This window comes from Spirillospora sp. NPDC049024 (assembly GCF_040649235.1).
GTDB lineage: Bacteria > Actinomycetota > Actinomycetes > Streptosporangiales > Streptosporangiaceae > Spirillospora.
Window position 1 is genome coordinate 1 of sequence record NZ_JBEZFD010000030.1, and the last position, 55,998, is coordinate 55,998.

54 protein-coding genes (1 of these 54 only partly in view) are annotated in these 55,998 nt (G+C 73.1%); 25 read left to right on the top strand and 29 right to left on the bottom strand.

The features are described from left to right. Positions 1–220: 220 nt before the first annotated feature. The gene (locus tag AB0C21_RS38050; protein ID WP_500210906.1) at positions 221–2,314 is read right to left on the bottom strand and encodes a RecQ family ATP-dependent DNA helicase; all 2,094 of its coding nucleotides are present in this window, start codon (positions 2,312–2,314) and stop codon (positions 221–223) included. A 443-nt stretch (positions 2,315–2,757) separates the two neighbouring features. Here AB0C21_RS38050 and AB0C21_RS38055 point away from each other — a divergent pair, with 443 nt between their 5' ends. From AB0C21_RS38055 to AB0C21_RS38065, 3 genes are read left to right on the top strand one after another with little or no spacing between them, the layout of a single operon-like run. After that, positions 2,758–4,086, top strand: a complete 1,329-nt coding sequence (locus AB0C21_RS38055) for a threonine/serine exporter family protein (RefSeq protein WP_500210907.1) — start codon at positions 2,758–2,760, stop codon at positions 4,084–4,086. 51 nt (positions 4,087–4,137) lie between these two features. After that, on the top strand, positions 4,138–4,464 hold the full coding sequence (locus AB0C21_RS38060) for a DUF8820 family protein (RefSeq protein ID WP_500210908.1): 327 nt from the start codon (positions 4,138–4,140) through the stop codon (positions 4,462–4,464). A gap of 11 nt (positions 4,465–4,475) precedes the next feature. After that, on the top strand, positions 4,476–5,642 hold the full coding sequence (locus tag AB0C21_RS38065; protein WP_500210910.1) for a DUF6745 domain-containing protein: 1,167 nt from the start codon (positions 4,476–4,478) through the stop codon (positions 5,640–5,642). Positions 5,643–5,721: 79 nt separating this feature from the next. Here the strand turns inward: AB0C21_RS38065 and AB0C21_RS38070 are convergent, their stop codons facing one another. The 12 genes from AB0C21_RS38070 to AB0C21_RS38125 all read right to left on the bottom strand — a co-directional run bounded on the left by AB0C21_RS38070 (position 5,722) and on the right by AB0C21_RS38125 (position 17,480). Continuing rightward, positions 5,722–6,579 (bottom strand): STM4011 family radical SAM protein, encoded by an 858-nt coding sequence (locus AB0C21_RS38070; protein ID WP_500210912.1) that lies wholly within the window; start codon positions 6,577–6,579, stop codon positions 5,722–5,724. Further along, positions 6,579–7,868, bottom strand: coding sequence for an STM4012 family radical SAM protein (locus AB0C21_RS38075; protein WP_500211025.1), 1,290 nt, complete (start codon positions 7,866–7,868; stop codon positions 6,579–6,581). Before AB0C21_RS38075 ends, AB0C21_RS38070 begins: the two co-directional genes overlap by 1 nt. 2 nt (positions 7,869–7,870) lie before the next feature. Beyond that, complete coding sequence (locus AB0C21_RS38080; protein ID WP_500211027.1) at positions 7,871–8,662, bottom strand: STM4013/SEN3800 family hydrolase; 792 nt, start codon at positions 8,660–8,662, stop codon at positions 7,871–7,873. Further along, a complete protein-coding gene (locus AB0C21_RS38085) occupies positions 8,659–9,729 on the bottom strand; it encodes an STM4014 family protein (RefSeq protein ID WP_500210913.1) in 1,071 nt (356 codons plus the stop codon). The genes AB0C21_RS38080 and AB0C21_RS38085 overlap by 4 nt, the downstream gene beginning before the upstream one ends. 13 nt (positions 9,730–9,742) lie before the next feature. Further along, the gene (locus tag AB0C21_RS38090) at positions 9,743–10,696 is read right to left on the bottom strand and encodes an STM4015 family protein (RefSeq protein ID WP_500210915.1); all 954 of its coding nucleotides are present in this window, start codon (positions 10,694–10,696) and stop codon (positions 9,743–9,745) included. Then, entirely contained in the window at positions 10,693–11,673 is a 981-nt protein-coding gene (locus AB0C21_RS38095; RefSeq protein WP_500210916.1) for an STM4015 family protein, read from the bottom strand. Before AB0C21_RS38095 ends, AB0C21_RS38090 begins: the two co-directional genes overlap by 4 nt. A gap of 91 nt (positions 11,674–11,764) precedes the next feature. Further along, positions 11,765–12,580 carry a MetQ/NlpA family ABC transporter substrate-binding protein gene (locus tag AB0C21_RS38100; RefSeq protein ID WP_500210917.1) on the bottom strand — a complete coding sequence of 272 codons (816 nt, stop codon included), beginning with the start codon at positions 12,578–12,580 and terminating at the stop codon, positions 11,765–11,767. Between the two features lie 56 nt (positions 12,581–12,636). Then, positions 12,637–13,293, bottom strand: coding sequence for a methionine ABC transporter permease (locus AB0C21_RS38105; RefSeq protein WP_500210918.1), 657 nt, complete (start codon positions 13,291–13,293; stop codon positions 12,637–12,639). Beyond that, a complete protein-coding gene (locus AB0C21_RS38110; protein WP_500210919.1) occupies positions 13,290–14,330 on the bottom strand; it encodes a methionine ABC transporter ATP-binding protein in 1,041 nt (346 codons plus the stop codon). The genes AB0C21_RS38105 and AB0C21_RS38110 overlap by 4 nt, the downstream gene beginning before the upstream one ends. A gap of 434 nt (positions 14,331–14,764) precedes the next feature. Then, a complete protein-coding gene (locus AB0C21_RS38115; protein WP_500210920.1) occupies positions 14,765–15,589 on the bottom strand; it encodes a DUF4097 family beta strand repeat-containing protein in 825 nt (274 codons plus the stop codon). Next, complete coding sequence (locus tag AB0C21_RS38120; protein WP_500210922.1) at positions 15,586–16,233, bottom strand: response regulator transcription factor; 648 nt, start codon at positions 16,231–16,233, stop codon at positions 15,586–15,588. The genes AB0C21_RS38115 and AB0C21_RS38120 overlap by 4 nt, the downstream gene beginning before the upstream one ends. After that, entirely contained in the window at positions 16,221–17,480 is a 1,260-nt protein-coding gene (locus tag AB0C21_RS38125) for a sensor histidine kinase (protein WP_500210923.1), read from the bottom strand. The genes AB0C21_RS38120 and AB0C21_RS38125 overlap by 13 nt, the downstream gene beginning before the upstream one ends. 148 nt (positions 17,481–17,628) lie before the next feature. On the opposite strand from AB0C21_RS38125, the gene AB0C21_RS38130 reads away from it, so the two are divergent. The 5 genes from AB0C21_RS38130 (at position 17,629) to AB0C21_RS38150 (ending at position 21,074) form a co-directional block, all read left to right on the top strand. Further along, a complete protein-coding gene (locus AB0C21_RS38130; protein WP_500210924.1) occupies positions 17,629–18,207 on the top strand; it encodes a hypothetical protein in 579 nt (192 codons plus the stop codon). Between the two features lie 94 nt (positions 18,208–18,301). Next, positions 18,302–18,871, top strand: a complete 570-nt coding sequence (locus tag AB0C21_RS38135; RefSeq protein WP_500210925.1) for a hypothetical protein — start codon at positions 18,302–18,304, stop codon at positions 18,869–18,871. A 40-nt stretch (positions 18,872–18,911) separates the two neighbouring features. Then, positions 18,912–19,493: a TetR/AcrR family transcriptional regulator gene (locus AB0C21_RS38140; RefSeq protein ID WP_149262157.1), complete on the top strand. Its 582-nt coding sequence runs from the start codon at positions 18,912–18,914 to the stop codon at positions 19,491–19,493. 106 nt (positions 19,494–19,599) lie between these two features. Continuing rightward, positions 19,600–20,346: an SDR family NAD(P)-dependent oxidoreductase gene (locus tag AB0C21_RS38145; RefSeq protein WP_500211028.1), complete on the top strand. Its 747-nt coding sequence runs from the start codon at positions 19,600–19,602 to the stop codon at positions 20,344–20,346. Positions 20,347–20,384: 38 nt separating this feature from the next. Then, positions 20,385–21,074: a class I SAM-dependent methyltransferase gene (locus tag AB0C21_RS38150; protein ID WP_500210926.1), complete on the top strand. Its 690-nt coding sequence runs from the start codon at positions 20,385–20,387 to the stop codon at positions 21,072–21,074. Positions 21,075–21,382: 308 nt separating this feature from the next. Here AB0C21_RS38150 and AB0C21_RS38155 read toward each other — a convergent pair whose 3' ends face one another. From AB0C21_RS38155 to AB0C21_RS38175, 5 genes are all read right to left on the bottom strand, one after another. Then, positions 21,383–21,988 (bottom strand): response regulator, encoded by a 606-nt coding sequence (locus AB0C21_RS38155; protein ID WP_500210927.1) that lies wholly within the window; start codon positions 21,986–21,988, stop codon positions 21,383–21,385. Next, positions 21,985–23,112 (bottom strand): sensor histidine kinase, encoded by a 1,128-nt coding sequence (locus tag AB0C21_RS38160; protein ID WP_149262154.1) that lies wholly within the window; start codon positions 23,110–23,112, stop codon positions 21,985–21,987. The genes AB0C21_RS38155 and AB0C21_RS38160 overlap by 4 nt, the downstream gene beginning before the upstream one ends. 38 nt (positions 23,113–23,150) lie before the next feature. Then, positions 23,151–23,795, bottom strand: coding sequence for an ATP-binding cassette domain-containing protein (locus AB0C21_RS38165; RefSeq protein ID WP_500210929.1), 645 nt, complete (start codon positions 23,793–23,795; stop codon positions 23,151–23,153). Between the two features lie 122 nt (positions 23,796–23,917). Further along, positions 23,918–25,189 carry an alpha-amylase family glycosyl hydrolase gene (locus AB0C21_RS38170; protein ID WP_500210930.1) on the bottom strand — a complete coding sequence of 424 codons (1,272 nt, stop codon included), beginning with the start codon at positions 25,187–25,189 and terminating at the stop codon, positions 23,918–23,920. A gap of 62 nt (positions 25,190–25,251) precedes the next feature. Beyond that, entirely contained in the window at positions 25,252–26,415 is a 1,164-nt protein-coding gene (locus AB0C21_RS38175; RefSeq protein ID WP_500210931.1) for a lactate 2-monooxygenase, read from the bottom strand. Positions 26,416–26,598: 183 nt separating this feature from the next. Here AB0C21_RS38175 and AB0C21_RS38180 point away from each other — a divergent pair, with 183 nt between their 5' ends. Next, the gene (locus AB0C21_RS38180; protein WP_500210933.1) at positions 26,599–29,088 is read left to right on the top strand and encodes a DNA gyrase/topoisomerase IV subunit A; all 2,490 of its coding nucleotides are present in this window, start codon (positions 26,599–26,601) and stop codon (positions 29,086–29,088) included. A gap of 86 nt (positions 29,089–29,174) precedes the next feature. On the opposite strand, the gene AB0C21_RS38185 is transcribed toward AB0C21_RS38180, so the two are convergent. Beyond that, complete coding sequence (locus AB0C21_RS38185; RefSeq protein WP_500210934.1) at positions 29,175–29,546, bottom strand: hypothetical protein; 372 nt, start codon at positions 29,544–29,546, stop codon at positions 29,175–29,177. 450 nt (positions 29,547–29,996) lie between these two features. On the opposite strand from AB0C21_RS38185, the gene AB0C21_RS38190 reads away from it, so the two are divergent. Further along, a complete protein-coding gene (locus tag AB0C21_RS38190) occupies positions 29,997–30,602 on the top strand; it encodes a TetR/AcrR family transcriptional regulator (RefSeq protein ID WP_500210935.1) in 606 nt (201 codons plus the stop codon). Positions 30,603–30,681: 79 nt separating this feature from the next. Next, positions 30,682–31,116, top strand: coding sequence for a DUF6463 family protein (locus AB0C21_RS38195; protein WP_500210937.1), 435 nt, complete (start codon positions 30,682–30,684; stop codon positions 31,114–31,116). Between the two features lie 83 nt (positions 31,117–31,199). On the opposite strand, the gene AB0C21_RS38200 is transcribed toward AB0C21_RS38195, so the two are convergent. The 5 genes from AB0C21_RS38200 to AB0C21_RS38220 all read right to left on the bottom strand — a co-directional run bounded on the left by AB0C21_RS38200 (position 31,200) and on the right by AB0C21_RS38220 (position 36,113). After that, entirely contained in the window at positions 31,200–31,562 is a 363-nt protein-coding gene (locus tag AB0C21_RS38200; protein WP_500210938.1) for a nuclear transport factor 2 family protein, read from the bottom strand. 123 nt (positions 31,563–31,685) lie between these two features. Next, entirely contained in the window at positions 31,686–32,048 is a 363-nt protein-coding gene (locus tag AB0C21_RS38205) for a hypothetical protein (RefSeq protein WP_500210940.1), read from the bottom strand. 73 nt (positions 32,049–32,121) lie between these two features. Beyond that, positions 32,122–32,781 (bottom strand): response regulator, encoded by a 660-nt coding sequence (locus tag AB0C21_RS38210; RefSeq protein WP_500210941.1) that lies wholly within the window; start codon positions 32,779–32,781, stop codon positions 32,122–32,124. A 16-nt stretch (positions 32,782–32,797) separates the two neighbouring features. Beyond that, positions 32,798–33,934: a sensor histidine kinase gene (locus AB0C21_RS38215; RefSeq protein WP_500210943.1), complete on the bottom strand. Its 1,137-nt coding sequence runs from the start codon at positions 33,932–33,934 to the stop codon at positions 32,798–32,800. Between the two features lie 88 nt (positions 33,935–34,022). Further along, entirely contained in the window at positions 34,023–36,113 is a 2,091-nt protein-coding gene (locus AB0C21_RS38220; RefSeq protein WP_500210945.1) for a DNA gyrase/topoisomerase IV subunit B, read from the bottom strand. A gap of 211 nt (positions 36,114–36,324) precedes the next feature. Here AB0C21_RS38220 and AB0C21_RS38225 point away from each other — a divergent pair, with 211 nt between their 5' ends. The 3 genes from AB0C21_RS38225 to AB0C21_RS38235 all read left to right on the top strand — a co-directional run bounded on the left by AB0C21_RS38225 (position 36,325) and on the right by AB0C21_RS38235 (position 38,647). Further along, positions 36,325–37,227 (top strand): ABC transporter ATP-binding protein, encoded by a 903-nt coding sequence (locus AB0C21_RS38225; protein ID WP_500210946.1) that lies wholly within the window; start codon positions 36,325–36,327, stop codon positions 37,225–37,227. Continuing rightward, entirely contained in the window at positions 37,224–38,297 is a 1,074-nt protein-coding gene (locus tag AB0C21_RS38230) for an ABC transporter permease (RefSeq protein ID WP_500210948.1), read from the top strand. The genes AB0C21_RS38225 and AB0C21_RS38230 overlap by 4 nt, the downstream gene beginning before the upstream one ends. A 119-nt stretch (positions 38,298–38,416) precedes the next feature. Then, positions 38,417–38,647, top strand: a complete 231-nt coding sequence (locus AB0C21_RS38235) for a DUF7455 domain-containing protein (protein WP_149262141.1) — start codon at positions 38,417–38,419, stop codon at positions 38,645–38,647. Positions 38,648–38,811: 164 nt separating this feature from the next. On the opposite strand, the gene AB0C21_RS38240 is transcribed toward AB0C21_RS38235, so the two are convergent. Continuing rightward, the gene (locus tag AB0C21_RS38240) at positions 38,812–39,519 is read right to left on the bottom strand and encodes a GNAT family N-acetyltransferase (protein WP_500210950.1); all 708 of its coding nucleotides are present in this window, start codon (positions 39,517–39,519) and stop codon (positions 38,812–38,814) included. 47 nt (positions 39,520–39,566) lie between these two features. Here AB0C21_RS38240 and AB0C21_RS38245 point away from each other — a divergent pair, with 47 nt between their 5' ends. After that, positions 39,567–40,310 carry a YaaA family protein gene (locus AB0C21_RS38245; RefSeq protein WP_500210952.1) on the top strand — a complete coding sequence of 248 codons (744 nt, stop codon included), beginning with the start codon at positions 39,567–39,569 and terminating at the stop codon, positions 40,308–40,310. A gap of 87 nt (positions 40,311–40,397) precedes the next feature. Here the strand turns inward: AB0C21_RS38245 and AB0C21_RS38250 are convergent, their stop codons facing one another. The 3 genes from AB0C21_RS38250 to AB0C21_RS38260 form a co-directional block, all read right to left on the bottom strand. Next, positions 40,398–42,035 carry an RNA polymerase sigma factor gene (locus tag AB0C21_RS38250; protein WP_500210954.1) on the bottom strand — a complete coding sequence of 546 codons (1,638 nt, stop codon included), beginning with the start codon at positions 42,033–42,035 and terminating at the stop codon, positions 40,398–40,400. Positions 42,036–42,288: 253 nt separating this feature from the next. Continuing rightward, positions 42,289–44,367, bottom strand: a complete 2,079-nt coding sequence (locus tag AB0C21_RS38255) for a SpoIIE family protein phosphatase (RefSeq protein ID WP_500210955.1) — start codon at positions 44,365–44,367, stop codon at positions 42,289–42,291. 394 nt (positions 44,368–44,761) lie between these two features. Further along, the gene (locus AB0C21_RS38260; protein WP_500210956.1) at positions 44,762–45,343 is read right to left on the bottom strand and encodes an HhH-GPD-type base excision DNA repair protein; all 582 of its coding nucleotides are present in this window, start codon (positions 45,341–45,343) and stop codon (positions 44,762–44,764) included. 147 nt (positions 45,344–45,490) lie between these two features. Here AB0C21_RS38260 and AB0C21_RS38265 point away from each other — a divergent pair, with 147 nt between their 5' ends. The 10 genes from AB0C21_RS38265 to AB0C21_RS38310 all read left to right on the top strand — a co-directional run bounded on the left by AB0C21_RS38265 (position 45,491) and on the right by AB0C21_RS38310 (position 55,532). Then, positions 45,491–46,195 (top strand): molybdopterin-dependent oxidoreductase, encoded by a 705-nt coding sequence (locus AB0C21_RS38265; RefSeq protein WP_500210957.1) that lies wholly within the window; start codon positions 45,491–45,493, stop codon positions 46,193–46,195. Next, a complete protein-coding gene (locus tag AB0C21_RS38270; protein ID WP_500210959.1) occupies positions 46,182–46,964 on the top strand; it encodes a cytochrome b/b6 domain-containing protein in 783 nt (260 codons plus the stop codon). The genes AB0C21_RS38265 and AB0C21_RS38270 overlap by 14 nt, the downstream gene beginning before the upstream one ends. A 139-nt stretch (positions 46,965–47,103) precedes the next feature. Further along, positions 47,104–47,361 carry a hypothetical protein gene (locus tag AB0C21_RS38275; protein ID WP_149262134.1) on the top strand — a complete coding sequence of 86 codons (258 nt, stop codon included), beginning with the start codon at positions 47,104–47,106 and terminating at the stop codon, positions 47,359–47,361. Positions 47,362–47,457: 96 nt separating this feature from the next. Further along, complete coding sequence (locus AB0C21_RS38280; RefSeq protein WP_500210960.1) at positions 47,458–49,086, top strand: hypothetical protein; 1,629 nt, start codon at positions 47,458–47,460, stop codon at positions 49,084–49,086. 97 nt (positions 49,087–49,183) lie between these two features. Then, the gene (locus tag AB0C21_RS38285) at positions 49,184–50,731 is read left to right on the top strand and encodes a TY-Chap domain-containing protein (protein WP_500210961.1); all 1,548 of its coding nucleotides are present in this window, start codon (positions 49,184–49,186) and stop codon (positions 50,729–50,731) included. Between the two features lie 60 nt (positions 50,732–50,791). Next, complete coding sequence (locus AB0C21_RS38290; protein WP_500210963.1) at positions 50,792–52,936, top strand: TY-Chap domain-containing protein; 2,145 nt, start codon at positions 50,792–50,794, stop codon at positions 52,934–52,936. Next, the gene (locus tag AB0C21_RS38295) at positions 52,933–53,301 is read left to right on the top strand and encodes a UCP033725 family protein (RefSeq protein WP_500210965.1); all 369 of its coding nucleotides are present in this window, start codon (positions 52,933–52,935) and stop codon (positions 53,299–53,301) included. Before AB0C21_RS38290 ends, AB0C21_RS38295 begins: the two co-directional genes overlap by 4 nt. A gap of 22 nt (positions 53,302–53,323) precedes the next feature. After that, positions 53,324–54,076: a LamB/YcsF family protein gene (locus AB0C21_RS38300; protein WP_500210966.1), complete on the top strand. Its 753-nt coding sequence runs from the start codon at positions 53,324–53,326 to the stop codon at positions 54,074–54,076. Continuing rightward, entirely contained in the window at positions 54,073–54,687 is a 615-nt protein-coding gene (gene pxpB / locus AB0C21_RS38305) for a 5-oxoprolinase subunit PxpB (protein WP_500210967.1), read from the top strand. The genes AB0C21_RS38300 and pxpB overlap by 4 nt, the downstream gene beginning before the upstream one ends. Then, positions 54,684–55,532 carry a 5-oxoprolinase subunit C family protein gene (locus AB0C21_RS38310; protein ID WP_500210969.1) on the top strand — a complete coding sequence of 283 codons (849 nt, stop codon included), beginning with the start codon at positions 54,684–54,686 and terminating at the stop codon, positions 55,530–55,532. The genes pxpB and AB0C21_RS38310 overlap by 4 nt, the downstream gene beginning before the upstream one ends. 16 nt (positions 55,533–55,548) lie before the next feature. On the opposite strand, the gene AB0C21_RS38315 is transcribed toward AB0C21_RS38310, so the two are convergent. Continuing rightward, positions 55,549–55,998: the 3' portion of a histidine phosphatase family protein gene (locus AB0C21_RS38315; protein ID WP_500210971.1), read on the bottom strand. The gene runs 264 nt beyond the window's last position; 450 of the gene's 714 nt are visible here — the last part of the coding sequence; its start codon lies off the right edge, out of view; the stop codon is at positions 55,549–55,551.

A 55,998-nucleotide genomic window follows, 5' to 3' on the forward strand; every position in this document is an offset into this window, starting at 1 on the left:
GGCTCCGGCGGGACGGCTCCGGCGGGACGGCTCCGGCGGGACGGCTCCGGCGGGACGGCTCCGGCGGGACGGCTCCGGCGGGACGGCTCCGGCGGCCCATCGCTCCGAGGCGAGCGAGGAGCGGACGGGTCAGCCGCCCGTGCGCGCGGGGGCAGGGCGTGTGGGGGTGGTGTCTTGGGGCGGGGAGGGTGCCGGGGTGGGAGGTGCGGGGCTTCGAGGGTTAGGCGGGGGTGGCCAGGGCCAGGGGGAGGGTTGACTGGGCGCCGGACTCCTTTAGGAGGCGGGTCGCCACGGTCATTGTCCAGCCGGTTTCTATGCGGTCGTCCACCAAAAGGATGTGGCCGGGGTTGCCGGCTAGGGCCTCGGCCAGGTCTTGGGGGACGGCCAGGGCGTTCCAGACGGAGCGGAGGCGTTGGGCGCTGTTGTGGCGGCGGGGCACGGGGTCGCCGATGGGGGTCAGTTCGCCCAGGTAGGGCAGGCGGCCGATCTGGGCGATGCGCCGGCCGAACGTCGTGACCAGGCGGGGGCGGGAGCGGGAGCCGATCGTGACGACGCCGGTGGGGCGGGTCGTCCAGTCCCAGGCGGCGAGGACCTTCACGACGGCGTCCACCAGGTCGGCCGGGACGTCGGTGTCGTCGGCGGCGAACAGGTCGCGCAGGCGGTTGCCCCAGCCGATGTCGGTGAGGCGGCCGAGGGCGCGGCCCGTCTCGGCCTGGAGTTCGGGCTTGATGCGGCCGGAGACGCCCAGGTCGTCCTTGACGCCCGTCGGCCACATGCGGCGGGGGGCGATGTCGACGCCGGGGCGGTGCAGGCGGTCGCGGGCCTGGGTCGTGCTCTCCTGGGTGACCTCGGTGGGCCAGTGGCGGCCCGTGCAGTTGTCGCAGCGGCCGCAGGGCGCGGCGGCGGGGTCGTCCAGCTGGCTGCGCAGGAACTCCTCGCGGCAGCCGGTGGTGGCGATGTAGTCGAGCATCGCCTGCTGCTCGCGGCGGCGCTCGGCGGTGACGCGCTCGTAGCGCTCGCGGTCGTAGGACCAGGGTTCGCCCGTGGACGTCCAGCCGCCCTTGACGCGGCGGGCGGCGCCGTCCACGTCGAGGACCTTGAGCATCATCTCCAGACGGGCCCGGTTGAGGTCGACCATCGGCTCCAGGGCCGTGGTGGAGAGCGGGCGGTCGGCCATGTCAAGGACGTCCAGCGTGCTGCGGACGATGTGCTCCGGAGGGAAGGCCAGGCTTGCGAAGTAGGCCCAGATGTCGCGGTCCTCGCGGCCGGGGAGCAGGATCACCTCGGCGCGGTCGACGCCGCGGCCGGCCCGGCCGATCTGCTGGTAGTAGGCCACCGGGGACTGCGGGGCGCCGACGTGGACGATGAAGCCGAGGTCGGGTTTGTCGAAGCCCATGCCGAGGGCGCTGGTGGCGACGAGGGCCTTGAGCTTGTTGTCGTGGAGGTCCCGCTCGGCCTGGAGGCGTTCGGCCTGCTCGGTCTGGCCGGAGTAGGCGGCCACCTCGTATCCGCGGTCGCGGAGCCAGCCGGTGATCTCGTGGGCCGCGGCGACGGTGAGGGTGTAGATGATGCCGGAGCCCGGGAGGTCGCCGAGGTGCTCGCCCAGCCAGGCGACGCGCTGCTCGGCGGAGGGGAGGTCCACCACGGCGAGGTGCAGCGAGTCGCGTTCGAGGGGGCCGCGCAGGACCAGGGCGTCGTCGCCGGCGAGCTGCTCGGCGACGTCCTTGGTGACGCGGGCGTTGGCCGTCGCGGTGGTGGCGAGCACCGGGATGCCGGGCGGCAGGTCGGCCAGCAGGGTGCGCAGCCGCCGGTAGTCGGGGCGGAAGTCGTGGCCCCAGTCGGAGATGCAGTGCGCCTCGTCGACCACGACCAGCCCGGCCCCGGCGGCGAGCTTCGGCAGGACGAGATCGCGGAAGTCGGGGTTGTTGAGCCGCTCGGGGCTCACCAGCAGGACGTCGACCGCGCCCTCCTCGACCTCGGCGAAGACCTGGTCCCAGTCGCCGGTGTTGGACGAGTTGATCGTGCGGGCGCGGATGCCCGCCCGGTCGGCGGCCTCGATCTGGTTGCGCATCAGCGCCAGCAGCGGCGAGACGATCACGGTCGGGCCGGCGCCGCGCTCGCGCAGCAGCCGGGTCGCCACGAAGTAGACGGCGGACTTGCCCCAGCCGGTCCGCTGGACGACGAGGGCGCGCCGCCGCTCGACGACGAGCGCGCTGATCGCCGTCCACTGGTCGTCGCGCAGCCGCGCGTGGTCACCGGCGAGGGCGCGCAGGCACCGCTCGGCCTCGTCCCGCAGACCGTCCGAAGAGCTCATGCGTCCTTGGTACCAGTGCCGCAGAGGCCCCCGCACCAGAACCGCGTTCTGTGGAAAACGGTACGACCGGGCCAAGCCCCGGCGCGTCCGCCTAGAGGGCTATGGCGGCAGGCCCGGCCTGTTCTCCTGCTTGGTGGCCGAAGTCGCGGGGGCATCCGGTGCCGCGGGTTTGGTCGTGAGATTCGTCACCTGATGTCCTGAACTGCGGCCACCGGTCGGCCGCCCCGGAGAACGACGCCGGCCACCACCGCCCGGCGCACCGCATATACCGGCGAGCGCCAACGCAGGCGATCGACCTTTGTGAGAAGGGTGGGACGCAGGCCACGGATTGGGGACGCCGGGCAGGTGGGTAGCCTGCCAGTCAAGATCGGTTCATGGGCGGGAAGGGACACCTGGGGGGAATGGGCGCGGCTGATCGCTTGCGGCGGACATGGCAGGTCCTGATGGACACCACGCCCCCCGAGGCGCCGGAGGACGAGCCGAGCGAGGTCGTCGACGCGCGCGTCGTCGACCTGGTGCTGCGCGTGGGCGAGCTCCTCCTGGCCAGTGGCGAGACCACCGAGCGCGTCAACGAGGCGATGCTCGGTCTGGCCGTGGCCTACGAACTCCCCCGCTGCGAGGTGCAGGTCACGCTGACCAGCATCCTGGTCTCGGCGCACCCGGGAGGGGGCGCGGCGCCGATGACGGGCGCGCGCGCCATCCGGCGGCGGACTCCGGCCTACTGGCGGCTCACCGCGCTGCACCAGCTCGTCCAGGACGCGTCCATCGGCATGCTCGAACTGGAGGAGGCCCACAAGCGGCTCGCGGAGATCAAGAGGGGCCGCCCTCCGTACCCGACCTGGCTGCTGGTCGTGTCGCTCGGGCTCATCGCCGCGTCGGGCAGCGTGCTGTCCGGCGGCGGGCCGCTGGTGGCGACCACGGCGTTCGTCGCCACGATGCTGGGCGACCGCACGGCCGCCGCGCTGGCGCGCCGGGGCATCGCGGAGTTCTTCCAGCTGTCGGTGGCCGCCGCGATAGGCGCGGCGGCGGCCGCGGGGGTGGTGGCCCTGGGCAATCCGGGCCAGGCCGCGACGATCGTCACCGGCTCGATCCTGGCGCTGCTCCCGGGACGCCCGCTGGTGGCGAGCATCCAGGACGGCATCACCGGAGACCTGGTCAGCGCCGGGGCGCGGGTCCTGGAGGTCTTCTTCATGATCGCGGCGATCGTGGCCGGGCTGGGCGCCGTGGTCTACCTCGCGGTGAACATGGGCGTGCCGATCGACGTGGTGCACCTGCCCACCCCCTCGGCGAACCTGAAGCCCATCGCCGTCCTGGCCGCCGCCGCCATCTCGCTGACGTTCGCGGTGTCCCTCGCCGCCCCGCGCGACGTGCTGACCACGGTCGCCCTCGGCGGCGCGATGATCTGGGTCCTGTACGTCCTGGGCCGCGGATGGCACGTTCCACCCGTCCTGGCCGCCGCCGTGGCGGCGACCCTCGTCGGTGTCATGGCGAGCTGGCTCGCCCGCAGGCACGGGGCGCCCGTCATGCCGTTCGTGGTCCCCGCCATCGGCCCGCTGCTGCCGGGGACGGCGCTCTACCGCGGCATGGTCGAGCTCAACACCGGTTCGCCGCAGGCGGGCGTGCTCAGCCTCATCGGAGCGATCTCCGTGGCGCTCGCGCTCGGCGCCGGCGTGAACCTCGGCGGCGAACTCGTCCGCGCGTTCCAGCACGTCGGCCTGAGCGCGTCGGGCCGCTGGGCCCGCCCGGCGGCCCGCCGGACCCGCGGCTTCTGACCCGGGAGCGGCCAGGGCGGTTTTGTCGGTGGGGGACGTTACGTTCGCGGCATGTTCCGACAGGGAGACGTCCTGATCCTGCCCGTGCCCGAGGAATCGGTTCCGCAGGCCGTCCGCGAGCTGCCGCCGTCCCCGCGCGACGGCCGGGGGCGCATGGTGCTGGCCCGCGGTGAGGCCACCGGGCACGCGCACGCCCTCGCCGCGCCCGGCACGCTGCTGCGCACCCCCGACCCGCTCGTCCCGGACCACCTGCACCTGCCGTCCGGCGGGCGGCTGGTGCACGAGGAGCACGCGGCGATCACGCTGCCCAAGGGCTGGTACCGGGTCATCCGCCAGCGCGAGTACGTGCCCGGCGCGGTCCGCGTCGTGGCCGACTGAGGGGCGGGACGATGCTCACCGGATCGATGCACACCGGAACGGTACGCGAGACCCACTACGTGGTCGGCGACTGGCAGGCGGCGGCGTTCGCCACCGGTCCCGCCGACCGTGCCCGCGCCGAGGCGGGCGTGGCCGCCGCCTACGCCGCCGCGGGGCTGGAGGCCCCCGAGCGGTACCTGTGGGTGCCCTCCCCCATGCGGGGCGCCGTCGCGGCGGCCGTCCTCGCGGGGCATGGCGAGGCGTTGGAGAAGGCAGGGCTTGACGACCTGCTCCAGCAGGCCCGCGCCGACCTGGGCGCCGACGCGGCGGGGCGGAGCGTCCTGACGGACGTGCGCACCCGGCCCTGGGAAGCCGAACGTGCGGCGGCCTGCTCCGAACAGGGGCCGGAGCAGTGGCCGCGCACGTGGGCCGAGACGGGCGGGCTGCTGTGGGACCAGGTGCAGGCGCTGGTGACGCGCGTGCGCGGGGCGGTCGGCGAGCGGGCGCACGGCCGGTCGATGGCGGCGGGCAACGAGCGGTCCACCCCGGAGGAGGACGCGGCCGAGTCGCTGCTGCGCGCGGCCACGCTCGACGCCGTCCTGGGCCAGCACGACGCGCCGTGGCTGGCGTTGTTCGAGTCGCTCGGACGGCTCGACGGCCCGCTGACCGGGCTGGCGGAGGTCGCCCGGTCGGCCGGCTGGTGGTGGCCCTACGAGCGGCTGGTGATCCTCTCCGAGCGGGCTAGTGAGCTGTACCGCGACGAGCCCGGCCGGCTGCACCGCGGCGACGGTCCCGCCCTCGCCTACCCGGACGGATTCGCCCTGCACGCCTGGCGCGGCATGCCGATCCCGCCCGATTTCGTCGAGTCGCTCACCGACCTGACGCCCGACCGCATCTCCGCCGAGCAGAACGCCGAGCTGCGCCGCGTGATGCTGGAGATCTTCGGTTACGACCGGTACCTGGCCGAGACCGGCGCACGTCCCCGGCACCGCGACGAGACGGGCGTCCTGTGGTCGATCGACCTGCCGGGCGACGAACCGGTGGTCATGGTGGAGGTGGTCAACTCCACGCCCGAGCCGGACGGCACGCACCGCACCTACTACCTGCGGGTCCCGCCCGACACTCGCACGGCGCGCGCGGGCGTCGCGTGGACGTTCGGCGTGGACGAGGCCGACTACCACCCCGAGAAGCAGACCTGAGCCTGTAGGCGACCGGAGTGTCCGGTCTGGCCGGCGTCCCCTGGTCTCACTTCCCCAGTCACCAGGGGACGCCGCCCGTTCAGGGAGCCTGGCCGAGCAGGGCGGGGATGCGTTCGAGGACGCCGCCGGCGAAGGTGTCGTAGAGGCCGAGCGGTTCGAGGTGGACGTAGCCGATGTGGCAGTCGCACATGTCGAGCGGGCAAGGGCGCGGTGCCAGGGCGTCCTGGAACGAGCCGTCGTAGAGGTTGCCCAGCACGGACGGGACGAAGTGGCAGCGCCGGACCGTTCCGTCGCCGTCCACCGACACGACCGTGTCCCCCGTCCGGCAGGGGAGGCCGCGGCTCGCGTGCGGGCGGCGGCTCACGGGGAACAGCGGATCGATGTCGGTCCAGGAGGCGGCCTCGGCATCGTCGTAGACGCGACCTTCGGCGGCGTTGACCCAGAGATAGGTGGTGTCGGGAAGGTCCGCGCGGAGCCGGCGGGCGGCGTCGAGATGCTCCGGCCGGCCGACGATCCCGACGCTGAAGCGGACACCGCGCGACGCCAGGTCCAGGCATTTGCCGAGGAACCGCTCGTAGGGCACCTGGCCGGGATGGTAGGTCGCCCACAGCGCCAGCCGGGTGAGGTCGGCGTCGGCCGTCCACGACACGCGGTGGCTGAGGTTCGTCTGGATCGCGACCCGCTCCACGTGCGGGAGGTGGCTCAGGTCGGTCAGGGCGCGCCGGTACCAGGAGCGGACGAGCCCCTCGCCCCACGGCGTGAAGAGGACCGAGACGCGGTGGTCGCGGTGGGCCACCCACTCCGTGAAGCGTTCGAGCGCGGCGCGGTCGGCGCGGAGCTGCTCGGGCGTGTCACGGCGCTTGGCGAACGGGCAGTAAGGGCAGTCGTAGTCGCAGCTGGCGAGCGGCCCCCGGTAGAGGATCGTCAGATGGTCCATCACCGCGCCTCGTAGGAGGCCATCAGGTCCCGGACAGGGGACGAGAACAGGGCCGGGCCTATGGCGTCGGAGTAGGCGAGCCCTTCAGGGGTGAGTCGAACGGCGTCCTCGGTGGTCTCCAGCCATCCGCGATCGGCGAAGGACTTCAGATCGGCGGGGAAGTCGTCCATCGGGTCGCTCCCGAAGCGCGCGCGGTAGGCGTCCAGGTCGACGCCGCTCGCTTGCAGAAGGGACTGGACGAGATGCCGCCGGCGGCGTTCGTCGTCGTCCAGCGCGAAGCCGACGCGGGCGGTGGTGAAGTCGGACTCGCGCACGTAGTCGTCGATGATGGAGCGCACCTGCCCGGCTCCGACGGCGTACTCGAACGAGTAGTGGAGGCGGGAGGTGTAGGAGCGCGCCCCGCAGCCTAGACCGACCATGCCGTCCGTCTGGCAGCAGTACTCCGTGCCGCCCGCACCGGACGACGGCAGCCGGAACATCCGCATCGACACCTGCTCGTAGCCCTCGCCGAGAAGGTGGTCGCGGCCGAGCCGGTAGAGGGTGAGGCGCTGGTCGTCCCAGTCCTGGGCACGGCGGCCGAGGCCGGTCAGCGGGCGGACGTAGAGCGGGTACAGGTAGATCTCCTCCGGGCGCCACGCGAGAGCGGCGTCCAGGGAGTGCGTCCACGTCGCGGGTGTCTGGCCGTCGATGCCGTAGATGAGGTCGATGTTCAGGACAGGGAACCCCACGGCGCGGATGCGGTCCAGCGCGGCCTCCACTTCGGCGCGCTTCTGCGGCCGGACGGCCGCGCGCGCCTCCTCGTCCAGGAAGCTCTGCACGCCGATGGAGACGCGGGTGGTCCCGTGTTCGGCGAGGACGGTCAGCCGGTCGGTGGTGGCGGTCGCCGGGGACGTCTCCACGCCCAGCGGGATCGAGCCGAACCCGGGGAACCGTCCGGCGATGCCGCAGAGCCGTTCCAGCTCGGACGCGGTGAAGTAGGTCGGCGTCCCCCCGCCGAACGCCGCGGTGGCGAAGGCGGGCCCGTCCAGGGCGTCCAGGACGGCGGTGGCCTGCCGGTCGAGCGCGTCCAGGTAGGCGCCGGTCAGTTCCTCCGGCGCGCCGGTGCGGGTGAAGAGGTTGCAGAAGCCGCACCTCATCTCGCAGAACGGCACGTGCAAGTACAGGAAGAGCGCGTCGAGCGGCTCGTCCGCCCACACGTCCCGCAGCGCGGGCTCGGGGCGCAGCGGACGGTAGGCGGTCTTGTGCGGATAGGCGTACACGTACGCCTGATATGGGTTCACGGCGTTCAGGTTCACGGCAGAACGAACTCCCCGTACGGAACGGTCCAGACGACCTCGTGGCCGATGCGGTGGCCCGTGTGGCCGTCCTCGCCGTACGCCGTCCCGTGGTCGGAGCAGACGATGACGAAGCACGGCCGGCGCATCAAGCCGAACAGCCTGCCGATGTGGGCGTCCACATGCCGGAGCGCGGCGGCGTGGCTCGCACGCGTATCCCCGTCCGAAGGTGCGGCGCCGTCCAGATAGAACCAGTTGGGCTGGTGCAAGGACGCGACGTTCAGCAGCAGGAACAGGCGCCGTCCGGCAGGCAGACGCGCCATGACCTCGGCGATCCGGTCGATCTGGTTGGGCAGCGACTCCGGGTCGGTCACGCCGAACCCGCGCTCCCAGTGGCTCTCGGCGAAGAGCGACGGCAGCGCCGACCCGAGCGGCGTCAGCTTGTTGAAGAACCCGACGCCGCCCACGCAGACCGTGTGGTAGCCCGCGGCGGCGAGGCCCGCCGGCAGGTCGGCGGCGTCGAACGTCCACGTGCCTGCGGCGGTGGTCTCGCTGCCCGCGAAGGCGCCGGCGAACAGGCGCGGATGCGGGCCGGGCGATGCGGGCGTCGGCAGGAAGCCGGCCAGCATCGCCGCGTGCGCGGCGTAGGTGAAACTGCCGGGCGTGTGGCGGCGCTCCCAGCGGCCTTCCGGGAGCAGCGCGGCCAGCGTGGGGGTCTCCCCCGCCGCGGCCAGTTCGGCGGCCACGTCGTACCGCAGCGTGTCGAGGGTCACCAGCAGCACGTCGTGGCCGCCGATGACCTCGTTCATGTCGTGCACGCGCTCAACACCGCCCGGACCTGGGCGCCGTAGGTGTCCAGGCCCTCGGCGGAAGTCCCGGGGAGCCCGGTCAGCCCTGGCAGCAGGTCGCCGAAGGCGTTCACCTCGCAGACCGCGAACCGCTTCAACCCGAACCCCACGAGCAGGTCGACGCCGACCATGGGGCTGCCCGGGAAGCAGGCGGCGGCCCGCGCGCACACGTCGAGGGCCCGGTTCCAGCCGTCCTCTCCAAGCGCGCGCCGCACCGCCCCCAGGTCTCCCCTGGCACCGCCCAGGTGCAGGTTCGTCATCGGGGTCCTGCTGGTCCGGACGACGGCGTGCGTGGGTTCGCCGCCGATGACGACGACCCGCAGGTCGAACACGCGCCCGCCGATCGTCGCCTTCGGCAGCCAGCGCTCCACGTGCAGGCCGTCCGGGGCGAGCCGGTCGATCAGCGCGGCGACCTCGTCCTCGGTCTCGTACGAGCGGACGCGCAGCGAGTTGACCAGCCGGTCGCCCTCCAGGGACGCCGACGTCACGGCACGCACGCGGCCCGGCGCCGTCTGGAGCGCGACCACCCCGGAGGCGGACGAGCCGTGCGCCGGCTTCACGAACACCCGCCGCTCGCCCGCCTCGGTCATCCGGGCGCGGAGCGAGGCGTATCCGTCGACCTCCGGCAGCGCGGCCGGGACGGGCACTCCCGCGGCGAGCAGGCGGGCGTGGGAGAGCCGCTTGTCGAACATGACCGCGATCTCCTCGACCTCGCCGAGGAGGCGGGCGCCGGACGCCGAGGCCGCCTCCGCCAGCCGCCGCAGGGCCGCCGTGAACGTCCGGTGCCAGCGCGCACCGCCGCCCACCCGCGCGGGCGCGCCGGGCCCGCGCAGCAGCGCGTCGGCCTCGGCGTCCTCCCCCGGCGAGTCGACGCGGACCATCTCGCCCGCCGCGAAGGGCAGCGGGACGCCGCGCAGCACGTCGGTCCAGGGGACGAGCCGCGGCTCGGGCAGCCCGGCGGACCGGCACGCCGCGGCGAACAGCGCGGGACGCCGGTCGCCGGGCGTGCCGACCACCGCGAGCGTCATCGCGCCACCGCCGTCATTCCGCCACCGCGACGTAGTTCTCGCTGAAGACCCATTCCTGGCCCGCCCACGACGCCTCGCCGAGCGCGTCCTCGAGATCGAGTTCGACGCCCGGCAGTGCCGCCTCGATCCGCTCCAGCATCGGCTCGCTCAGGAAGGCGTAGTGCAGGTCGAGGCTGCGCAGGTGGGTGAGGGGCTGCCCGGCCAGCAGCGCCTCCGCTCCCCGGTCGGACAGCATCCCCATCGCCAGGCTGAGCGACTCCAGCCGGGCGACGACCGGGGCGCTCGCCAGGGCCTCGGCCAGCTCGTCCTGGAACGGGCCGTTCTCCAAACCCAGGTGCTTCAGGGCCGGGAACCGCTCACCGGTGAGGAAGGGCGCGTAGTCCTCGGGCGAGGACGTCCCGCCGTACTGCTCCGAGCCGATCCAGAGGTCCAGGTGCTCCAGCGCGGGCAGGTCACTGCTCGCGACCGCTCGCACGACCTCGGCCGGAAGGCCGCCCGACTCGATCCGCAGCACCTTCAGCCGCTCCAGGCGCGGCGGCTCGAAGCGCAGGTCGGAGGCACCGCGGATCTCGAAGTGCTCCAGCCCCGGATAGGCCTCGAACACGGGCGAGATGTCGCCGTTCTGGATCCAGGAGATGTGCACTTCCCAGTCGAGGACGTCCCCGAGGAAGACCCCCCGCAGGCGGGGGAGCCGGCCGGCGTTGTCCACCAGCCACCGCACCGGGTCGAATTCCTCGCGGTCGAACCCCCAGAAGCCGATGACCAGGTGGGTGACCTGGGCGGTGTCGACCGTCTCCAGGAAGAGGCCGAGGTTCTCGGGGACGTCCGCGCCCCACGCGCCGTTGTCCAGGACGCGGTGGTAGACGCCCCAGGCCACCTCGTCCGGCTCCGGCAGCGGGCCGTCCGGCTCGCCGTCGAAGGTGTGGACGGGCAGGCCCGCGAAGGTGGAGAGGCGCTCCTCGATCATTCCGACACCGCGATGTAGTGCCAGTCGCCGTCCGGCTTCTCCTGGTCGTCGAGGTCGACCTCGACGCCGGGCAGCGCCGCCCGCACCCGCTCGACCATCGCGTCGGACAGGAAGTGGTGGTGCAGGTCCAGCTTGCGCAGGTGGGTCAGCGGCTGGCCGGCCAGCAGCGCCTCGGCGCCCTGGTCGGTCAGGACGCCCATCGCGAGGCTCAGCGACTCCAGCCGCGCGACGATCGGCGCGCCGGCGACCGCGGCCGCGATCTCGTCCTGGATCTCGCTGTCCTCCAGGCCGAGGTGGCGCAGGTTCGGCAGCCGCTCGCCGGACAGGAACGGCGCGAGGTCGGAGACGGTGGCGTCGCCGCCGTAGTTCTCCTCGCCGAGCCACAGGTCGAGGTGCTCGAGGTTCGGCAGGTCGCTCGCCCCCACGGCGCGGACGATCCGGGCGGGCAGCCCGCCCGACTCGAAGCGCAGCACCTTCAGCTTCTCGCTCTTGACCGGGTCGAGGACGAGCCCCTGCGCGCCGCGCACCTCGAAGCGTTCGAGGTCGGGGAACGCGGCGAACAGGGGCGTGATGTCGGCGTGCTCGATCCAGGAGATCTCCGCCTCCTCGCCGGTGATGTCCCCGAGGAACAGCGCCCGCAGCTTCGGGAACGACGCGGCGGCCCCGGTCAGGAGCGCCACCGGGTCGGGGAAGTCGTCGGACTCGTAGGACGCGCCCCAGTAGCCGATGATGAGCGCCGTCACCTCGGTGGTGTCGATCGTGTCGAGGAACCGCCGGAAGACAGCGTCGAACGGCTCCTCGTCGAAGGAGGTCCCGACGAACCAGGCGGCCTCGCCCGCGGGCGGGAAGTCCTGGCCGGTGAGGGGGTCGGCGCCGGCGCCGCGGCCGTCGTCCTCTTCCTCCTCGGTGCCGGTGTCCTCGTTGAACGTGGCCACCGGCAGGCCGACGTACTCCTCAAGGTGCTCATATACGCCCATGGGTCCCCTTCACCTGATCTTCGGCACATGTCCTATCAGGACCGGCGGACAAACCGCGCCGCTTTCCGCGGTTCGGGGGACGGGCCCGGGATCAGGAGGCGATCAGCACCGACCCCTTGTACTTGTCCTCGACGAACTTCTTCACCTCGGGGCCCTGCAGCAGCTGGACGAGCTTCTTCACGCGGGGGTCGTCCTTGTCCTCCGGCAGCGTGACGATGCCGTTGGCGTAGGGGTTGCCCTCGGCCTTCTCCGCGACGAGCGCGTCCTTGTTCGGGGCCAGGCCGGCCTCGATGGCGTAGTTGCCGTTGATCACCGAGAGGTCGACGTCCTCCAGCGAGCGGGGCAGCTGCGCGGCCTTGAGCGGCTTGAACTTCAGGCCCTTGGGGTTGGTCGCGACGTCCCGCTCGGTCGCGCTGGTCGGCGCGCCCTGCTTCAGCGTGATCAGGCCGTTGTCGGCGAGCAGCTTCAGCGCGCGCCCCTCGTTGGCCGGGTCGTTCGGCACGGCGACGGTCGCGCCCTGCGGAACCTCCTGCAGGCCCTTCACCTTCTCGGAGTACACGCCGAGGGGTTCGAGGTGCACCGGAGCGACGAACGCCAGCTTCGTCCCCGACTTCTTCTCGAACTCCTCCATGAACGGCACGTGCTGGAAGTAGTTCGCCGTGACCTGCTTCTCCTTCAGCGCGGTGTTCGGCTGCTGGTAGTCGCTGAAGGTGACGATCTCGAGCTTGAGGCCGGCCTTGCCCGCCAGCTCGTCCTTCACGTACTTGAGGATGTCGCCGTGCGGGACGGGGTTGACCGCGACCTTCAGCGGGGCGTCCGGGTCGTCGGACGCCGAGGACGAGCCGCAGGCGGTGAGGCCGGCGAGGAGGGCGACGGAGGCCAGCGCGGCGGTGAACTTGCGAAGCACGAGGAGTGCCTTTCTGTGCGGTACCGGAATCTCTGCGGAAAGAGGGGGTCGGTGCGTCATCTGCGGGTGAGGCGGCGGGCGGTGAGGTCCCCCGCGGCCTGGACGGCCAGGACCAGTACGATCAGCAGCGCCACGGTGGAGACCATGACCTTGGTCTCGAAGCGCTCGTAGCCGTAGACGACGGCGAGGTTGCCGAGCCCGCCGCCGCCGACCGTCCCGGCCATGGCCGTGTAGCCGATGAGCGCGATGACGGTGACGGTCAGCCCGGACACCAGGCCCGGCCGCGCCTCGCGCAGCAGGACCTTGCCGACGATCTCGCGGCGGGTGGCGCCCATCGCCTGCGCCGCGGCGAGCACGCCCGGGTCGACCTCGCGGAGCGCGATCTCGACGAGCCGGGCGTAGAACGGGATGGCGCCGACGGTCAGCGGGACGATCGCGGCGGCGTTGCCGATGCTGGTGCCGACGACCACCCGGGTGAACGGGATGATCGCCACCATCAGGATCAGGAAGGGCAGCGACCGCCCGATGTTGACGACGACGCCGAGCACGGCGTTGACCGGCGGCGCGGGCAGCAGCCCGTCCCGTTCGGTGATCACCAGCAGCACCCCGAGCAGCAGCCCGAGGAAGGCGGTGAACAGCGTCGCGACGCCGGTCATGTAGAGGGTCTCGCGGGTGGCGGGCCCCAGCAGCGGCATGACCTCGTCCCAGCTCATCGTGCGTCCTCCTGTACGGGGCTGCTGACCTGCGCGGGACTGTCGGCGTGCCCGGCGTTCCCGACCTCCACGGCCAGGCCGGACTCGCGGAGGAACGCCAGCTGCGCGGCGTTCTGCGCCGGGTCGCCGGGCAGTTCGAGCTGGAGCCGGCCGACCCGCTCGCCGCCGACGGTCTCCACGGCGCCGCCGAGGATGTTGACGTCGAGCGCGTACTTGCGGGCCAGCGCCGAGACGAACGGCTCGTCGGTGGCGCCGCCGGTGAAGGTGACCTCGACCAGGGTCGTGCCGTCGCGGGGCTCGGCGGGCGGCAGCGGGAACAGGCCGCGCGCCAGCTCCGAGCCCGGCCGGGCGAGCAGCTCGGGCACCGGCCCCGACTCGGTGAACCGGCCCTCCCGCATGACGGCGGCCGAGTCGCAGATGCGCTTGACCACCTCCATCTCGTGGGTGATCAGCAGGATCGTGAGGCCGAGCCGGCGGTTGAGGTCGCGCAGCAGCTCCAGGATGGAGGCGGTCGTCTCCGGGTCGAGCGCGGAGGTCGCCTCGTCCGACAGCAGCACCTTCGGCCGTCCCGCGAGCGCGCGGGCGATGCCGACGCGCTGCTTCTGCCCGCCGGAGATCCGCGCCGGGTACGCCTTCGCGTGCTCGGTGAGCCCGACCAGGTCGAGCAGCTCGGCGACGCGCCCGGCCCGCTCGGCGCGCGGGACGCCCATGACCTCCAGCGGGAACGCGACGTTCCCGGCGACGGTCCTGCTGCCGAGCAGGCCGAAATGCTGGTGGATCATGCCGATGCCCTGGCGCGCCCGGCGCAGCTCCCCGCCGCGCAGCGCGAGCAGGTCGCGGCCGCCGACCACGACGCGGCCCTCGTCCGGGCGCTCCAGCAGGTTGACGCAGCGCAGCAGGGTGCTCTTGCCCGCGCCGCTGCGGCCGAGCACGCCGAAGACCTCGCCCTCGGCGACGGTCAGGTCGACGCCGTCGACGGCGGTCACCTCGCGGCCGCGACCGCGGTAGACCTTGCGAAGTTTTTCGATCTGAATCACAGGAAATCATCCATGCGGACAGGGGCCGCCGCACGGGCGGCGGCGTTTCAGGACGGGACGGCGATCACACGGCGCGGGTCGTCAGCGCGCGGCGATCAGGGTTTGCCGGGACGACGCGGCGCGGTCAGGAGAGACCGGGCGGGTACGGCGTGTGGCTCAGCAGGTGGCGTTCGAAAGACATGCGCGACTCAGGGGGTCGGAGGTCGCTCGCTTCGGGGCGCGAGACTCAGGCGGGGGCCCTCAGCGGTCACACATTCGCCGGCAACACGTACGCCGAAGGGCCCGCCGCATCGGCGGGCGGTGCTCACGGCACGGGCGTACGGAAGGCATGTCAGCAGTTAACCGGCTCCACACCGATGACGCAACTCCGCCCGGTGTGACGCCCGTCGCTTCGGGTCACGGCGTTCGCCCTAGTCAGCGCCCTGGTCAGCGCCCTAGTCGTCGCGGTAGTCGAGGTAGGTGCCGCCCGAGCCGCTGCGGACGGAGATCCGGCGGGGCGAGCGGTCGTCGTAGAGGGCCGGGTTGAGGTGGACGTCGCCGGCGCCCCTCCACCCGGCGACCCGGTAGCGCGAGCCCGCCGGGACGATGATCTTCACGGTCCCGGAGCGGGCGGAGGCGTCGACCGAGTCCGGGGGCTCGGCGTAGCGGAGGTCGAGGGTGCCGGACGACACGTCGGCCTGCGTGTTCGGCGAGGCGAGCGCGCGGCCGGTGATCGTGCCGGACCTCGCCAGCAGCCGCAGCCCGCCGCGCGCGCCGGCGACGGCGATCTCCCCGGACCCGGTGCGCAGGTCGAGGTCGCCGGTGATCCCCCGCACGTCGATCCGCCCGGAGCCGGCGACCGCCGACACGCGCGCCCCGGCCGGGACCTGGACGTCGATGTCCGCCCTGCACCCCGCGCCCAGCCGCTCGGGTCCCTGGCAGCGGAACGTGACGAACAGCACGCCGTCCACCAGCGACTCGGTGAACTCGGGCCTGGTCAGCCCCCAGCGGAGATCCTTGTAGACGCGCGCCCCGCCGTCCGAGCCCGGCCAGACCGAGACCTCGGCGTCGTCCACGTCCAGCCGCACCTCCCGCACCGGCTGCCGGTAGGGGGTCATGGACGTCGACGTCCGCTCGGCGGCCCGGAAGAACCCGGTGAGGCCCGCCCCGGCCGGCGCGACCACGACCAGCGCCGTCGCGATCGCCAGCGCGATCCAGACGCCGCGCCGCCTCGGCCGGTCCGGAGGGGCGGGCGGGGCCTCGGCGGCCGGAGCCCTCACGCCTCGCCGTCCAGGAAGCGCAGCACGGCGAGGACGCGGCGGTGGTCGCCCTCGGCGTGCGGGAGGTCGAGCTTGGCGAAGATGCTGTTGATGTGCTTGGCGACCGCGCTCTCGCTCACCACGAGCGCCGCGGCGATGCCCGCGTTGGAGCGGCCCTCGGCCATGACGGCGAGGACCTCCTTCTCGCGCGGGGTGAGCCGGTCCAGCGGGTCGCGGTGCCGGCGCAGCAGCAGCTGGGAGACGACCTCCGGATCCAGGGCGGTGCCGCCGGACGCGACCCGGCGCAGCGCGTCCAGGAACACCGAGACGTCCGCGACGCGGTCCTTGAGCAGGTAGCCGATCCCGCTGGTGCTGGTCGACAGCAGGTCCGCCGCGTACCGCTCCTCGACGTACTGCGACAGCAGCAGCACGGCGGTCCCGGGGGTCTCCCGCCGCATCACCAGCGCCGCGCGCACGCCCTCGTCGGTGAAGCCGGGCGGCATGCGGACGTCCACGATCGCCGCGTCCGGCCGGTGCTCGCGCACGGCGGCGAGCAGCCCCTCGGCGTCGCCGACGGCCGCCGCGACCGCGAACCCGGAGGTCTCCAGGACCTTGATCAACCCGGCCCGGAGCAGGACCGAGTCCTCGGCGATCACAATGCGCACGGCAGCTCCACGGTGACGGTGGTCGGGCCCCCCGCGGGGCTGGTGATCCGGAAGGTACCGTCCACGGACCGGACGCGGCGGGCGAGCCCGGTCAGCCCGGTCCCGGCGGACGGGTCGGCGCCGCCCTCGCCGTCGTCGCGGACGGTCACCCGCAGCACGTCGCCGCTGCGGGCCACGCTGACGTCCACCTCGCCGGCGCGCGCGTGCTTGACCACGTTGGTGAGGGCCTCGGAGACGACGAAGTAGGCGACGGCCTCGACGGTCGAGGAGGCGCGCGGCTCGATGTCGACGCGGAGCCGGACCGGCAGCGGCACCCGCGCGGCGACGCCGGACAGGGCGGCGTCCAGTCCGCGGTCCTCCAGCACGGCCGGGTGCAGGCCGCGGATCAGGTCGCGCAGCTCGGTCAGCGCCGCCTTGGCCTCCTCGTGCGCCTCCACGATCACGCGCATGGCGTCGTCCGGGACGCCGGTGAGCGTCTCGCGCGCCAGCCCGAGGTTGAGCGCGAGGGAGACGAGCCGCTGCTGGGCGCCGTCGTGCAGGTCGCGCTCGATGCGGCGGCGCTCGATGTCGGCGGCGTCCACCACGCTGGCGCGCTTCTCGGCCAGGTCCTCGACGCGCCGCTCCAGCTCCTTCGCGCGGTCGGGGCCGAGCAGCCGGGCGGCGGCGCGGGCGTCCAGGTACCGGACGCCCGCCGCCGCCCACGGCGCCGCCGCCACGAGCAGCACGCCGACCGCGGTGAGGACGGCGACGCGCTGGGGATGGCCGGCCAGCGGATCGCCGGGGTGCACCGCCCACGCGTAGGTCGCGGACGTGGCGAGGGCGAGGCCGGCCGCCCACGCCCCGATCACGACCACCCCGCCGGCGGCGAGGAACGGCCCGGCCAGCAGGTGGTACTGGAGGACCCGCCACAGCTCGGGCGAGCGGAGGTCGCGCAGCGCGTCCCAGGGGCGCCCGTCGTCGAAGCCGGGCATCCGCGGGATGTCGAGGCCGAGCATCGCCCAGCACCGCTCCCGCTGCCAGGAGGTCAGCGGGCGAAGCGCGAGCAGCAGCACGACGACCGACGCTGCGAGGAGCAGGAGGATCGAGGTCACCTTCACGGGCGTCCAGAACGCCCAGAGGGAGCAGAGGATCAGCCAGCCGGTGAGGTGCAGCGGCACCCCGGAGGCGACGAACACCGTGTCGCGCCATGCCGCCGCCGACCACGGAGCGCGCACGCGGACGTGCCGGACCGCGGAGAGGGCTGCCATGGGGCAACCGTATTGCCCCACTTCGGGCGCCGCCATGAACCAGGATGCAGGGCCGGGGGTGAAGCCAGTGCCACCCCGGATCGGAAGGACGCGCTACTGATCTTGAGGCGGATTCCGGCGAGGCTTTGGTCAGGCATCCGGGAAGCGGATGCGCACCCGTCCCCAGGAGTCCCCCATGGTCGCCGCCGTCCCCGGCCTCGCTCCCTCCTCGTCCCGCCTCGGGATCGCCCCCCGGCGCCGTCCGCGCCGCGGACGCACCGGGCCGCCCGCCCCCGCCGCCCGGCGGACGGCGGGGAGCCGGCGGCTCGGCTGGGCGTTCGTCGGGGGCGCCGCCGCGCTGGTGCCCTGGATGTGGATGCTCGCCGCCACCATGCCGTCCACGGCCGTGGTGTCGAACTGGTCCGCGGCCTGGGTGGGGCTGGACGCGATGGAGGCCGCCGCGCTGCTCGGCACCGGTCTGCTGCTCGTCCGCCGCGATCCGCGCCACGGGCTGTGCGCCGCCGCCGCGGGGGCGCTGCTGGCCGTGGACGCGTGGTTCGACGTGATGACCGCCACGCCCGGCGCGGAGCGGACGGTGGCGATCGCCTTGGCGGCGGGGGTGGAGCTGCCGCTGGCGGCCCTGTGCGCCGTCCTCGCGGCGCGGGCGTCCGCCTTCCGCGGGCCCGCGATCGACCACGAGATGAAGGACGGATGGCAAAGGGCTGTCGGGAGTACGCCAGACGGGTGAAACCAGACGAGCCGGACCTCTAGAGTGAATGCCACGTGGGGCCCTCTCGCGGGAGGGCCCTTTGCCCTGCCTGCACGATCAGAGGTCCCCCATCATGAACGACCACGAGGTGCACGAGGAGTGCCTGCGGCTCCTCCGGGACGGCCTCCCCGTCCCCGCTCCCGCCCACTTCACCGAAGGACGGGACTACCTTCCGCTCGGACTCGACAAGGACGGCGACATCGCCGTTGTCACGTTCCTTTACCAGTGGGCGGACCCCGCTTCCGCGTTCATCGAGGGCTGGACGTTCCATCGCCGCGACGGCGAGTGGATGGAGCTGGGCGGCGCGGGCGGCTCGGCCCCCGCCGAGCCGCTGGCCCGCCGCTCGTCCGGCGAGATGGGGCGCCACCTGCTCAAGTACGGGTCCGGCCGGACGGTGCGCAACGCCAACCGGCTGCTGCCGTGGGGCGCCAAGTGGGTCAACGAGGCGCGGCTGCGGGCCTCGGCCGAGGTCGCCCGGGTGCGGGTCGGCAAGCGGATCCTGGACGTCCCCGAGCACGGCCACGTCGTCGTGGTCTGGGGCGCCCGCCGCGGACCGGTCGTGGAGGCTCTCGCCGCCGACGACTCGGTGCTGGACGTCATGGACCTGGACCGTCCGTCCGTCCCGGCGGCTTCCCGGGCCTGATACTTGACCGTTCGTTCTTGAATCCTCTACCGTCGTCCGCATGGCACGGACGAAGGAGTTCGATCCGGACGCCGCGCTGCAGCGCGCGCTGGAGCTGTTCTGGGAGCGCGGCTACGAGGCGACCTCCATGGCCGACCTCGTGGCCCATCTCGGCATCGCCCGGGCCAGCGTCTACGCGACGTTCGGCGGCAAGCGCGAGCTGTTCCTGAAGGCCCTCGAACGCTACCTCCGGGACACCGACCCGAAGATCGCCGAGGCGCTGTCGCAGCCCGGGCCGGTGCTGCCCGCGGTCCGGGAGCTGATCGAGCGCTACGCCGAGGAGTCGGCGCGCGGCCGGCCCCGGCGCGGCTGCCTCGTGGTGAACACCGCGGTCGAACTGGCCGCGCGCGACCCCGAGGCGGCGCGGCTCGTGGAGTCGAGCTGGACCTTCCTGGAGGCGTCGCTCACCACGGCGCTGACCCGCGCGCGAGCCCAGGGCGAGCTGCCCCCGGACAGGGACCCGCGCGCGCTGGCCCGGCTCCTGCTCGTCCTCTTCCAGGGCATGCGCGTCCTCGGCCGGGCCGCCCCCGACGACGACCGCCTGCGCGACGCGACCCGGCAGGCCGCGGCCCTCCTCGCCTGACCGCCCCCTCGACGGCCGGCGCCGACCGGCACCGCCCCGCCGTCCGGCGGGGCTTCTTTCGGCCCTTATTCGAGACCGATCGATCTAATATTTAGGAGTGCAGACGATGCGATTCGACGGCAAGATCGTCCTCATCACCGGCGGCGCGCGCGGCATCGGCCGCGCCACCGCGCACGCCTTCGCCCGCGAGGGCGCGACCGTCGTCCTGGCCGGCCGCGACGCGGCGGCGCTGGCCGAGGCCGTGAAGGAGATCGGCCCGGAACGGGCCGACCACGTCGTCGCTGACGTGACCGACCCGGCCTCGGCCGCCGGCATGGTCGAGACGGTCGCGGGCCGCCACGGCGCCCTCCACGTCGCCGTCAACAACGCCGGGATCTTCGGCGCCGCCGGGCCCGTCGCCGACGTCGACACGGCCGCCTGGGACGAGGTCCTGGCGGTGAACCTGACCGGCGTGTTCCTGTCCATGAAGCACGAGATCGCCCACATGCGCGCCCACGGCGGCGGAGCGGTCGTCAACGTCTCCTCCAACATCGGCGCGCACGGGCGCCGCCCCGGCCTCGCGGCTTACGCGGCGTCCAAGGCGGCGGTCAGCGTCCTCACCCGCACCGCGGCCCTGGACCACGTCGCCGACGGCGTCCGCGTCAACGCCGTCAGCCCGGGCGCCACGGACACGCCGATGTCGCTCCTGCCCGGCGAGACGCCCGCCGAGCGCGCGGAGCGGATGCGCGCCACGCCGTCCGGCCGCGTCGCCGACACCGCGGAGGTGGCCGAGACCATCCTGTGGCTTGCCTCGGACGCCGCGTCCCACGTGGTCGGCCACGACCTGGTCGTCGACGGAGGCGTCACCGCCTGAAGACGCTTTCCGGGCGGCTCACCGGGAATGCTCACTGCATGGCCCTCTCACCCGACCACGACTCCGGCCCTGAACGCTTCCGCCTCGCCGCCAGGGTCACCAGGAAGTACCTGATCGGGGCGCGGAGCCTGCACGACCACATCGCCTCGAAGCTGCTCGGGTCCGGCGCGTCCCGCGTGCTGGACATCGGCTGCGGGGAGGGCGCCCTCAGCGACGCCCTCCCCCACCCGCCGCCGTTCGGGCTCGTGGGGCTGGACGTGTCCGGCGAGCTCGTCTCCGCCCATCCGGCGCCGCGCGTGCGGGCCGACGCGCTGCGCCTGCCGTTCCGGGACGCGACGTTCGACGCAGCCGTCGCCGTGAACCTGCTCCCCCTGCTGGACGACCCGGAGCTGGCGCTCCGCGAGGCCCGCCGCGTCCTCGCCCCGGGCGGCCTCCTCCTGGCCACCGCGATCTGCCGGACGGACAGCCCCGAACTGGCGCCGGTGTGGCGCCCCGAGCCGACCCCGTTCGACGCCGAGGACGCCCCGACCCGCGTCGGCGAGGTCTTCGGCGAGGTCGAGGTGGAGCGCTGGGACGCCCCGCTGATCACCCTCCCCGACCAGGCCGCCGTCCGCGACTACCTGATCGCCCGCCAGGTCCCCCGCCCCCAGGCCACCGAGGCCGCCACCCACCTGAACACCCCACTCCCGGTGACAAAACGAGGCTCCCTAGTCCTGGCCCGCCGTTGACCGGCCTCGCCCGAACCCGGACTCGCCGCCCCCAGCTTCCGCCGCAACCCCGCGACCGCCTCAAGCGCCGCGATCGCGTCCGAAGGCAGATTCGAGCGAAGCAAGAATCTGATCGCGCAGCGAGCCGCAAGGCGAGCCGGAGCGATGCCAGCGATCGCCCGCAGTGCCCGACGATGGAGGGCCGCCAAGGCCCGAAGGAGGAGGGCGCTGCCATAGGCACAGCGAGCCGGAGCGATGCCAGCGATCGCCCCGCGTTTTTCGACGATGGAGGGCCTTCAAGGCCCGAAGGAGGAGAAAAATGCAATGAACTACAACCAGCCCAAGTCTCTTGCGGTGCGGGCGGCGGTGTGGCGGTTGTCGGCGCCGAGTTTGGTGACGGCGGCGGACAGGTAGTTGCGGACGGTGCCCTCGGACAGGCCGAGCGTGCGGGCGATGCGGGAGACGGGGGCGCCGTCGGCGGCGGCGCGGAGGGTGTCGAGCTCGCGCGGGGTGAGGGGGCACTCCTCGGCGGCGAGGGCGTCGGCGGCGAGCTGGGGGTCGATGTAGCGGGCGCCCTCCGCGACCTGCCGGATGACCTGGGCGAGCCGGCGGCCCGGGGTGTCCTTGCCGAGGAAGCCGCGGACGCCGGCGGCCATGGCGCGGCGCAGGTTGCCGGGGCGGCCGTGTGCGGTCACGATCACCAGGCGGCAGCCGGGCAGCTCGCGGGACAGGCGCTCGGCGGCGGCGAGGCCGTCCAGGCCCGGCATGTCGATGTCGAGGACGGCGACGTCCGGTTTCAGGGCGAGCGCGCGCTCCACGGCCTCATCGCCGCGCCCCACGTCGGCGGCGACCTCGATGCCGTCCTCGGTCTCCAGGAGCAGGACCAGCGCCTCCCTGATCAGGAGGTGGTCGTCGGCCAGCAGCACGCGGATCATGCGTCTCCCTTCGCGGGGACGGCGGCCGTCACCCGGAACGTCCCGTCGCCCGCGGGGCCCGCCCGGAAGACGCCGCCGGCGGCGGCGATCCGCTCGGCGAGCCCGGCCAGGCCGCTGCCGGCGTCCCCGGCGGCGCGGCGCGCGGCGCCGTCGTTGACGATCTCCAGCCGGACGCCGTCGCGGCCGGACCGGACGGTGATCTCGCACCAGGTCGCGCTGGAGTGCCGCAGGACGTTGGTGGCGGCCTCGCGGGCGACCCAGCCGAGCGGTTCGTGGACGTGGGCGGGCAGGTCCGGCGACACCTCGGGGCGCTCGCAGCGGATCCCGGCGGCGCGCAGCACGGCGGACATGCCGTCCAGCTCGGTGCGCAGGGACGTGGCGCGGTAGCCGCGGACGACCTCGCGCACGTCCCGCACCGCGTCCCGCGCCATCGTCTGGATCTCGGTGAGCTCCTTGCGGACGCGGCCGTCGTCGCGTTCGAGGAACCGCTCGGCGACCTCGGCGCGCAGCGCGACGGCCTGGAGGCTGTGGCCGAGGACGTCGTGCAGGTCGCGGGCGAAGCGGAGGCGCTCCTCCCCCACCGCGGACCGGGCCAGTTCCGCGCGCGCCTCCCTGAGCTCCTGCACCACATGGAACAGCCAGACCGTGACGTACCCGGAGAAGGCGCCGAGCGGCACGCCCGTCACCTCGTACAGGACGGTCAGCGCGGGGAGCCCGAGGAGGACGCCGTAGACGGGGGTCAGGACGGTCGCCGCCGCCGTCACGGCGATCGCCTCCCGCACCGGGAGGACGACGGCGATCAGCCCGGCCGGGACGAGGAGCGCGTTGCCCCAGCCCTGCCCGGTGCCGAGCAGCGGGGGCAGCGCCCAGCAGATCGCCGCGATCGCGGCGAGCCCGAGCCTGTGCGCGGGGGCGGTGCGGCGCATCAGGTTCTGCCAGAGGAGGCGGGCGTAGAGGGCGAAGGCGGCGCCGGCTCCGGCGAGGGCGAGGAGGAGGCGTCCGGCGTCCCGCCGGTCGACGGTCTCGTACCAGAGCGCCGGCAGGAGGAACCCCGCGAGCGTCAGCACCGTCATCCCCACGATGATCGCGGCGATGACGGTGGGGCGCGGGATCCTGGGCTGCACGCGCCCAGCGTATGCGGCCGTCAAGGGGCTGCGGGGGCTCAGGCCGCGCGGAGGCGGGCGGCGTCCCGCCCGGTGACCAGGCGGCCCTCGTCCAGGACGCCGACGCGGTCGGCGCGGCACGCCTCGTCCGGGTCGCGGGTCGTGGCCACCACCGCGACGCCGTCCGCGGCCAGCGTCCGCAGGACCGACCACACCTCGCGCGCCGCCGCGGTGTCGAGCCCGGCGGTGGGCTCGTCCAGGACGAGCACGTCCGACCGTCCGACCAGGGCCAGCGCCAGATCGAGCAGGCGCCGCTGCCCCGCGGTCAGCCGCTCGAACGGCACGTCGGCGAGGCGGGTGAGGCGGGCCAGGCGCAGCGCCCGGTCGCGGGTGAGCGGGTCGAGGGTCCAGCGCCGCCAGGTGTCGACCACCTCGGCGACGGTCAGGCCGGGGAAGAGGCCGCCGTCGCGCCAGACGGCCCCGGCGCGCGCGGCGTCCCGGTCGGCGTAGGGGTCGGCGCCGCGGATCCGGACGGCGCCGCCGGTGGGGCGGCGCAGCCCCGCGAGGATCTCCAGGAGGGCCGTCTTGCCGGAGCCGTAGCGGCCCAGCAGCGCGTAGACCTCCCCCCGCGCCACGGTGAACGAGACGTTGCGGACGGCCTCGTTCAGGTCCAGGTCGCGTACCTCGATCACAGGTGCCTTCATGGCATCCATGCTGTCCGGCGGCCGGGCGGGCGTGCAGTCACGGACGTCAGGAAACGATCATGAGGATCGCAGGGATGACCCATGACAAATGTCAGGGTCCACCGTGTCAGGGGTCCACCGTGTCAGGGTTCGGCGATCGCCCACCCGGCGGGCGGGACGACGGCGCCGTCCGCGGTGAAGGCCGCGTCACCGGCCGCGCACGTCCAGCCGGCGGCGGGCAGGTCGACCTTGGCGGGCTCTTCGCCCGTGTTGAGGACGACTCCCAGCCGCTCTTGGCCGTCCCCCACGGTGTAGGAGAAAGCCGTGTTGGTCAAGGTCTCCGCTGTGGTCTGCGCCCGGACGAGCCACGGGTGGCGCCGTCTCACGCCGATCAGGTCCTGGTAGAGGCGGTGGTGGACGTCGCCGTGACCGGGAACGTCGCCGGGAAGCGGGGGGAACTCTGGGCGGATGGCGTCGTCCCCGCCTTCGCGCTCCTCCTTGACGCCTTCGAAGGCGAACTCGTCCCCCGCGTAGATGGACGGGACGCCGCCGACGGTCATGAGGATCACGAGCGCGTGGGCCAGGTCGCGGCGGTCGGTCAGCCGCGTGGCGATGCGGGTCACGTCGTGGTTGCCGAGGAAGGTCTGCGGGGCGAAGGTGGCCAGCATCCCGTTGTGGCGGTCGAGGGCGTGCGCCAGTTCGAAGAAGTTCCGGTCGTTCAGTGAGCTCCAGATGGCCTTCCACAGCTCGTACTGGGTGACGGAGTCGAATCCGCTCTGCCGCACAAGGCTCGCGTAGTCGCCGTGGATGACCTCGCCGACGAACCAGGCGTCGGAGAAGCGCGCGCGCACGCGGTCTGTGACCGTATGCCAGAACTCCAGCGGAACGGCGTAGGCGGCGTCGAGGCGCCATCCGTCTATGCCGCGCTCCAGCCAGTGGGTCATGACCTCAGTGACGTAGTCGGCGACCTCGGGTTCGGTGTGGTTCAGGGTCACGAGGTGGTCGTGCCCCTCGAACGTGCGCAGGTCGGCATGGAACCACTTCCTGTACGGGGAGGCGTCGCCCTTGTCGGCGACATCGGCGAACGGCCCGAACCCGCGCCCGACGTGGTTGAAGACACCGTCGAGCAGCACGCGCACCCCCTTCCGGGACGCGTCGTCGATCAGGCGCCGCAGGTCGTCCTCGCCGCCGAGCCGGGGATCGACCCGGAAGTGGTCGACGGTGTCGTAGCCGTGGGTCTCGGACGCGAACACCGGGCCGAGCGCGAGCCCGTTGCAGCCGAGCCCGACGAGATGGTCGAGCCAGTCGCCGATCCGCCCCAGCCGCGGTTCCGGGGCGGTCGCGGCCGCGCGTTCGGCGCCGACGAAGCCGAGGGGGTAGGCGTGCCACCAGATGACATGATCGGGCCAGCGCATGCGCGTCTCCCTACCCGCAATCGCCTGCAAAAGTCCGGTGGGGCCTCGGCTCTGGGCGCCGGTCACGCGCGCACGAGGATCTCCGGGTTCAGCTCGTCCGGACGCTTGATGCCGGACAGCGCCATGGTCAGTTCCAGTTCGGCCTGGAGGCAGCGCAGCACGTGCTGGACGCCGGCCTGGCCGCCCAGCGCCAGCCCGTACGCGTACGGGCGCGCCACCAGGACGGCCTTGGCGCCGAGGGCGAGCGCCTTGGCGATGTCCGCTCCGGTCCGGATCCCGCTGTCGAACAGGACCGTGGCCTGGTCGCGGACCGCGTCGACCACGCCGGGGAGCGCGTCCAGCGAGGCGACGGCGCCGTCCACCTGGCGCCCGCCGTGGTTGGAGACGATGACGGCGTCCATGCCGGCGTCCACGGCCTGGCGGGCGTCGTCGGGGTGCTGGATGCCCTTGAGCGCGATGGGGCCGTCCCAGTGCTCGCGCAGGAAGGCCAGGTCGTCCCAGGTCAGAGAGGGGTTCCCGAAGTTGGCGACCCAGTGCAGGATCGCCATGTCGCGGTTGGCCTCCGTCACCGGCCCGCCGACGGCCTTCTGGAAGACCGGGTCGCTGAAGTAGTTCGCGACGCCGATCCCGCGCAGGAACGGCAGGTACGCCTGGTCGAGGTCGCGCGGACGCCACGCCAGCGTGAAGGTGTCGAGCGTGACGACGAGGGCGGTGTAGCCGGCCGCCTTCGCCCGCTCCAGGAAGCTGACGGCGAGCTCCCGGTCCTTCGGCCAGTACAGCTGGTACCAGCGCGGCCCGTCCCCGTTCGCCTCCGCCACCTCCTCGATGCCGTAGGAGGCGGCGGTGCTCAGCACCATCGGCAGGCCCTCCGCCGCGGCCGCCCGCGCGACCGCCAGCTCGCCGTCCGGATGGAAGATCGACTGCACGCCGATGGGGCCGAGCAGGACCGGCGACGGCATCGGGGTGCCGAGCACGGTCACCGACAGGTCGCGCTCGGCGACGTCCCGCAGCATGCGCGGGACGATCCGCCACCGGTCGAACGCGGCCCGGTTCGCCCGCGCGGTCGCCTCGCTGCCCGCCGACCCGGCCACGTAGCCGAACGCCCGCGCCGACAGCGACCGCTCGGCGAGGCCCTCCAGCCTCGTCAGGTCCGTGGGCAGCGCCGGCAGGACGTCCCCGAGCCCCTGCAGATAGATCGAGTTCTGGAAGTCGGCCAGCCCGCTCAACGAAACCTCCACCTGCTCGACGGACCTCCGCGCCGTGGGACTTCCGGGCGGGAGAACCGAAACGGTCCGTGCTCAATCTGCCAGGTCCGCGGAGGTGACGAAACGGGATCGATCCGCCGAGTTGCCCGGAACACCCGGTGGGGTGGGCGAAAGATGTCCCCGGGACCGGCCACAATGTGGGGCATGGCACGACGCGGATCCCAAGCCCCTCCTCCTCCGCCGGACTTCGAGGAGAACATCGTCGACGTCGACGTCTCCGACGAGATGCGCGGCAGCTTCCTCGAGTACGCCTACTCGGTGATCTACCAGCGGGCGCTTCCCGACGCGCGCGACGGCATGAAGCCCGTCCAGCGCCGGATCCTGTACTCGATGAACGAGATGGGGCTGCGCCCCGACCGCGGGCACGTCAAGTGCGCCCGCGTCGTCGGCGAGGTCATGGGCAAGCTGCACCCGCACGGCGACAGCGCCATCTACGACGCGATGGTGCGGATGGCGCAGCCCTGGGCGATGCGGATGCCGCTCGTGGACGGGCACGGCAACTTCGGCTCGCTCGGCGGCGACGACCTGCCCGCCGCCATGCGGTACACCGAGGCGCGGATGTCCCGCGAGGCGATGCTGATGGTCGCCTCGATCGACGAGGACACCGTCGACTTCCGCCCCAACTACGACGGGCAGGAGCAGGAGCCGGAGGTGCTGCCCGCCGCGTTCCCGAACCTGCTGGTCAACGGCGCGTCCGGCATCGCGGTCGGGATGGCCACGAACATGGCGCCGCACAACCTCGGCGAGGTCGTCGCCGCGGCCCGGCACCTGATCGACCACCCGGACGCCACGCTCGAGGAGCTGATGCGCTTCGTCCCCGGGCCCGACCTGCCCACCGGCGGCAAGATCGTCGGCCTGGACGGCATCCGCGACGCCTACGAGCGCGGCCGGGGGACGTTCCGCACCCGCGCCACGGTCTCCATCGAGAACGTCACGCCGCGCCGCAAGGGCATCATCGTCAGCGAGCTGCCCTACGCCGTCGGCCCCGAGCGCGTGAAGGCCAAGATCAAGGAACTGGTCAACGCCAAGAAGATCCAGGGGATCGCCGACCTGAAGGACCTCACCGACCGCACCGTCGGGCTCCGCCTGGTCATCGAGATCAAGAACGGCTTCAACCCCGAGGCCGTCCTCGCCGACCTCTACCGGCTGACGCCGATGGAGGAGACGTTCGGCATCAACAACGTCGCCCTGGTCGACGGCCAGCCCCGCACGCTCGGCCTGCGCGACCTGCTCCAGGTCTACATCGACCACCGCATCGACGTCGTCCGCAGGCGCTCGCTCTTCCGGCGCAAGAAGCGCGAAGACCGCCTCCACCTCGTGGACGGCCTGCTCGTCGCCCTGCTGAACATCGACGAGGTCATCCAGGTCATCCGGCAGAGCGACGACGCCGCCCAGGCCAAGCAGCGCCTCATGCAGATCTTCGAGCTGTCGGAGATCCAGGCGCAGTACATCCTCGACACCCCGCTGCGCCGCCTCACCCGCTTCGACCGCCTGGAGCTGGAGAAGGAGAAGGAGCAGCTCGCCAAGGAGATCGCCAAGCTGACCGCCATCCTCGAGTCGGAGCGGAAGCTGCGCGGCGTCGTCTCCAAGGAGATGGGCGAGGTCGTCAAGGAGTTCGCCACCCCGCGCCGCACCATCCTGCTGGAGTCCTCCGGCCACACCGCCGCGGAGGCCGTGCCCCTGGAGGTGGCCGACGACCCGTGCACGGTGCTGCTCTCCACCACCGGCCTCCTGGCCCGCACGCACGACGCGTCGCCCCTGCCCGACAGCGGGCCCCGCGCCGCGCACGACGTGCTGACCTCGGTCGTGCCCGCCACGGCCCGCGGCCAGATCGGCGCGGTGACGTCCCTGGGCCGGATGATCCGCATCGACGTCCTCGACCTGCCGACGCTGCCGCCGTCGGCGACGCCGCCGTCCCTGGCGGGCGGCGCGCCGATCACCGAGTACGTCGATCTGGAACCGGACGAGACGATCGTGGGCATCGCGTCCGTCGGCGAGGAGGGCGGCGGCCTGGCGCTGGGCACCGCCCAGGGCGTGGTCAAACGGGTCGTCCCCGACTTCCCCGCCAACCGCGACGAGTTCGAGGTCATCGGCCTCAAGGACGGCGACCGGGTGGTCGGCGCCGTGCAGCTGCTGAGCGAAGAGCAGCACCTCGTCTTCATCACCACCGACGCCCAGCTCCTGCACTTCCCCGCGTCCCTCGTCCGTCCGCAGGGCCGGGCCGCCGGCGGCATGGCGGGCATCAAGCTCGGCGCGGGCGCGAGCGTCCTGTGGTTCGGCGCCCTCGACCCGGCCCGCGAGGCCCGCGTCATCACGATCTCGGGTTCGTCCTCGGCGCTGCCCGGCACCCAGACCGGCGCGATCAAGCTGGCCGACTTCGCCGACTTCCCGGCCAAGGGCCGCGCGACCGGCGGCGTCCGCGCCCACCGCTTCCTCAAGGGCGAGGACGTGCTTATCCAGGCGTGGGCGGCCCCGACACCGCTCCGCGCGGCGGCCGCCAACGGCAGACCGGCGATGCTCAACGTCGCGCTGGGCCGCCGCGACGGCTCCGGCGAGAGGCTCGACAAGCCGCTGACCGCGATCAGCGGCCCGCTGGGCCCGCCGCCTCCCGAGGAGGACACCCCCGAAGAGTGACGCGAGAGGCCCCGGGCGGTCGCCCGGGGCCTCTGCGTTCCGCCGTCCGCCGTGCTGGCGGAAGGGACCGGCGGAAGGTGGGGACGTCAGTCGGCGCAGATCGCGAAGGCGCTGATGCCGACGTCGTTGAAGCCGATCTGGCGGCCGAGCACGATCCACCCGCGGGCGTCGTCGGTCGGGAACGAGCCGACGAGGATGGCGCCGTTGCCCCGCGCCTCCCCGCCGCCGCCGAGGACGTGCTTGCCGGGCGGGCACCAGACGACACGGCGCTGGAAGTTGGGGACGTTGGCGTTCGCCAGGGTCACGAGCTGGTAGCCCGGCGGAAGGGCGGCGGCCCGGTGCGCGGCCGGCCGGGAGGGGGACTGGGCGCTCTGGGCGCTGGCCACGCCGACCGTGGCGAGGCCGGTCGCGGCGGCGGTCGCGGCCAGGGCCAGAGCGGTGGTCTTGATCGACGGCATTGCGCTCTCCTTCGACGGTGGCTCCCGCACCGCCGGCGCCCGATCGCCCCCGGAGACGCGGGGGGTGCTCGGGACGAGAGTGGCGGGGGAAACCGGTGAGGGGTTGAACACAACGAGTGTTCAACAAGTCACGCTCGGCTTCTAGAGCCTCGTCCACCTCATGTGATTACGGAGAGTGCACAACCGGGATTGCGGAAACACACCGTCCGCTCCACAAGGGCTCTCACCTGCAGTAGTTATTTCATTACAGAATGCACCTGTCCGAATGCGGCCAGTCACCCCGCGCAGCCCCGCTCGGTCCGGCCTCGGACGTCAGGCCCCGAAGGCGCCGGACCGGCAGCGGGCCCCTGGCCGAACTCCGCCCACCCCAGAGCGAGATCAAGCTCACGAAGCGGGGCACGCCCCGCACGGCTAAGCTCCATACCAAACCTTTTGGTATGGACGGAGAACATGGCAGGCGCAGCGGAGTGGCTGGACGAGGGGCTGGTGCTCCTGGCAGAGCAGGGGGCGCCGGCCGTCACCCTGGACCGGATGTGCGAGCGCATGCGCATGTCGAAGGGCGCCTTCTACCACCACTTCGGGTCGATGCCGAAGTTCCGGGCCCGGCTCCTCGCCCACTACGAGGAGCGGTACACCACGACGATCATCGACGTGGTGGAGGCGGAGGCCGCGGACCTGCCGGCGCGGGAGCGGCTGGACCGCCTCGCCACGGCGGCGATCGGGGACGCCGGACCGGAGCTCGAGATCGCGGTGCGGGCCTGGGCCGAGCAGGACCCCGAGGCCGCAGAGATGCAGCGGCGGGTGGACGCGACCCGCATCGCCTACCTGCGCGGCCTGTGCCGCGAAGCAGGACACGCGTCACCGGACCGGATGGCGACCCTGCTCTACCTGGTCGTGATCGGCGGCGCCCACCTGATGCCGCCGCTCCCCGCCGAGGAGAAGCACGGCATCTACGACCTGCTGTCCCCGCTCCTGGACACCGGGGGGACGCCCTCACCACCACCGGCGGAGTCGCGGACCGCCACCTCGCCCCAACGGCGGACGACCCCTACCTGACTTCCGCCGCATCACCCGCGGGAGGCTGCTCCCGCCCCGACCCCGTGACCGTAGTGACGCACCACCACTGGAGGCCATCATGAGCACGGAACCCGGCCCTGCGGCCCTCGACCGCTGGACCCCGCGGCTGATCCTCGCGGTCGCCGGACTGCACCTGCTGACCGGGCTGGCCGGCGACCGCTCCCATTGGCGCGGCATCGCCTCGGAGGGCCTGTGGAACACCGTCGCCGACGACGGCGGCCGGATGACGGCCCTCTGGTTCCTGCTCGGCGGGGTGGGCCTCCTCGGCCTGGGGCTGCTCGCCAGGCGGTCCGTGCTCGCCACAGGCGCGATGCCCGCCGAGACCGGCTGGATCCTCCTCGCCCTCGGCGTCCCGATCTCGGTACTGGAACCCGCCTCGGGCGGCTGGGCCCTCATCGTCCTCGGCGCTCTGGCCCTGGCGGCGGCGCGCCGTTCCGGCGCCGCGCACCGCGACGGCGTCCCCGCGCGTCCGCTCGCGGGTCCGAGGCCGTAGAGACCCGGTAGCGGCGGAGTTCACCGACCGCGAGGCCGGCGCCCGCGTGGACGTCCGCGGGGAAGGCCGCTCGGCGGGGCCGGTCAGGCCTCGATGTCGTCGGGGCCCCAGTGGGCCTCCATGCGGATGATCTTGCCTTCGGCGTTGAAGGTCATGACGTCGATGGCGCGGATGCGCATGCCGGGGACGTCGACGGTGAAGGCCATGGCGGCGCGGTCGCCGTGGGAGCCGCGGACGGGCGCGTCGAGGGCGAGCTTGGCGCCGCTGGCGACGGCGTTGGTGTAGAACTCCTGGATCGCGGCGCGGCCGGTGATCGGGGGGTGGCCGACCGGGTCCTCGATGACGGCGTCGTCGGCGTAGAGGCCGCAAACGGTCGCGGCGTCGGCCGCGTTGAAGGCGTCGACGTAGGTCTGGAGCGCCTGCTTCATGTGGTCCTGGGAGGGCATGGGGGCAGCCTAGCAAGCGACCGCTTGGTTACGGAGAAGGCGGACGGGCGCCGCGAACCGGTGTAATTACGTGGCGTGTAACCACACCGCCCGAATCACACCGCCCGAATCACACCGCGAGAGTTACGCCATCGTGGTCTGGCCCTCGCGGGGGCGCGGCGCAGGGGCGCCCAGGCCGCGCTCGGCGCAGTCGGCCACGGCTTCGAGGAGCTCGGCCGGGCCCTGGGAGGCGTCGTCGTAGTGCCAGAAACGGATGATCTTCTCGCCCTCCGCGCCCGGGTTGAAGCGGCCGAGGGTGAAGCAGCCGGCGACGGCCATGCGGACGATGACGCGCTCGCTGTCGTCCAGCTGCCCCACGTAGGCGGCCGCGTCGATGAGGCCGATCGCGGCGCGGGCGTTGCGGCCGTCGTCGCAGGGATCGGGGCGGTTGATCCGCCATTGCGCGTACGGGCGCAGGTACTCCGCGATCATGCAGGTTCTGAGCACCGTCCCATGCTGGGGCCGCGCGGGCGTGCCGGGACGGGCCTTGACCAGGCCCTTGCCGGACGCTGACCGAAGATCATCCGCTGAGGCCGTGCCGGAAGGCGTAGGTCACGGCCTGGGCCCGGTCCCGGAGGCCGGCCTTGGCGAACAGGTTGTTGATGTGCGTCTTGACGGTCGCCTCGGAGATGAACAGGTCGCCGGCGATCTCGGCGTTGGAGCGTCCCTGGGCGATGAGCGTGAGCACTTCCGCCTCGCGGCGGGTCAGGCCGTCCGGCAGCCGGCCGCCCGAGGCGCGGCGGGGGGCCTCCCCGACGGCCACGGCCTCGACCAGGCGGCGCTGGACGGCCGGGTCGAGCTGGGACCCTCCCTCGCGGACGGCTGCGACGGCGCGGGCGATCTCGTCGGCGCCGGCGTCCTTGGTGAGGTACCCGCGGGCCCCGGCGCGCAGCGCCGCGAAGATCGACTCGTCGTCGGCGTAGGTGGTGAGGACGACGATCCCGACCTCCGGGTGCGCCTCCTTGATGCGGCGGGTCGCCTCCACGCCGTCCATCCGCGGCATGCGCAGGTCCATGAGGACGACGTCGGGGCGCAGGTCGGCGACCAGCGCCACCGCCTGCTCGCCGTCGCCGCACGCCCCCGCGACCTCGATGCCGGGCAGCAGTTCCAGCAGCAGGACCAGTCCCTCGCGCACCACGGTCTGGTCGTCGACGACCAGGATCCTCGCCGTGTCGCTCACCACTCGCACCTTCCGCTCAGGCCGGGACGCTGAGGGACACGCGGAATCCCCTGCCGTCCGGTCCGGTCACCAGCGTGCCATCGATCAACTCCGCACGCTCCCGCATCCCCACGAGGCCGTATCCGCCGCCGCCCAGCTCCTCGACGGTCTCCGTGCCGCCGGTGTCGGTCACTTCGAGCTCCACCTTGCCGGTGAGGTAGCGAAGGGCGACCCGTGCGCGCGCGCCGGGAGCGTGTTTGCGGACGTTGGTGAGCGCCTCCTGCGCGGTCCGGACGACCGCGAGCCCGGCCTGCGGCGGCAGTTCGCGCGGCACGCCGGTCACGTGCACGTCGCACGGGCGTCCGGTGCTGGCGTAGAACTCCTCGGCGAGCTCCTGGAGGACCTCTTCGGGCTCCGGTATCTCGCCGCGGAGCGTGGCCAGGGCGCGCCTGGTCTCCTCCAGGCCGGATCGGGCGAGGTTCCGCGCGCGCTCCACCCGGTCCAGAGCCTGGACGCGGTCGCCGTCCCGCGCGAGCAGCAGCCGCGCCCCCTCCAGATGGACGATCTGCGCCGACAGCGAGTGGGCCAGGATGTCGTGGATCTCCCGTGCGATGCGCGACCGCTCGGCGAGGACGGCGTTGGCCGCCTCGGCACGGCGGGTCGCCTCCTGCGCGGCCCTGCCCTGGCGGCTCGCCAGCGCGCCCAGGGTGATGCCCGCGACCGCCGCCATCAGACCGAGGTCCGCGCCGCTTGCGGCGTACGCTTGCCCCAGCCCGCCGATCGCGGCGACCGTCAGCGCGCCCACCGCGATGCCCCACGGCACCGGCAACCACATCAGCAGCGCCCAGAGCCCGGCCATGGAGAAGAAGAACCCGTTGCCCGAGTCGGGAGCCAGCGCGTACAGCACCATCGCCGCCGCGATGGCCCCCAGCAGAAGGACGATGGCCAGGGACCGGTGCCGTGCCCCGCACTCCCGTCCGAGCCAGATGCCGCTCCCCAGCAGGGCGAACATGATCACGTTGAGCACGACGAGGGCCAGGCCGACGCCGTGCAGCGCGGGGGCGGGGTCGGCTCTGAGCAGCCCCCGGACGTAGGCGGTGAGGCCCCAGCTCAGCAGGATGCCGACGATCACCGCACGGGCGGTGCGGCCCCCCACGGTCTTCACGGCGTTCATGCCCCCTGACGGTAGGCATCCGGGCCCTCGCGCGGATCGGCGCCCGGCTGGACTTCGCGGTCTCCACCTCAGGGTGGAGCCCGCTCGCTCAGGTGTCGATGCGCTCCGCGTCGAGCTCGGTGGCGCCGGCGGTGATGAACGCGCGGCGCGGGGCGACCTCGCTGCCCATCAGCAGGTCGAACACCTTGCCCGCCTCCTCGGCGTCCTCGATGCGGACGCGCCGCAGTACCCGGTGGCGGGGGTCGAGCGTCGTCTCGGCCAGCTGGTCGGCGTCCATCTCACCGAGGCCCTTGTAGCGCTGGATCGGCTCCTTCCAGCGCTGGCCCTTGCGCTCCAGCTCGACGAGCCGCTGCCGCAGCTCGGCGTCGGAGTAGGTGTAGATGAACTTGTCCTGCCCCTTCCGGGGCTTGACCAGCTCGATGCGGTGCAGCGGCGGCACGGCGGAGAAGATCCGCCCGGCCTCCAGCATCGGCCGCATGTAGCGGTAGAAGAGGGTGAGCAGCAGCGTGCGGATGTGGGCGCCGTCGACGTCGGCGTCGGCGAGGATCACCACGCGGCCGTAGCGGGCGGCGTCGACGTCGAACGTCCGCCCCGAGCCGGCGCCGAGCACCTGGATGATCGCGGCGCACTCGGCGTTCTTCAGCATGTCGGCGACGGACGCCTTCTGCACGTTCAGGATCTTGCCGCGGATCGGCAGCAGCGCCTGGAACTCGGAGTTGCGGGCCAGCTTGGCGGTGCCGAGGGCCGAGTCGCCCTCGACGATGAACAGCTCGCTGCGGTCGTCGGCGGTGCGGCAGTCGACGAGCTTGGCCGGGAGGGCGGAGTTCTCCAGCGCGTTCTTGCGGCGCTGGTTGTCGCGCTGGGTGCGGGCGGCGATACGGGTCTTGGCCGCGCCGGCGACCTTCTCCAGCACGGCGCGCAGCGGCTGCTTCTGGCCGCGCGGCGGGTTCTCGAAGATCGCGCGCAGCTCGCGCTGCACGACCTGGGAGACGATGCGCGTCGCCGCGGACGTGCCGAGGACCTCCTTGGTCTGGCCCTCGAACTGCGGCTCGGGCAGGCGGACCGTCACCACCGCGGTGAGGCCCTCCAGGACGTCCTCCTTGATGACGTCCTCGTCGCCGTTCTTCAGCAGCTTGGTCGCGCGGAGCTGCTCGTTGACGACCTTGAGCACGGCGCGGTCGAAGCCGCGCACGTGCGTGCCGCCCTTCGGGGTGGCGATCACGTTCACGAACGACTTGGTGATCGTGTCGTAGCCGGTGCCCCAGCGCAGCGCGATGTCGACCTCGAGGTCGCGCTCGACGTCGGTGGGCGTGAGGTGGCCCTGGTCGTCGAGGACGGGGACGGTCTCGGTGAAGTGGCCGCGGCCCTGGAGCCGCAGCACGTCGACGAGCGGGGCGTCCTTGGCGAGGTAGGAGCAGTACTCGCCGATGCCGCCGTCGAACCGGAACGTCTCGTCGACGACCTCCTCGCCGCGCTCGTCGCGGACGTCGATGGTCAGGCCCGGGATGAGGAAGGCGGTCTGCCGCATCCGGTCGAGGACGAGGGACTGCTCGACCGTGGCGTCCTTCAGGAAGATCTGCATGTCGGGCCAGAAGCGGACACGGGTCCCCGTGGTCTTCTTGGCGACCTTGCGGGTCTGCCGGAGGCCGGACTTCTTCTTGAACCGGGCGTTCGGGCGGCCGTCGTCGGCGAACTCGCCGGGCAGGCCGCGCCGGAAGCTGATCGCGTGGGTGTGGCCGTCGCGGTCGACCTCGACGTCGAGCCGCGCGGACAGGGCGTTGACCACGGACGCGCCGACGCCGTGCAGGCCGCCGGACGCCGTGTAGGACACGCCGCCGAACTTGCCGCCCGCGTGCAGCCGCGTCATGACCAGCTCGACGCCGGGCAGCCCCGTCTTGGGCTCCAGGTCGACCGGGATGCCGCGGCCGTTGTCGCCCACCGCGAAGGAGCCGTCGGCGTGCATCGTCACGCTGATGTGCGTGCAGTAGCCCGCGAGGGCCTCGTCGACGCAGTTGTCGACGATCTCCCACAGGCAGTGCGCGAGGCCACGGCTGTCGGTCGACCCGACGTACATGCCGGGTCGCTTGCGCACGGCCTCCAGGCCCTCCAGCACCGACAGGTGCCGGGCGGAGTAGCCGTGCGGGTCTTCGGTTGTCGCTTCGGCGGTCGCGGCGGTCAACGTGCGTGTGCTCCTCGGGGGTAGGACGGTCGGCAGAAGGGTACCCCCGGCCGCCGACAATCCACCGAAAGGCTCGCCGCCGCCGACGTTCCGCACGTCGTCGCGGCGGGGCCCGGATGGTCCGCCAGGCTACCCCTACTTCGACTATCAGACCCGAACGTCCACCTATAGGTGGGTGTGCGAGGGCCGGATTCCTCCCTACTGTCCTCGCATGGTGCACACGATCGAGGTCTCGGGCCTCCGCAAGCGCTACGGAGACGTCCAGGCCGTGGACGGGGTGACGTTCGCCGTCGAGGAGGGCGAGTTCTTCGGCATCCTCGGGCCGAACGGGGCGGGCAAGACCACCACACTGGAGATCATCGAGGGGCTGCGGCGGGCGGACGAGGGCGACCTCACCGTGCTCGGCCTGCCTCCCTGGCCGCGCAACTCCAAGCTGCTCCCCAGGATCGGCGTCCAGTTGCAGGCGTCGTCGTTCTTCGAGCGGCTGACCGCGCGCGAGCAGCTGCGGACGTTCGGCTCCCTCTACGGCGTCCCGGCGAAGAAGGCCGACGCGATGCTCGAACTGGTCGGCCTGGACGACAAGGCCGACACCCGCGTCGAGAAGCTCTCAGGCGGCCAGGCGCAGCGACTGTCCATCGCGTGCGCGCTCGTGCACGACCCGGAGCTCGTGTTCCTGGACGAGCCCACCGCCGCGCTGGACCCGCAGGCGCGCCGCAACCTGTGGGACGTGCTCCGCTCGATCAACACCGACGGCCGCACCATCGTCCTGACCACGCACTACATGGACGAGGCGGAGATCCTCTGCGACCGCGTCGCCATCATGGACTCGGGCAGGATCCTGCGGCTCGGCCCGCCGGCGGTGCTGGTGCGCGGGCTGGCGGCCCCTGCCAGGATCAGCGTGGCCAGCGGGGTCCTGGCCGTCGAGGACGCGCGGCTCCTCCCGGGCGCGGACGAGGCCGACGACGACGGCGTCTCGCTGACCATCTCCACCCGCGACCCCTCCGCGGTGGTCGCCGCCATGGCGGCCAAGGACGCGCTCGCCGGCGTCCAGATCCGCGGCGCCACCCTCGAGGACGTCTTTCTGGAGCTCACCGGACGGGAGTACAGGGCGTGAGCACGTTCGAGAGTTTCAAGAGCCTGTCCAGGGCGATGTTCCTGGGCTTCCGGCGCGACCGCACCGCGCTGTTCTTCACCGTGCTGTTCCCCCTGATGTTCCTGGTGGTCTTCGGCGGGATCTTCGGCCACCAGTCGACGTCCAAGGTGAAGGTCCTGGAGGTGGGGAAGGCGCCGGTCATCGACCAGGCGGTGGCGCAGGGGGCCGGCGAGCTCGGCAAGGTCATGAAGGTCGAGAAGGCCCCCGACCGCGCCGCCGCCCTCCGCAAGGTCGAGAAGGGCGACGCCGACGCCGTCGTGGAGCAGGCCGGGGGCGAACTGGTCGTCCACTACTCGGTGGCCGACCAGGTCAAGTCCGGGACGGTGCGCGGCCTGATGAACTCGATCGTCCAGTCGGCGAACCTCGCCGCCTCCGGCAAGCCGCCCGCCTACCGGGTGACCGACCGGCAGGTGGAGGACGACTCCCTCAAGGCCATCCAGTTCTTCACGCCGAGCCTCCTGGGCTGGGCGCTGGCGTCGGCGGGCGTCTTCGGGGCGTCCCAGACGCTCGTCACGTGGCGCACCAAGGGCATCCTGCGCCGCCTCCAGCTCTCCCCCGCCCCGATCCCCACCGTGTTCGCCGCGCGGGTGGCGGTCAGCCTCGCCGTGGCGCTCGTCCAGTTCGCGCTGTTCGTGCTCGTGGCGCAGCTGCCGATGTTCGGCCTGAAGCTCAGCGGGGCCTGGTGGATGGCGATCCCGATGGTGGTCGCGGGCGTGCTCGCCTTCCTGTCGATCGGCATGCTGATCGGCGCGTGGGCCAAGACGCAGGAGACCGCGCAGGCGGTGACCCAGCTGATCGTGCTGCCGATGGCGTTCCTCGGCGGCTCGTTCTTCCCCCTGGACGCCTCCCCGGCCTGGATGAGGACGCTGTCCTACATCTTCCCGCTGCGCTATCTCAACGAGGGCATGCTCAATGTGATGGGCCGGGGGCTCGGGCCGGCCTCCGCACTGCCCCAGATCGCCGTTCTGCTGGGCGTCGCGGTCGTCGGTGCGTTGGTCGCGGTGCGGCTGTTCCGCTGGGATGCCGCCTAATGTGACCTCGGTCACTAATTGGGCCATTCTGCTGTGGGCGTACGAAGAACCAGGTTGGGAACGCCAGCGTCGGGTTAGATGTTGTCCTAAGTACCGACCCCGAGCATGAGGAAGGTGCCGTGACTGGAGCCCTTGCCCCAACCAAGCCGCTGACCGTCGCCGACCGATGCGACCGCTGCGGCGCTCAGGCCTACGTCCGTGCAGTCCTTGTAGGCGGCGGCGACCTTCTGTTCTGCGCCCACCACGGGCGCAAGTACGCAGAGGCCCTCCGCTCCAACGGGGCCGACATTCAGGACGAGACCGACCGGCTGAACGAAACCCCGGCCGTCGCTTCTGACGAGGAGCGGTAGCCCTCAAAATAGAGCGACCCTAGGCGGCGGCCACCGGAGACGGTGGCCGCCGTTCGCATTCCTCCCTCAGGCACATGCGGAGGACAATTGCGTTGAGTGCACGAGTGATTGCACATCGTAGCCATACAGGGACGGCGCGGTGATGCGCTTCGCCCTTCGACTTCTCACCTTGTGGTGACATTCCTCACGCGGTAGTGATAGGCGGCCGCATGCACGAACCCCTCCGCCTCGTACAGCGCCCTGGCGGGGGCGTTCCGCTCGACGACCACCAGGTACGCCCGTTCGCATCCCTGCTCGCTCCCCCAGCCGAGAAGGGCCCGCAGGACGCGCCGGCCCAGACCCCGCCTGCGCGCTTCCGGCGCGACGGCCATGGCATAGATGCCGAGCCACTCCCCCTGAGGGACGCCGCGCCCTACGGCGAGGCCGTCCGCGCATGCGTAGCCGGCGCTCACACCGGTCAGGATCTTCTCCGCCATCGGCAGCTGGTGGTCGTAGCGGCCGTCGACCGACCACCACAGATCGAGCCACTCACTGGACGGGGCGTCCGCGATGTCCACACCGTCCCGCTCGTAGAGGCCGCTCAACTCGGTCGCCATCGCGAGCGTCGGGTCGACAAGGTCGTATCCCCGCCCTTCGAGGACCCCGTCGAGCCCTGCGGGCCGCGCCTGGGCGTCCATCGAGAACACGGTCGGGAGCCCCAGCGCGGTGTAGAAGCCCTCGGCGCGCTCAATGGCCCGGTCAACGTCCCCGGGATCGTCCAAGGGCAGGACGGAGTTGGCCCGCTTGGTCACGCCGCCGGCGTGGCGCAGCAGCCAGCCGCCAATATCCTGGGCGGACGGCGCGGGCCACGCCTCGGCGACCAGTTCGCCCAACCGACTCTCCAGGGACCGCGCCATCTGTCACCGCTTTCGGGGGGATCGTGCACATCCTGCTGCCGCCGTCGGAGAAGAAGGCCACCGAGGGGGACGGCCCGCCCCTCGATCTCGCCTCGCTGAGCTTCCCGGAGCTGAACCCGACGCGCAAACGCGTTCTCGCGGCTCTGGCGAAGGCGTGCCGGCGGGCCGACGCCGCGGAGGTGCTCGGCCTTCCGCCCGGCCAGGCCGACGAGGCCGTCGCCCGCAACAAGGCCGTGCGCAAGGCGCCGACCCTGCCGGCGGCGCGGCTCTACACCGGCGTCCTCTACGACAACCTCGACCTGCCCGATCTGGACGCCGAGGCCGCCGCCCGGCAGATCATCGTGTTCTCGGGCCTGTGGGGCGCGCTGAGGCTCACCGACCGCGTCCCGCCCTACCGGCTCGCCATGGGGGTCTCGCTACCTCCTGCGGGAGGACTGGGGGCGTCGTGGCGCCCGGCGATGCGCAAGGCCCTCCGGCTCGACGACGACCTGGTCGTGGACATGCGGTCCGGGCCGTACGCGTCGGCGTGGAAGGCGCCCGGACCGGCGGTCTCCGTACGGGTGTTCCGGGAGCGGCTCGTGGACGGCGTCGCCAAGCGGACCGTCGTCAGCCACATGGCCAAGGCCACCCGCGGCCGGATCGCCCATGACCTGATCAAGGCGGGCGCCGCTCCGCGCACCCCGGACGAACTCGTCAAGGCCGTCGCCGGCCTCGGCCACACCGTCGAACTGAACGGCGCCAACCTCGACGTCGTCCTGCACGACTGACGACACGTCCCCGGCACGATTCCAAGCACGCGGTAGGGCCCCGGCGCTGCCGGGGCCCTACCGTCGACGGGTCTGTGTCGCGGCCGGTCAGTCCAGGTAGTCGCGCAGGACCTGGGAACGGGACGGGTGGCGCAGCTTCGACATGGTCTTGGACTCGATCTGCCGGATGCGCTCCCGGGTCACCCCGTACACCTTGCCGATCTCGTCCAGGGTCTTCGGCTGGCCGTCGGTGAGGCCGAACCGCATCGACACCACGCCCGCCTCGCGCTCGCTGAGCGTGTCGAGGACCGAGTGGAGCTGCTCCTGCAGCAGCGTGAAGCTGACCGCGTCGGCCGGGACGATGGCCTCGGAGTCCTCGATGAGGTCGCCGAACTCGCTGTCGCCGTCCTCACCGAGCGGCGTGTGCAGCGAGATGGGCTCGCGGCCGTACTTCTGGACCTCGACGACCTTCTCCGGGGTCATGTCGAGCTCCTTGGCCAGCTCCTCCGGGGTGGGCTCGCGGCCCAGGTCCTGGAGCATCTGCCGCTGCACGCGCGCCAGCTTGTTGATGACCTCGACCATGTGCACCGGGATGCGGATGGTGCGGGCCTGGTCGGCCATCGCGCGGGTGATCGCCTGCCGGATCCACCAGGTGGCGTACGTGGAGAACTTGTAGCCCTTGGTGTAGTCGAACTTCTCGACCGCGCGGATCAGGCCGAGGTTGCCCTCCTGGATCAGGTCCAGGAACAGCATTCCGCGCCCTGTGTAGCGCTTGGCCAGCGAGACCACCAGGCGGAGGTTGGCCTCCAGGAGGTGGTTCTTGGCGCGGCGGCCGTCCTCGGCGATCCACTCGAAGTCCTCGAGGTCCTCCTCGGACATCGAGGGACCGGAGGCGGCGAGGCGCTCCTCGGCGAACAGGCCGGCCTCGATCCGCTTGGCGAGCTCGACTTCCTGCTCGGCGTTCAGCAGCGGCACCTTGCCGATCTGCTTGAGGTAGTCCTTGACGGGGTCGGCGGTGGCGCCGGCGGCCGCGATCTGCTGCGCGGGCGCGTCCTCGTCGTCGTCGCCGAGGGTGAACCCCTCCTCCTCGGAGGGGGTGTCGCCCTTGCCGGCGGGAGCGGCCTTCGCCGCGGGCGCGGCGGGGGCGGGCTCCTCCTCGGTCTCGGGCTCCTCGGCCGCGTCGACCTCGACCTCGAGTTCGACCTCGAGGTCGGTCAGGTCGGCGTCGAGATCGACGTCCACCTCGTCATCGACCTCGGGCTCGTCGCCCTTGTCGGCGGGGGCGGCCTTGACGGGCTGGGCGGCGGCCTTCTTCGCCGGCGCGCCCTTCTTCGCCTTGGCGCCCTTGGCCGGCGCGGCCTTCTTCGGCGGCGCGGGCTTGGGAGCCGCCGGGCGCGGCGCGGCGACGGCCTCCTCCGGCGCGTCGTCGCCGACGACGGCCGTCACCGTGTCGGGCTGCTCCTTGGCGGCGGCGGCGGTCTTGGGCCTGCGTGCCGGCGGCGTCGCGCGTTTGCGCGGACGCTTGGGCGCCGCGGAGTCGGCAGCGCTCACCATGACGGTCACACCCTCCTTGCTGAGGCTCCGCAGAATGCTGGAGGCCTTCGACACGGGGATGTCGGCCTCCTCGAACGTACGTCGTACGTCGTCGGCTTCGAGGTAACCCTGGGACCGTCCACGCTCGATCAGTTGCGCGATGACGTGATCGTGCAGATCTGACGCTTTCGAGGTCGAGCTAGCAGGCGACACAAATACCTCTCGAACGAACGTGTGGCTTGGTTGACCCAAGTGCCCTGACGGGCTCGGCCTCACACTGGGTGGGACCACACACGGAGCGGACCTCCCGGTGCGGGACCGCAGCGTACCCGCTCTCTCTGGGTCAAGCATTCTGGCACTGCTGCGCATTCCGCCTTGGAGTCCTACCCGGTAACACTCCACCTTAGAGGGCGCGGGGCGGTCCTTCGAACGTGCCGGACCGTCTCGGCGCCGCCTTCGGCGGGGTTCACTCGGACTTGGGCGGGACGTGCAGGGCAAGCACGGTCACATCGTCTACCTGCTCATACCCGGCAAGCATCCGATCGACCAGGAAGTCGACGAGTCTCTCGGGATCTCCTACCACTTCAGGTGGGGCGTCCGCGGCCACGGCGACAAGCTCCTCCAGCCCGGCGTCCACCCCACGCCTACGGTTCTCCACAAGTCCATCGGAATAGAAGACCACAGTGTTGCCGGTCTCGATGGAAAAACTTGTCTGCTGTCGCTGGCTCGGCCAGCCGAGGGGCGTTCCGGGCTCCCTCGTGCTCACGCGCGCGGGCGTGTCGGGCGAGATCAGCAGGGCCGGCGGGTGGCCGGCGTTGCTGAGCTCCCCCTGCCCCGTCTCGGGGTCGATCACCGCGTAGACGACGGTGGTGAACTGCTCCTCGTCCTCGGTGGCGCTGAACAGCCGGTCGAGGCCGGCCAGGACGGCGGCGGGGCGCGGATCGTTCAGCGCGAGGGCGCGCAGGGCGTTGCGGACGCGGCCCATTCCGGCCGCGGCGAGCACTCCCTTGCCCATGACGTCGCCGCACGCCACGGCGAGCCGGTTGTCGGCGAGGCGGAAGACGTCATACCAGTCGCCGCCCACCTGCACGTGGCGCGTCGCGGGGTTGTAGCGGGCGGCCAGCGCCATCCCCGGCAGCTGCGGCAGGTCGCTCGGCAGGAGGCTCCGCTGGAGCTCCTCGGCGGTCCGGTGCTCGCGCTCGAACAGCAGGGCCCGCTCCACGGCCAGCGCGCACTGGCCCGCGAGCGCCTCCAGGAAGACCCGCTCCTCCTCGGTGATCTCCCGGGGCCGGGTGAAGGAGAAGCGGAGCGCGCCGATCGGGGCGCCGGCCGCGAGCAGCGGCAGGCCCACCCAGGCGCGCTCCTCCGTGTGCTGGGCGAACAGGTCGCGCTCGCCGTGGCCCAGCTGCAGGCGCAGGCTGTCGGGGTGCTCGGCCAGGAACGGCCGGCTCTCGCGCACCGCCACCGACATCACGGTCTGGTCGCTGACCTTGATCCCGTCGCGCGACGGCGGCGGCGTCTCGCTCTCCGCCCCCGGCTGGGACGGGGCCACGATGCTGAGCCGCAGCTTGTCGTCGTCCAGCAGCGCCACGGCGGAGTAGTCGGCGCCGATGGCGGACCGGCCGACCTCGGTGATGACCTGGACGACCTGGGAGACGGTCAGGGCCTCGGCGAGCATGGAGGTGGCCTGCTGGAGGCGCGCGGTGCGCAGCGCCGCCGCCGACAGCTGCTCGGTCAGCCTGCCGCGCATCTCCTCGGCCTCGCGCTGGCCCGTGACGTCGGTGTTGGCGCCGACCCACTCGATCACCGCGTCGCCCTGCCAGATGGGCACGGCCCGGACGTCAAAGTGCCGGTAGGTGCCGCTCTTGGTGCGGATGCGGTAGTTGGTCTCGAAGACCCGGTTCTCCTCGACGCAGTCGCGCCAGTGCGCCTCGATGCGGGGACGGTCCTCGGGGTGCACGACCGACAGCCAGCCGCCGACCGCGTAGTCGTCCGGCGTCTGGCCGGTGATCGCACGCCATTCGGGCGCGTCGTCGATCACGCCGCCGGCCGGTGCGGCGACCCACACCACCTGGGCGCTGGCCTCCACGAGCGAGCGGTAGCGCTGCTCCTTGCGGCGGATGACCTCCTCGGCCCTGCGCCGCTCGGTGACGTCCAGCGCGGTCAGGACGACGCCCGGCCGCTCGTCGCCGCCGCCCTTGGCGGGCAGCCACGTGCACGCGAGGATGCGCTCCTCGACGGCGGTGGCCACGCCGGACGGCTCGTCGGACGCCTCCTGCGGGCGGACCGAGACGACGACCTCGAGGCCGCTCACCGGGCGGTCCTCGGCGACCACCTTCCGGAGCGCCGACTCGAACGCCGCCGCCAGCGCCTCGGGCAGCGCCTCCGACGGCCGGCGCTGCTGGAGATCGCGCACGCGGACGCCCAGCAGCGACGCGAGCGCGTCGTTCGCCCGGCGGCACCTCAGATCACGGTCGAAGAACGCCAGCCCTTCGGGGGCTTCCTTCAGCAAGGTCGCGTACAGCGCGGCGTCGGACGCATCCATGGGCTGCCCCTCCACCCCTGAGACGCGGGGATGCGGAACGGACGTCTCGGTGCTCAAGGACAACACCTCCGCCCCAGAGGGTCCCGTACCGCGCGGCAATTATTCATCACTATGAGTGAATGGGAGCAGGTTAACGCTCCCGCCTCCATCACAACACCGGTAGGAGTCAGGTACTCATCATCCCGATGGTTCGCCGCGTACGGAACCCCTGCTGAACATCCTTGTCCCCTCGGCCCCGGACGAACTCGTCGGATTCGGACACCGTCCAGGAAGGGCCTGCGGGGCGGCCCGCTCAGGACGGCAAGAAGGAGATGTTACGGCGTTGATGCGTCACGGGGCGTCAACTCGCCCCGTTCGGCGAGTTCCGCCCTTCCGCCGACCCTGCTCGGCGGCCCTACTTGGAGGCCTTGGCCGCGGCCTTCATCTCCTGCTTGAAGGCCCGCACCTGGGCGAGGGACTCGGGTCCGGTGATGTCGGCCACGGACCGGTGCGACCCGTCCTCGCCGTACACGCCGGCGGCCTCGCGCCAGCCGTCCGGGCGGACGCCGTACTGCTTGCCCAGCAGGGCCAGAAAGATCTGCGCTTTCTGCTTGCCGAAACCCGGAAGGGCGTTCAGCCGCTTGTACAGCTCCTTGCCGCTGTCAACGCCCTTCCACACCTTCTCGGCGTCGCCGTCGTAATGGTCCACGAGGTACTGGCACAGCTGCTGGACGCGCTTGGCCATCGAACCGGGGTAGCGGTGGACGGCCGGTTTCTCCGCCAGGAGCGCCGCGAACCGCTCCGGGTCGTAGGCGGCGATCTCGTGGGCGTCCAGGTCGTCGGAGCCGAGCCGCTGCGAAATGGTGTACGGGCCTGAGAAAGCCCACTCCATCGGGATCTGCTGGTCGAGCAGCATGCCCACCAGCGCGGCCAGCGGGCTGCGTCCCAGCAGCTCGTCGGCCTCAGGACGCTGTGCGAGTTGAACCTTCGTGGCCATGGGCCCAGCTTAGAGCGCCGTCGCGCCCGTCCAGGGGCGGTCCTGGAACCGTCTGCGCGGATCCGTTGGGGACCCCGGATCTGTCAGAAGTCTTACGAGGGCCGCCGAGCGGTGGCGGGCCCTGGCCGGTGGTGCTCGAATGGGGACGTGAGCGAGGAAGAGCGGACGGAAGGCAGTCCGGTGGGGCGGAGGGTCGTCCTGGGGATGCTCGGCCTCGGCGTGGCGGGGGTCGCCGTGGGGGCATCCGTCCAGGACAGGGTGAGCCGGACCCTGGCGCCGGTCGGGCCGATCGGGGACGTCCTGCCGGCCGCCGGCGGATTCCGTTACTACTCGGTCACGTCCAGCGTGAAGCGGCAGAGCGCGGCGACGCATCGTGTGACCGTTTCGGGTCTTGTGGACAAACCGCAATCGTTCGGGATGGCCGATCTCGCGCGGTTGCCGCAGACGGTGCTCGACCGGGACTTCCAGTGCGTGACGGGCTGGCGGGTGCCGGACGTGCGATGGGTCGGCGTGGCGCTCCCCGATCTGCTGGACGCGGTCGGAGTCTCTCCCAGGGCGAGGGCCGTGCGGTTCACGTCGTTCGACGGGGTCTACACCGAGTCGCTGACGCTGGAGCAGGCGCGCCGCCGGGACGTGCTGGTCGCGACCCAGATGGACGGCAAGCCCGTCACTCACGACCACGGCGGCCCCACACGGCTGTACGTGGCGCCCATGTACGGCTACAAGTCGCTGAAGTGGCTGGGCGGCATCGAGGTGACCGACCGGGTGAAGCCCGGCTACTGGGAGGAACTGGGGTACGACGTGGACGCCTGGGTCGGACGGTCGAACGGACGCAGCGATGCGCCCACCTGAGCCGTCGCAGGCGTGGATCGTCCGGTTCACCCGGGCCGAGCGGTCGATCCACCATGCCACCGCGCTGCTGATGCTGATCTGCCTGCTGACCGCGGGGCTGCTCTACCTGCCGCTGCTGTCCACGCTGGTGGGCCGCAGGGAGATGGTCAAGACGGTCCATGTCTGGTGCGGGTTCGCCCTGCCCGTGCCGATCGTGCTCGGTCTCGTGTCCCGGGCGTTCAGGGCCGACCTCCGCCGGTTGAACAGGTTCGTGCCCGCGGACTGGCAGTGGCTCAGGCGCGGCGACCGCAGGGCCGTGCGGGGCGGGCGCGGGATCCTGCCGGTGGGCAAGTTCAACGCGGGCCAGAAGCTGAACGCGGCGTTCACGGCGGGCGCGATCCTCGTCATGCTCGGCACCGGCGAGATCATGACCTTCCCCGGGCCGTGGGGCGACCGGTGGCGTACGGGCGCCACCTTCGTCCACGACTGGCTCTTCCTGGCCGTCCTCGCGGTGACCGCCGGGCACCTGTGGGAGGCGCTGCGGGACCGCCAGGCCCTGACCGGGATGTTGACAGGGCGGGTCGACCCCGGCTGGGCCGCACGGCATCACGTGGCCTGGGCCGACGCCGTGAGCGGCTCCCGAGGCGCCGGCGGGAGATCGTCCGCCGCCGGACCGAGTGCGCAGGTGGAGGGGGAGGCGCCCGCTCCCCGCGGAACGCCCCATGATCCCCGCGGAACGCCCGGTGAACGGGATCCGGATTTTGCGAAACGACCCCCCGGCACGTCTTGACTCGCCCGGGACGCGCGCTGGAGTGTGGCATCGAGGCGGGGTTCTCGCCGAGGCTCCCGTGCCAGGGCCGGTTCGGTGCGCGCTCCGTCTCGCCGGCGGGGTCCCGCCGCCGGTACCCCGTGCGCGGAGGTGTGCGCTGATGCCTGCACTGGCCGATCACCGGAACGAGACACGCGACGCGCTCGCACGAAGGCTGTGCGACGAGTTCGCGTCCTTCCCCTCGGACGCGGTGCACCGGTGTGTGGCCGACGTCCAGGCGTGCATGGCCCATCTCGGTCTGGACGCCACGCCGGCCAGAGTCGAGCGGATGGCCCGGGAGCAGCTCACCGGGATCCTGAAGTCGCAGCCGCCCTCCGGGCGCGCGCCCGCCGGCGGCGCGGGCGGCGCCGACGGTTGACCGGCAGGTCGCCCATGCGAGCGGCGGGTGGCGGCCCATTCCGGTCTTCGCCGGTGTCCCGGCCACCGTCCGCCCCGGATCTGAGACGCTAGAGGTGTGAGTCCCCGCAGCCGCAACCGCCCCTCGGGGGACCCGCCCCGGGACGGCCCGAAGCACCCGGACGAGGTCTCGGCGATCTTCGACGGCATGCTCCAGCACGCGCGCGAGCTGCTGGCGGTGCGCAGCCCCCTGGACGCGGAGCTCATCATCAGCGAGATCCTCGGCTCCTGGTGGGGGCAGCGCGTCCCGGACGGCGACGTGGAGGAGGTCATCGGCGAGGCCCTGGTCGGCCACGCGGCGGCCGCGGCCACGCCGGCCGCGCTGGCGCTGCTCACCGGGATCGCCTACATGGGCACCCCGCGCCAGGCCGCCAAGGCGGAACGCGCGGCGCTGCAACTGATGGCCGACGGCGTCGCCAGACCCGGCTGGGCCGACCGCGTCGGGATGGTCGAGCCGGAGGCGTGCTTCGCCTCCAGGGACGTCTACGGCGACCAGGACTCCGTCATCTGCACCTACACCTACGGGGGCGCCGAGCGGCACGCTTTGATCATCCTGGTCGACCGCAACAGGGCCGGGGTGGTCCAGTCGCGCGGCGGCCCGTCCGCGCCCGCCGCGCGCGCGGGGCGGCCGCCGGCGAGCGGGATGGTCCGGGACGCGTGGGTCTCCTCGCGGGTCGACAGGCTTCTCGACCACTGCCGCCGCGAAGGCCGCGAGAACCCGCTGATGCGGTTCGAGGAGCTCGACCCGCGCGACACCAAGGCGTTGCTGCAAAGCGCCCTGGACCTCACCGACGAGACCGTCGATCCGCCGGTGAACGAGAGCTTCGGCTCCTACCACGCGTTCGTGCGCGCGCGGGTGGACATCCTCCCGCCGGGCGGCCGCCTGCCCCAGCCTCCGGTGTACGGGCGCGACAGGCGCGCCACGATCGCCACGCGGTTCCTCGCCTCGGACGAGGCGGCGGAGCTGTCGGACCTCGCCGCGGCGATCCGGTGCGTCGACCGGATCATCGACTACGGCTGCACGCACGACTTCGGGCGGCCCCTGCGCGTCAGCCCGATCAAATGCGAGATGTTCCTGCTCGACTGGCTGCCGCGCAAGGTTCTGCTGTCCCCGTCGGAACAGGAGGCGGTCCCCCACGTGCTGGCGGCGTGGGTCCGCTGGGCGGGGCGGCGCACGGGGCTGCCGGAAGAGGGCATCAGGGCGACCCTGGACGCCCTCTGGGACGCCACCGCGCAGTTCTCCGCCGCCTACCGCGATCCGGCCGCCTTCGGCCTCGACCCCGGACTGGTCGCCCGGCTGCTGCCCGACGGCGACCTGGAGGCCCTCCCCCGCCGCGCGTTCGCCCTCCCGTTCCTGTCGGGCACGCACAGGCGGACGGGGCGGCACGGCTTCGTCGACCTGTCGGAACTCGACCCGGCCGACCCCGGCGACCGCCGCGTCCTGCTGGAGTTCGAGCATCCGGGCGGCGGCGAGGAGCACCTCGACGCGCACGCGCGCCTCGCGGCGATGCTGTGGGACGGCGAGCCGCCGAGCCTGTGGGACACCGCCCAGTCGCTGCTGGACGTCGGCTACGAACGGCATGAGATCCTGCACAGACTCATCGGCGTCCTCGACCGCTGCGGGGACGACCCGGAAGCCCTCCGGGAGGCGCTGCGTGTGCTTCGTCACGAACCGCCGCCCGACTGAACTCCTGGTTTGCGCGTCGCGCTCCCGGCGACAATCATCGGGTCCCGGGCGCGGTCTCGCGGGGGTCGGCACCGGCCCTTGGTCGTAGGGAGTGATCTTGTTGGAGTGGTCCGAGTTCGCCCGGCGGCTGGGACGCGAGCTGGCGGGGCTCGAACGGGACACGATCCTGATCGTGCGCGAACGCGATGAGAGCCGTCACTACGTCCAGGCCATGCGCGAGCCCGACCGGCTCTACGCCGAGGCCGTCAGCAACAACTTCCTCGAAGGGCCCCTCCTGCTCACCCTGGCCGACGAAGAGGTCATGAGCGAGGCCGGCTGGCGCCCGCCCGCCGAGCCCGCGCCGCGCAACTGGTGGACGGAGCTGCCGGAGGCGGGCGTCCCCGGCGGGACGCTGAGCGTGACCGAGCGCGACTTCGCGCGGCTCGCCGACGTGATGGTCACGGCGCTCCGGGACGTCCAGGGCGTCCGGCGCCCGTCCGACCTCGTGTACGAGTCGTTCCACCGGCACGGGTCCGGCCTCATCGAACTCGTCGACTTCGGTATCGAGGTCGCCGACCCGTCGCGCGTCAGCAAGCGCCGCGCGTCCTCGGAGGGCGTCCACTTCGGCGCCGACGCCCTTCCCGCCGACCCGCTGCCCGCCGACCCGCTGCCCGCCGACCCTCTCCCGGGCGGCTCCCTGCCCGGCGGCGACCCCCTCGCGGGGACGCGGCTGCCGCTGCCGGAGCACGCGCTGCCCGGCATGGACGCGGAACTGCTCGAACCCCGCCTGGCCGAAGCCAAGGCCAACGGCGACAACACCACCTACTTCCGGCTCCTTGAGAACGCCGACCTGGTCCTTCCCGCGACCGCCTCCGCCGTGGAGGACCCCGACCGCGCGGAGTTCCCCACCGTCACCATCGGCAGCGGCACCTACGTCACGGTGTTCACCTCGCCCGGGGCCCTGGCCCGCACCGGCGAGCGGCACCCGGGCCTGTACCGGCGCACCTCGTTCGCCCGCCTGGCGGCCGGCTGGCCCGATCCGGCGTGGCGCCTGGCCATCAACTGGGGCCTGCCCAGCGAGGTCCTGCTCGACTCCTCCGTCATCGGCCGCTTGCAGGGCGGCCAGGGCGAGCCGCCCACGCCCGTGCAGGACGAGCCCAACCCGTACGGGACGGTCGACCCCAACGCGCTCGCCGGGCCGAACCCCGTGGTCGGTGGATCGGCCCCCTCGGTCAACGGTTCGGCGCACGGCTTCCCCGGCCCGGGCGTGCCGGCACCGGGTGAGGCGGCCCCGGGCGGAGCGGCGCCGGGCGAGGGCGTCCCGGCGGCGGACGTTCCGCGCGACGACTCCCACACGGCCGTCGACCCGTACACGGCCGCCGACCTTCGGGCGGCTCTGGAGGCCGGTGTCCCTCCGACGGCGTCGGAACCGGAACCGGCGTCGCCTCTCGGCGCGCCGACCGGGAGCCCTCCCGACCGGCCCGCGCGCCAGGCGCCCGCTCCGGACGAGCGCCCCGCCGGGGTCCCGCTCCGGCCCCCGCACGGGACGCGCCTCTGGCGCGCGGCGGGCGAGGGCGACCAGGCCCCGGTGGCCGTCTACGACGCCATCGGCGGCGTCTGGACACCGGTGCGGGCCGACGCGGTTCCCTCTCCCTGGAGCGAGTGACGCGCCCTTCGGCTACCGTCGAGTACGGAATCCCGCCCCGCACGTGAAAGTGGATCCCCAGTGGACTGGAACGACTTCGCCAAACGGCTGACACTGGAGCTTTCACGGCTCCCGGTCACGTCGTTCCTCATCGTGCAAGGTCCGAGCGGGCTCCCCTACGTCCAGGCGATGCGCTCCGAGGGGACGCTCGACGCCGAGGCCGTCGGCAGCGCGTTCCTGCCCCGCCCGCTCGCGTCGCGGCAGGAGCGCAGGCTGAGGGCGCTCGGCTGGGAGCCGCCGGACGAGGAGGACCGCAAGAACTGGTGGGACCGCCTCACCTTCCGCGAGCGCGGCGGCCGCCGCGGCTCCTCGGAACTGCTGGAGGCGTGCGCCCTGCTCGCCGGGCAGATGACGGGCGCGTTCCGCGACGTGTACGGCATCGAGTCGCCGCTCGAGCTCGTCTACCAGGCGAGCAGGTCGGGCCCCGGAGGCGGGCCCCTGGCGCTGCCCGGGCTCGGCATCCCGCTCGCCGTGCCGGAGGACGAACGCGCCGCCCAGACGTCGGCGCGCCAGGAGCGCCCCTCCGGGTCCACTCTGGAGGCGGCCCTGGCCGAGGCCCGCGAGCGCGGCGACCAGCACGGCTACCTGGAGCTGCTCGCGCGCGCGGTCCTGTACCTGCCCGCGCCCGGCGACCCGGAGGCCGCCGAGCACCAGTTCGCCACGGCGCAGTTCGGCGACGGCACGTTCGTCCTCGCGTTCACCTCGCCGGAGGCCATGGACCGCTCCCTCCAGGGGCAGGCGGTCCACCACCGGCGGGCCTCGCTGGCGGAGCTGTCGCGGCGGTGGCCGCACCCGGAATGGCAGCTCGCGGTGAACCCCGGCCTGCCGAGCGCGTGCTACCTGGACGCGAACGCGCTCCTCGAGCCCGAGGAGCCCGGCGCGCCCACGCCGCCGGTCCCGACCGACGTCCACGTGGCCGGCCCGCCGCGCCGCGGCTCGCGCAAGCCCGCCTCCCGGGCCGGAGCCCGGGGCGCCCCGCCGGCCGACTCACCCGCCGACCCGCCCGCGGCCGCGACCGGTTCCCCGACCGCCGCTCCGGCAGGCGCTCCGGCGGGCGCTCCGGCGGGCGCCCGGCAGGCGCCCAAACCGCCTCAGCGCCCGGAACCGGCGCGCCCCCGAACCGAGGCACCCTCCGCCGCCCCCGCACCCTCACGGGCGAGCACAGCGCCTCCGGGCGGCCCGCCCGCGCCGCCGGTCCAGGCCCCCGCGCAGCGCCGACCGGCCCCCGCTCAGGCTCCTCCGGCTCCTCCGCCGCCGCGGCGCCCCGAGGCCCCGGCCGCCGGGCACGCCCCCGTGACCAGGGAGACGCCGGTCGCCAGGGAGGCGCCGGTCGCAAGGGAGGCCTCGGTCACCCGGGAGGCTCCGGTCGTCCGGGAGGCGCCGGTGGCTCCGGAGACTCCGGCGGACCCGCGTGGGCGGCCCGGGCGGAAGCCGCCCGTCCCGCCGAACCCGGCCCGCGAGACGCCGAGCGACCCCCGCGGCCTTCCCGCGGCGCCGCTCTACGGCCAGCGCGAGCGGGCACGGGCCGACACCCGGCAGCAGAACGTCCCGGCCGCCGCGCGCACCGACACCCGGACCCGCGCGGAGAGGACTCCGAGCATCGTCGAGCGCGGGGCCCGGTCCGCGCCGGAGGCCGGGCCGGCGACACGACCGCAGATGCCCGCCGACGCGTCCCAGGTCGTGGTGATGCAGAAGGCCGTGCGGCCCGAGCATGTGCAGCACTATCTGGAAGGCGGCTACGACCTGGTCGCCGGCTACGTCCACCGCTTCCAGGACGTCCAGGAGCTGAAGAGCCCCGCCGCGCTGATCCGGGCCCTGGGGCTGGTGTACGAGGGGTCGCCGTTCGCGCCCGCGGACGAGCAGATCTTCGTGATCCGGTGGCCGGCCGTGAAGCCCGCCCTCTTCCGCCGCCCGCTGGGCGGCATCGACGAGTGGAGCATGGGCATCATCCCGGGCGGCTGGGTGATCGAGAAGGCGCCGTTCCCGGGGTCGGGGTACGCGCCGGGCGACGGCCCCGCGATCCCCGAATTCAAGATCGAGAGCCAGCGCCTGCCGCACGGGGCCGAGATGTACCGGCTCGACGCGCACGGCAGGGAGACCCTCGTGGCGGGATACGACGCCGATCTGCGCAGGTGGCTCGTGAAGCTGCCGGGAGGGCGCGGATGAGCGTCCGGCAGGGCTACTACGCGGGCTGGCGCGGCGCCGAGTACGAGGCGAGCCCGGACGGCGACAAGGTGCGCCTCTACGCCGCGCGGCAGGTGGAGGGGTTCCTCCAGGTCTCCCCGGACCGGTACGTCAAGGTGTTGCCCCTGACGGACGTCGACGGCCTCCGGTACGTGACCACCCACTGCACGTGGCGCGGCGAGCCGTTCGTGGTCCTCGGCGAGCACGAGGGCTGGTTGCGCCTGGAGTACAGCGGCGGCAAGGCGCCGGTGGCGGAGCGGCTCGGCCTGGAGCCGTTCGACCGGGGCGTGTACCAGGCATGGGCGTCCAAGCACGAGGTCGAGGACCTGCGCGAGGAGACCGTCTGAGCACGGGGATCGGTGGTGGGGCATGACGGTCATCGACATCAACGCCGACCTCGGCGAGGGGTTCGGCGTCTGGAGGCTGGGTGACGACTCGGCGCTGCTCGACGTCATCACGAGCGCGAACGTGGCGTGCGGGTTCCATGCGGGCGACCCGCTGATCATGCGCCGGGTGTGCGCGGCCGCCGTCGAGCGCGGGGTGACGATCGGCGCGCAGGTCTCCTACTGGGACCTCGCCGGGTTCGGCCGCCGCGAGATGGACGTGGCCGCGCCGGAGCTGACCGCCGAGGTGCTGTACCAGCTCGCGGCGCTGGACGGCATCGCGCGGGCGGAGGGCGGGCGGGTGGCCTACGTGAAGCCGCACGGGGCCCTCTACAACAGGGTCGCGCGCGACCCCGTCCAGGCGCGCGCGGTGGCCGACGCCGTGCGGGCGTACGACCCGTCGCTCCCCCTGCTCACGCTCCCGGCCTCCGCCGTGCACGACGTCGCCGACGGGCTCACCGTCGTCGCCGAGTGCTTCGCCGACCGCGCCTACACGCCGTCCGGCGCGCTCGTGTCGCGCCGCGAGCCGGGGGCGGTCGTCCACGACCCGGACGCGGTCGTGCGGCGTGCGGTGCAGATGGCGGTGGGCGGCAGCGTCGTCGCCGCGGACGGCACCGAGGTCCCGCTGAAGGCGCGTTCCATCTGCGTGCACGGCGACACCCCGGGCGCGGTCGACCTCGCCAGGGCCGTCCGGTCCGCACTGTCCGACGCGGGCGTCATCCTGGAGTCGTTCGCGTGAACGTGCGGCGGGCCGGCGAGACCGCCTTGCTCGTGGAGACGGGCGACCTGGCGACCGCCCACCGCCTGCACGCCGCCCTCAGGTGCGCGCCGCCGCCGGGCGTCGTGGACGTCGTCCCCGGGGAGCGGACCGTCCTGGTCGTCGCGGATCCCTCCGCCGACCTGGGGCGCCTGGCCGCCCTCATTCCGCGGCTGCGCCTGGCCGACGGCGCGGCGGGCGACGCCGGGCCGGTGGAGATCCCCGTCCTCTACGACGGGGATGACCTCGACGAGGTCGCCTCCCTGACCGGACTGTCGCGCGAGGAGGTCGTCCGGCGGCACTCCGCGGGCTCGTACACGGTCGCCTACCTCGGCTTCTCCCCCGGCTTCGGCTACCTGACCGGGCTGGATCCGGCGCTGCACGTGGCGCGGCGCGCGACGCCGCGCAAGGCGGTCCCGGCCGGCTCGGTCGCGGTGGCGGGCCCCTACGCGGCCGTGTACCCGTCCCGGTCGCCGGGCGGGTGGCGGCTGCTCGGGCGCAGCCGCCTGCCGCTGTGGGACGTGTCGCGCGATCCGCCGTCGCTGCTCCGGCCGGGGGCGCGGGTCCGGTTCGTCCCCGAGGAGATTTCTTGATCGAGGTCGTGCGGCCCGGGCCGCTGGCGACCGTCCAGGATCTCGGCAGGCCCGGCCGCGCGCATCTCGGCGTCCCCCGCTCCGGTGCCGCGGACCGGCGCGCGTTCCGGCTCGCCAACCGGCTGGTGGGCAATCCCGAGGGCGCGGCGGGCGTGGAGTTCACGTTCGGCGGGGCGGTCCTGCGGTTTCACGCGCGCGCCTGGATCGCGGTGACCGGCGCTCCGGTGCCGCTGCGGGTCGACGGCCGCGCTCACGGGATGAACGCGCCCTGCTTCGTGGCGGCCGGGGCCCTCGTCGAGCTCGGCACGCCCGGCTCCGGGCTCCGCAGCTACGTCGCCGTGCGAGGCGGCGTCGCCGTGGACGAAGTGCTGGGGAGCCGGTCGACCGACCTCCTGTCCGGCCTCGGGCCGTCGCCACTTGCGCCGGGCGACCGCCTCCCGGTCGGTTCCGCCAAGGGCCTGGGGCACATCAATGTGGACGTCGTGCCGGCGGCGCCCTTGCCGGAGACACCGATCCTGCGCATCCTGCCCGGCCCCCGCCACGACTGGTTCACCCCCACCGCGTTGGCCACGCTCACGTCCGTGCCCTACGAGGTGACGCCGGACAGCAACCGCGTGGGAGTACGCCTGAACGGCCCGCCGCTCGAACGGGCGCGCTCGGGCGAACTCGGCAGCGAGGGCGTGGTCATCGGCTCTCTCCAGGTGCCGCCCAGCGGGCTGCCCATCATCTTCCTGGCCGACCACCCGACCACCGGCGGCTACCCCGTGGTCGCCGTGCTCGCCTCGGCCGCCGTGGCCGCGGCCGCGCAGCTGCGCCCCGGCCAGAGCCTCCGCTTCCGCCTGTAGCCGGCGGCCCGGTCGCTCAGGTCAGGGGCGCGGGGGCGGGCCGGTCCAGGTGGGAGATGTCGTTGAAGCCGCGGACCGCCGACAGGCCGCCGAGCCTGACCAGCCGGGAGATCGACCCGTTGTCCGCGCCGAGGAACGCGAACGGCCTGGCGCCGGTGGCGGCCGCGAGGGCCTGCGCGATCACCCCGCCGTGGGTGAACACGGCGATCCGGCCGCCCGCGTGCGCCGCCGCGAGGCGGGCGAGGCTCTCCTCGACGCGTGCGGCGAAGACCTCGTTCCCCTCCGCCCCCGGGATCACGTCCCAGCGCTCTTCGGCGAACATCCGCTGCGCCACCGGATCGTTCTCGGCGACCTTCTTGCGGAAGAGCCCGCCCTCCCACTCGCCCAGATGCACCTCGCGCAGGCCCGGCTCGACCCGCGGCTCCAGCCCGAGGCGGCGGACGAGCGGCGCCGCCGTCCCCGCCGT

What these genes read in the sequence shown, in the direction of transcription:
- AB0C21_RS38125 (WP_500210923.1), bottom strand. Translation starts at nt 17,480, where the DNA reads ATGGCAGCCCTCTCCGCGGTCCGGCACGTCCGCGTGCGCGCTCCGTGG.
- AB0C21_RS38090 (WP_500210915.1), bottom strand. Translation starts at nt 10,696, where the DNA reads ATGATCGAGGAGCGCCTCTCCACCTTCGCGGGCCTGCCCGTCCACACC.
- AB0C21_RS38170 (WP_500210930.1), bottom strand. Translation starts at nt 25,189, where the DNA reads ATGCGCTGGCCCGATCATGTCATCTGGTGGCACGCCTACCCCCTCGGC.
- AB0C21_RS38300 (WP_500210966.1), top strand. Translation starts at nt 53,324, where the DNA reads ATGACGGTCATCGACATCAACGCCGACCTCGGCGAGGGGTTCGGCGTC.
- AB0C21_RS38215 (WP_500210943.1), bottom strand. Translation starts at nt 33,934, where the DNA reads ATGAACGCCGTGAAGACCGTGGGGGGCCGCACCGCCCGTGCGGTGATC.
- AB0C21_RS38165 (WP_500210929.1), bottom strand. Translation starts at nt 23,795, where the DNA reads ATGAAGGCACCTGTGATCGAGGTACGCGACCTGGACCTGAACGAGGCC.
- AB0C21_RS38060 (WP_500210908.1), top strand. Translation starts at nt 4,138, where the DNA reads ATGTTCCGACAGGGAGACGTCCTGATCCTGCCCGTGCCCGAGGAATCG.
- AB0C21_RS38180 (WP_500210933.1), top strand. Translation starts at nt 26,599, where the DNA reads ATGGCACGACGCGGATCCCAAGCCCCTCCTCCTCCGCCGGACTTCGAG.
- AB0C21_RS38140 (WP_149262157.1), top strand. Translation starts at nt 18,912, where the DNA reads ATGGCACGGACGAAGGAGTTCGATCCGGACGCCGCGCTGCAGCGCGCG.
- AB0C21_RS38095 (WP_500210916.1), bottom strand. Translation starts at nt 11,673, where the DNA reads ATGGGCGTATATGAGCACCTTGAGGAGTACGTCGGCCTGCCGGTGGCC.
- AB0C21_RS38145 (WP_500211028.1), top strand. Translation starts at nt 19,600, where the DNA reads ATGCGATTCGACGGCAAGATCGTCCTCATCACCGGCGGCGCGCGCGGC.
- AB0C21_RS38190 (WP_500210935.1), top strand. Translation starts at nt 29,997, where the DNA reads ATGGCAGGCGCAGCGGAGTGGCTGGACGAGGGGCTGGTGCTCCTGGCA.
- AB0C21_RS38150 (WP_500210926.1), top strand. Translation starts at nt 20,385, where the DNA reads ATGGCCCTCTCACCCGACCACGACTCCGGCCCTGAACGCTTCCGCCTC.
- AB0C21_RS38200 (WP_500210938.1), bottom strand. Translation starts at nt 31,562, where the DNA reads ATGCCCTCCCAGGACCACATGAAGCAGGCGCTCCAGACCTACGTCGAC.
- AB0C21_RS38295 (WP_500210965.1), top strand. Translation starts at nt 52,933, where the DNA reads ATGAGCGTCCGGCAGGGCTACTACGCGGGCTGGCGCGGCGCCGAGTAC.
- AB0C21_RS38130 (WP_500210924.1), top strand. Translation starts at nt 17,629, where the DNA reads ATGCGCACCCGTCCCCAGGAGTCCCCCATGGTCGCCGCCGTCCCCGGC.
- AB0C21_RS38070 (WP_500210912.1), bottom strand. Translation starts at nt 6,579, where the DNA reads ATGGACCATCTGACGATCCTCTACCGGGGGCCGCTCGCCAGCTGCGAC.
- AB0C21_RS38155 (WP_500210927.1), bottom strand. Translation starts at nt 21,988, where the DNA reads ATGATCCGCGTGCTGCTGGCCGACGACCACCTCCTGATCAGGGAGGCG.
- AB0C21_RS38255 (WP_500210955.1), bottom strand. Translation starts at nt 44,367, where the DNA reads ATGGATGCGTCCGACGCCGCGCTGTACGCGACCTTGCTGAAGGAAGCC.
- AB0C21_RS38055 (WP_500210907.1), top strand. Translation starts at nt 2,758, where the DNA reads ATGGACACCACGCCCCCCGAGGCGCCGGAGGACGAGCCGAGCGAGGTC.
- AB0C21_RS38195 (WP_500210937.1), top strand. Translation starts at nt 30,682, where the DNA reads ATGAGCACGGAACCCGGCCCTGCGGCCCTCGACCGCTGGACCCCGCGG.
- AB0C21_RS38085 (WP_500210913.1), bottom strand. Translation starts at nt 9,729, where the DNA reads ATGACGCTCGCGGTGGTCGGCACGCCCGGCGACCGGCGTCCCGCGCTG.
- AB0C21_RS38225 (WP_500210946.1), top strand. Translation starts at nt 36,325, where the DNA reads ATGGTGCACACGATCGAGGTCTCGGGCCTCCGCAAGCGCTACGGAGAC.
- AB0C21_RS38080 (WP_500211027.1), bottom strand. Translation starts at nt 8,662, where the DNA reads ATGAACGAGGTCATCGGCGGCCACGACGTGCTGCTGGTGACCCTCGAC.
- AB0C21_RS38105 (WP_500210918.1), bottom strand. Translation starts at nt 13,293, where the DNA reads ATGAGCTGGGACGAGGTCATGCCGCTGCTGGGGCCCGCCACCCGCGAG.
- AB0C21_RS38275 (WP_149262134.1), top strand. Translation starts at nt 47,104, where the DNA reads ATGCCTGCACTGGCCGATCACCGGAACGAGACACGCGACGCGCTCGCA.
- AB0C21_RS38260 (WP_500210956.1), bottom strand. Translation starts at nt 45,343, where the DNA reads ATGGCCACGAAGGTTCAACTCGCACAGCGTCCTGAGGCCGACGAGCTG.
- AB0C21_RS38270 (WP_500210959.1), top strand. Translation starts at nt 46,182, where the DNA reads ATGCGCCCACCTGAGCCGTCGCAGGCGTGGATCGTCCGGTTCACCCGG.
- AB0C21_RS38050 (WP_500210906.1), bottom strand. Translation starts at nt 2,314, where the DNA reads ATGAGCTCTTCGGACGGTCTGCGGGACGAGGCCGAGCGGTGCCTGCGC.
- AB0C21_RS38065 (WP_500210910.1), top strand. Translation starts at nt 4,476, where the DNA reads ATGCTCACCGGATCGATGCACACCGGAACGGTACGCGAGACCCACTAC.
- AB0C21_RS38135 (WP_500210925.1), top strand. Translation starts at nt 18,302, where the DNA reads ATGAACGACCACGAGGTGCACGAGGAGTGCCTGCGGCTCCTCCGGGAC.
- AB0C21_RS38185 (WP_500210934.1), bottom strand. Translation starts at nt 29,546, where the DNA reads ATGCCGTCGATCAAGACCACCGCTCTGGCCCTGGCCGCGACCGCCGCC.